The organism is Saccharopolyspora erythraea (assembly GCF_018141105.1).
Lineage (GTDB): Bacteria > Actinomycetota > Actinomycetes > Mycobacteriales > Pseudonocardiaceae > Saccharopolyspora_D > Saccharopolyspora_D erythraea_A.
The window spans coordinates 6,974,780-7,030,128 of the sequence record NZ_CP054839.1 but is presented as its reverse complement, the minus strand read 5'-3'; the positions used below and the strand labels follow the sequence as shown (position 1 = coordinate 7,030,128).

The window sequence follows — 55,349 nt, the reverse complement described above, 5'->3', positions numbered from 1 at the left end:
GCGCCGACGGCGTGACGGAGGTGTGGGACGTCTTCCACATCGACCGGGGCTACCCGAACTTCGTGGAGAACCTGCGCGGCCTGGGCGCGGAAATCGAACGAGTGAGCGCCTGACCCCCCTTCCGTACCGGGGCTCGCCCCGCAGGTGACGCAGGGTGCGGTTCGCTCGGGTCGCGGTGGGCCGACCGGAGTAGTACACCTACGTTCAGTGAACGGGTCACATCGACCGGTGTGATCCCGCCGCCGGACGAGGGAGGCCGCTCCGGTGCGTGCAGCGACTCTCGACAGACGGAACTTCCTGCTGGGGGCAGCCGGAGGCGCGTTCGCCGTGCTGGCCGCCACGGCGTGCTCCCGCGTGGAGCTGGGCGCCGAGCCCGACGGCGGCACGCTCCTGGAGCGCCTGCGCGAGCGCGGCGAGGTGCGGGTCGGGTTCGCCAACGAGTCGCCGTACGGGTTCATCAACTCCGACGCCGAGCTGACCGGTGAGTCGCCCGAGGTGGCCAGGGTGATCTACCGGCGGCTGGGCGTGGACCGGCTGGTGCCCATCCCGTCGGAGTTCGGCGCGCTGATCGCGGGGCTCAAGGTCGGCCTGTTCGACATGATCGGGGCGGGGATGTCGGTGACGCCGACCCGGTGCAAGGAGGTCCTGTTCACCAACCCCGAGTTCATCGCGCCGGCGGCGTTCCTGGTGCCGGCGGGCAACCCGCGGGGCATCCGGACCTTCAACGACGTCGCGGCCCAGCCCGACTTCCGGCTGGGCGTGCTGATCGGCGCGGTGGAGGCCGACTACGCCGAGGCGTCGGGCGTGCCGAAGAACCGCATCACCCCCTACGCCGACCAGCCCAGCGGGCTGGACGCGGTGCTGACCGACCGGGTCGACGGCTTCGCGCTGACCACCATCTCGCTCAGGGACGCGCTCTCCAAGCGCCAGGACTCGCCGCTGGAGATCACGCCGGGGTTCGTGCCGATCGTCGAGGGTCGGCCCGAGTACACCGCGGGCGCCTTCGCGTTCCTGCCCGACCAGCACAACATCGTCAACGCCTTCAACCAGCAGCTCGCCGAGCTCAAGGCCAGCGGCGAGCTGCTGCGGATCATGGCGCCGTTCGGCTTCTCGCAGGAGGAGATGACCAACCTCACCAGCGCCGAGCTGTGCAGCGTCCCGGCGAGCTGAGAGGGGGAGACGATGCTGTCCGCGGCTCTGATCGGCAGGCTCCTCGAGGGAGCGCTCTACACGATCTACCTGACCCTGGGCGGTGCCGCCCTCGGCCTGGTCTTCGCGTTCGCGGCCGGCCTGGCGCGCGGCGCGAGGTCCAGGCTGCTGCGCGGGATCGGCTTCGTCTACATCGAGTTCTTCCGCGGCGCGGCGGTCATCGTCCTCGCGTTCTGGTTCGTCTACGCGCTGCCGTCGCTGGGCTGGCAGCTCGACCCGCTGTGGGCGGGCATCCTGGCGCTGTCGCTCAACATCGGCGCCTACGGCGCGGAGGTGGTGCGCGGCGCGATCAGGGCGGTGCCGCAGGCGCAGGTCGAGGCCGCCACCGCGCTGAACATGACCGGCTGGCAGCGGATGCGGCGGGTGGTGCTGCCGCAGGCGTTCGTCGCGATGGTGCCGCCGTTCACCAACAACCTCATCGAACTGCTGAAGGCGTCGGCGGTCGTGTCGGTGGTGTCGATCCCGGAGCTGACGTTGCAGGGCCAGCTCGTCCGCAACGGCACGCAGGCGTCGGCGGCGACCTTCGGCGGGCTGCTCATCGGCTACGGGCTCATCGCGCTGGTGTTCATCGGACTGATGCGGATCGTGGAGTTCCGCGCGGCGGCCTCGGTCGGACGACGGCCTGAACCGGGCATCTTCACCAGGATGTGGCGGCAGGCGGGAGCGGGGGCGAGGCCGTGAACTGGGACTGGAACTACGCCGCCGAGATCTTCCCGGTGCTGCTGGACGCGCTGTGGACGGCCATCCAGGCCGCCGTGCTGGGCTACCTGCTCGCGCTGGTGCTCGGGCTCGTCATCGCGCTGCTGCGGCGCAGCCAAGTGCTGTGGATCAGCGTGCCGGTCGGACTGGTCGCGGAGTTCATCCGCGGCACCCCGCTGATCGTGCAGCTGTTCTTCCTCTTCTTCGTGCTGCCCGAGGTCGGCATCCGGATGTCGCCGCTGCTGACCGGAGTCGTCGGACTCGGGCTGCACTACGCGACCTACGTCGCCGAGGTGTACCGGGCGGGCATCGACGGCGTGCCCGCCGGGCAGTGGGAGGCGGCGAAGGCGCTGAACCTGCCGACCCGCCGGGTGTGGACCGACGTCATCCTGCCGCAGGCGGTCCCGCGCTCCATCCCGGCGCTGGGCAACTACCTGATCGCCCTGTTCAAGGACGTGCCGCAGCTGGTGGCGATCACCGTGCTGGAGCCCTTCACCGTCGCCAGGGAGATCACCGCGGACAGCTTCCGTCCGTTCGAGGCGATCACCCTGGCCGGGTTGCTCTACCTCGCCGTCACGCTGGTCATGTCCTACGTGGGCCGGTTGGCGGAGCGGCGGTTCGGCGAAGTGCGGGCGGTGTGAGCACCGCGCCGGGACCGGGAGGAGACCATGACGCAATCGACCAGCTCGCCAGAGCAGAAGACGACCGGGAGCCAGGCCGACTTCATCCGGTTCGACGAGGTCGGCAAGCGGTTCGGTGACAACGTGGTGCTCGACGACCTGTCGTTCTCGGTCGGCGAGGGCCAGCGCGTGACCCTGATCGGGCCCAGCGGTTCGGGCAAGACCACGATCCTGCGGATGCTGATGACGCTGACCCGGCCGGACTCCGGCACGATCGCGGTCGGCGGCGAGTACCTGTTCCACGAGCAGCGCGACGGCGGGCTCGTACCGGCGACCGAGGCGCACATCCGCCGCGTCCGCGGCCGCATCACGATGGTCTTCCAGCAGTACAACCTGTTCCCGAACATGCGGGTGCTGCGCAACGTCACCGAGGCGCCGATCCACGTGCTCGGCCGATCGAGGGAGGAGGCCGAGCGGAGAGCCCGGGAGCTGCTGGACATGGTCGGGCTGGGCGACAAGCTCGAGTCCTACCCCTCGCAGCTCTCCGGCGGCCAGCAGCAGCGCGTCGCCATCGCGCGGGCGCTGGCGATGGACCCCGACGTGCTGCTGCTGGACGAGATCACCTCCGCGCTCGACCCCGAGCTGGCCGCCGGGGTGCTCGACGTGCTCCGCGACATCGCCCGCACCAGCGACATCACCATGCTGTGCGTGACGCACGCGATGAAGTTCGCCAAGGACGTCTCGGACCAGGTGCTGATGTTCGACGGCGGGCGGATCATCGAGGCCAAGCCGCCGGAGGAGCTGTTCGAGGCGCCCGAGCACGAGCGGACCCGCAGCTTCCTGCGCTCGGTCATCGACGAGACCTGAGCGGGCAGGGCCCGACACGCACCCGTGAGTCTTTCGAGTCGCTATTACGACTCAAGAGACTCACGGGGTGCCGCTCAGTCGCCCGGGGCGGGCGCGGGCGCGGCCACGCCCCGCTCGTGCAGCAGCAGGAGGCTGTAGGCGGCGATCGACTGGGCGTCGGTGACCTCGCCGCTGGTGATCATGCGCTCGAACTCGGCGCGGGGGAACCACGCCGAGTGCATGTCCTGCTCCTCCGGTTCGCGCTCGTGCTCGCCCTCGCTGATGCCGGTGGCCAGGAAGACCCGCCCGCGCTGGCTGGACATCCCGGCCGCCACGTCGAGCACGCCCAGCTCCAGCAGCTGGGCCGCCCGCAGGCCGGTCTCCTCGCGCAGCTCGCGCGCGGCCAGCTCGGTGGGGTCGAGCTCGGCCCGGTCCGGCGCGGTCCCCTGCGGGAACTCCCAACGCCGCATGCCCAGCGGGTAGCGGAACTGCTCGACGAGGTGCACCCGGTCCCCGTCGACGGCGATGACCAGCGAGTAGTCGGGCTTGTCGATCACGCCGTAGATGCCGGCCGAGCCGTCGCCGCGGCGCACGGAGTCCTCGCGCACCGTCATCCAGGCGTTCGCGTACACCTCGCGGCTGTTCGTGGTCTGCATGGGGCCCATCCTGCCTGCCGCCCATCGCGGCGCCGCACAGGGCGCGGTCCCTCCGTCAGCCCTTCACCGCGCCGCTGGCCAGGCCGGAGACGACGGATCGACGGAACACCAGCACCAGGATCGCGATCGGCGCGGTCGCCGAGACCGCCGCGGCGAAGATGGTGCCGTGCGGCACCTCGAAAGAGCTTCCGAACAGCGAGATGCCGACCGGGATGGTGCGGTAGTCGTTCTGCGAGTTGAACGTCAGCGCCATCAGGAACTCCGTCCAGGTGGCGGTGAAGGTGAAGATCGCCGCGGTGAGGATGCCCGGCCGCACCACCGGTACGACGACCTGCACCACCGTGCGGGTGGGACTCGCGCCGTCGACCGTGGCGGCGTCCTCCAGCGCGGTGGGGACGCCGAGCATGTAGTTGCGCATGATCCAGATCGCCAGGGGCAGGTTGAACGCGACGTAGGGGATGATCAGCCCGAGGTGCGAGTTGAGCAGCCCGAGCTGGCGTTCCACCAGGTACAGCGGCGTGACCACGGCGATGGCGGGGAACACCGAGATCATCAGCAGCGCGATCATCAGCGGCCGCCGCCCGCGCATGGGCAGCCGGGCCAGCGCGTAGCCGGCGAAGGTCGCCAGCGACACCACGACCACGGTCGACACGACGCTGACGACGAGGCTGTTGACCACGTAGCCGCCGAAGCCGTTGCCCGCGAACGCCTGGACGTAGTTGTCCGCCGTCGGGTCCGACGGCCACGGCGTCGGTGGGGTGGCGCCCAGCTCGGCGCCGCCCTTCAGCGAGTTGACCACCATCCAGTACAGCGGTGCGGCGGTGGCCACGACGAGCACCAGCGCGCCGAGGTTGACCAGGTTGAAGACGCGGCGTGCGCCGCTTCTGCGCGTCATGCGAGGTCCTCCTTGCCGACCTGGGCGCGGAACGCCTTGAGGAACAGCAGGCAGCCGCCGATCACCAGCACCCCGGTGCTGGTGGCGATCGCCGCTCCCGGCCCGATGTGCAGGTCCTGGAACAGGGTCTTGTAGCCGAGGATCGCCAGCGACTGCGTCGCGGTCCCCGGCCCGCCGGTGGTGAGCACGAACGGCAGGTCGAACACCCCGAACGCCTGCAGGATGCGGAACAGCACCGCGACGGCCAGCGTGGACTTCAGCTGCGGCAGGGTGACCCGCCAGAACGTCGTCCACGCGTTCGCGCCGTCGATCTCGGCGGACTCGTAGACCTCGCGGGAGAGCATCACCAGACCGGCCAGCACGATGATCGTGACGAACGGCGTGGTCTTCCAGATGTCGGCGACCATCATGCCGGTGATCGCCGGGACCGGGGTGCCGAGGATGATCGGCGCCGTGCCGAACAGCGCCTCCAGCAGCCAGGTCGCCACCCCGTAGGTGGAGTTGTAGATGAAACCCCAGAGCTGCGCGGAGATCACCGTGATCATCGACCACGGGATGAGCAGCAGCGCGAGCAGCCACCCCCGCGCCGCGCCGAGCCGTTCCAGCACCAGCGCGGCGAGCACGCCGAGCACCAGCTCGATGGCGACCGTGACGACCGTGTAGAAGAACGTGAACAGCACGGCGTAGTGCCACTCCGACGACTGGAACAGCGCGACGTAGTTGTCCAGCGTCAGCTCCTCGACCCGGAACCCGCCGTAGGTGACGCGGACCCGGGTGAAGCTGAGGACGACGGAGAACAGGATCGGGAAGATCGTCACCGCCAGCACCACGGCCAGCGCGGGTGCGGTGTAGAGCCAGCCCAGGCGGGCACGCATGGCGTTCACAGCACCACCCCGCTCAGCGCGGAGTCGATCTCCGACGAGACCTTGGCCAGCACGGTCCCGGCGTCGGAGGAACCGGCGACGACAGGGTTGATGTTGCTGTAGACGGCCTCGCTGACCTGCGGGTAGTACGGCGTGCGGGTCGGCCGGGGCGCGAGGTCGACGTCCGGGACCATCCGCAGCACCGGGTTGTCGCTCTGGCGGATGCGGGGGTCGTTGACCGCGGTGAGCGACGCCGGGAGCTGGGTGCTGCGCATGCCGAGGATGAGCTGCGCGTCCACGCCGGACATCCACCTGGCGAAGGCGACCGCGGCCCCGAGCTGTTCGGTGTGCGGGTTGACGAAGTTGTGCCATCCGCCCACTGTGGACACCCGCGAGCGGGTCGCGCCGTCGAACGTCGGCCGGAAGGTGGCGCCGATGCGTCCGCTCACCTGCGAGTCGGAGGGGTCCTGCGCGGTTCCCCACGCGTACGCCCAGTTGCGCAGGAACGCCGCCTGCCCGCCGGTGAAGGTGGTGAGCGACTCCTGCTCGCTGAACGTCGCGACCGACCGGGGCGAGACACCGGTGCCGACCAGCTCCTCGACGAACCCGAGCGCCCGCCTGCCCGCCACGGAGTCCAGCGTCGCGCGGCTGTAGTCCGGTGCCACCAGCTCGCCGCCCGCGTCGGCCACGAACTCGGCCACGTTGCAGGTCAGGGTCTCCGACGGGGCCGCCTGCCAGCTCAGGCCGTAGCGGACGTCGCCGGTGGTGGTCAGGGCGCGCGCCGCCCGGGTGAGCTCCTCCCACGTGCGGGGCACCGCGATGCCGTGCTTGGCCAGCAGGTCCGCCCGGTAGTAGAGGAAGGACTCCGACAGGTACATCGGGAACGCCCAGCGCCGGTCCTCGTAGGTCAGCGACGTCACCACCGGTTCGGCGAAGTCGTCCCAGAAACCGGGTTCCACCAGCGTGTCCAGCGGTGTGGCCAGCGAGTTGTGGGCGAACTGGGCGGGCCAGACGCAGTCGCCGAGGTAGACGTCGGGGCGGGGTGCGCCGCTGGCGATCTGGGTGGTCAGGGTCGCGCGCTGCACGTCGGTGGTCGGCGGCGCCTGGGCGATCCGAACGGTGATGTTGGGGTGGGCGGCCCGGAACGCGTCCACGAGCACCTGGCGCAGGTCCGAGCCCTCGTTGGACTTGAGTTTCTGGCTGAGCCATTCGATGGTGACCGGACGGGTGGGCGGTTCGGCGCTCTTGCCCGCAAGCGGGTCGGTCTCGGCCCGGCCGCACCCGGCGACCGCGAGGCCGGCCGCGCCGGCGAGCAGGGATCGGCGTGACAGCTGCATGGGCGGCCTCCTCGACGACTCCGTGCAGTGGACGAAAACGCTTGCACCACACCCCTCGAAGAGTCAACAGAGAACCGAAAACTGCCCGATCCAACTGCTGTTTCGTTATGAAAGTCGGATGGCAGCGTTGCCAGAACCACGTGCCCATCGCTAGCGTTCAGGCATGGCCGCTGCCAGTCCGCACTCCCGGATGAGCGATGTCGCCGACCGGGCGGGAGTCTCCCTGTCCACCGTGTCGCGGGCGTTGCGCGGAGCCCCAGGCGTCGCACCGGAGGTGCGGGAGCGGGTGCAGCGAGCCGCCGCGGAGCTCTCCTACGTGGTGTCGCGCAACGCGTCGGGGCTGGTGACCGGCGCGACCGGGCGGGTCGCGGTGCTGGTGCCGTTCCTGCAGCCGTGGTTCTTCGGGGTGGCGCTGGCGGGCATCGGCACGCGGTTGCGGCAGGCGGACCTGGACATGCTCGTCTACCAGGTCGGCGACATGCGGGGCGTGGAGGAGTACCTGGGCGAGCTGCCGTTGCGGCGCAACGTCGACGCGGTCATCGCGCTGTCGCTGGACCTCGACGAGGGCGAGATCGCCGTGCTCGACGAGGTCGGGGTGCCCGTCGTCTTCGTCAGCCAGCGGATACCGGAGCGCGCCAGCGTCTTCATCGACAACGCCGCCGCGGCCAGGTCGGCCACCCGGCACCTGCTCAACCTCGGGCACACCTCGATCGCCTTCGTGCAGTCGGCCGACAGCACGGGCTTCGCGTGGAGCTCAGCCGAGCGGGTCAACGGCTACCGCGAGGCCATGACCGATGCGGGCGTGCGACCGCAGGTGCTGGTGGGGGAGTCCGGGCCTCGCGGCGGAGCGCTCGCGGCGGGCGAGCTGCTGTCGCGGGCCGAGCCGCCGACCGCGATCTTCGCCGAGTCCGACGACGTGGCCATGGGTGTCCTGCGGGTGCTCCAGCGCAGCGGGCTGGCGGTTCCGGAGGTGATGTCGGTGCTGGGCTTCGACAATCACGACATGGCCGAGCTGCTGGACCTGAGCACCGTGGCCCAGCCGGTCTCGGAGATGGGTGCCGTCGCCGCGCGGCTGGCCATCGAGGCCGTCGCGGACCCGGCGGCGGTGCCGCACGTGGAGCTGGCCACGAACCTGCTGGTCCGCGGCTCCACCGCAGGACCGCGAGCCGCGACGCGGCTCGTCAGCGGGAACGAGTAGCGAGGACAAGAGGAGCTCATGAGCCGGAACTGGTGGCGCAACGCAGTCATCTACCAGATCTACCCGCGCAGCTTCGTCGACTCCGATGGCAACGGCATCGGTGACCTGGCCGGGATCACCTCGAGGATGGACTACCTGGCGCGGCTGGGCGTCGACGCCGTGTGGCTGTCGCCGTTCTACCCCTCGCCGTGGGCCGACGGCGGCTACGACGTGGCCGACTACCGCGACGTGGACCCGACCCTGGGCACCCTGGAGGACTTCGACCGGCTCGTCGCCGCCGCGCACGAGCGGGGCATCCGGGTGCTGATCGACATCGTGCCCAACCACACCTCCGACCAGCACGAATGGTTCAAGCAGGCGCTCGCGGCCCCCGCGGGCTCGCAGGAACGCGACCGCTACGTCTTCCGCGACGGCAAGGGGCATGCGGGCGAGCACCCGCCGAGCAACTGGGAGTCCCGCTTCGGCGGCCCGGCCTGGACCCGGCTGCCAGACGGCCAGTGGTACATGCACCTGTTCGCCAAGGAGCAGCCCGACCTGAACTGGGACAACCCGGAGGTCCGGGCCGAGTTCGCCGACATCCTGCGCTTCTGGTCGCGGCGCGGCGTCGACGGCTTCCGCATCGACGTGGCGGCGGCGCTGGTCAAGGACATGAGCGAGCCGCTTCGCGACGTCGTCGGCGGCGAGGGCACCACCGGCCTGGACGACCTGGCGGCCAACCCCGACCACCCGTTCCTCGACCGCCCCGAGGTCCACGACGTCTACCGGGAGTGGAACAAGGTGTTCCACGAGTTCGACCCGCCGCGCATCGGTGTCGCCGAGGCGTGGGTGCAGAACGAGCGCCGCGTCCGCTACACCCGCACCGACGAGCTGCAGCAGGCGTTCAACTTCGAGTTCCTGCGCGTGCGCTGGGACGCTCCGGAGTACCGGCGGGTCGTGCAGGAGTCGATCGCGGGCGCGAAGTCGGTGGGCACCGTGGCCACCTGGGTCATGTCCAACCACGACGTCGTGCGCCACGTATCGGCCCTGGGTCTGCCCGCCGAAACCGACCTGCGGGTCTGGCTGTCCAGCCACGGCACCCACCCGGCCCCCGACCTCGAACTGGGCACCAGGCGGGCCCGCGCGGCGGTGCTGTTCACCCTCGGCCTGCCGGGCTCGGCCTACGTCTACCAGGGCGAGGAGCTGGGCCTGCCCGAGGTCGCAGACCTGCCGGTCGAGGTGCTCGAGGACCCGAAGTACGAGCGGACCAACCACAAGGAGAAGGGCCGCGACGGCTGCCGCGTACCGCTGCCGTGGACCCGGGAGGGCATCTCGGCGGGCTTCAGCACCGAACCCGGCTGGCTGCCCCAACCCGAGGGCTGGGGTGAACGGTCGGTGGAGGCCCAGGAGGGCGACGAGGAGTCGATGCTGGAGCTCTACCGCACGGCCCTGCGGCTGCGTCGCGAGTTCGCCGAGGACGAGAGCTTCGAGTGGGAACCCACCCACAACACCGGCGACGTCCTGGCCTTCCGCCGGGCGGACAACATCCTGGTGCTGGTCAACACGGGCATCGAGGCCGTCCCACTACCCGTGGGTGAGGTCGTGCTCTCCAGCATCAAGCTCGACGGCGACACCCTCCCGGGCAACTCAGCGGTCTGGCTCCGCATGGGCTGACACACCCACACGGGCGGTGCCGTGGTTCTCATCCCGTCGACCTGGCGCCAGCCCGATCAGACCGGGTCAAGGGGGCCCGCTCGCTCGCCACCGCAGGATGCCTCGAAAACCGGCCCCCTTGACGCGGTCTGATAGCCCTCGTGGAGGTCGATGGGATGAGACCGCCCTCATCCCGGAGACCTGCCGGGGGTCTGGGGGCGGCGAGCGCCCCAGAAACCACCCACCCACCGCAAGCCGCAAGGCCAGGGTGAGTGCGTCGAAAACTCCCGCGCCCCCGCTCTGAAAGTGAGCCGCCAGCCCGGCTGGATGCGTCGAAAACTCCCGCGCCCCCGCTCCCAAAGCGACCCGCCAGCCCCGCAGGATGCGTCGAAAACTCCCGCGCCCCCCGCCCCCAAAGGTGACCCGCAAGGTCAGGGTGAGTCCCCCCGAAACCCCGCGCCCCGCTCTCAAAGTGACCCGCCAGCCCCAGCCGCCCACCCCGGGCCCTCGAACTCCCCCGAAAATGCCCCCAAGAAATCCGCCCACCCATGTCGAGAACCCGTGTCCGGCTCCGTCCCAGGGGTGAACGCGCCCAGAATGGGTCGCACCAGCACCGAGGAGACACACGATGGCCAAGTACTTGCTTCTCAAGCACTACCGCGGCGCTCCGGCTTCGGTCAACGACGTGCCGATGGACCAGTGGTCGCCGGAGGAGGTCTCGGCGCACGTGCAGTACATGCGCGACTTCGCGGACCGGCTGGAGGGGACCGGCGAGTTCGTCGACGGTCAGGCGCTCGCCCCCGAGGGGGCGTGGGTGCGGTACGACGGTGAGGGTCGCCCGCCGGTCACCGATGGCCCGTTCGCCGAGACCAAGGACCTCATCGCAGGCTGGATGGTGATCGACGTCGACAGCTACGAGCGCGCCGTCGAGCTGGCCGGGGAACTGTCGGCCGCCCCCGGGGCGGGCGGGAAGCCGATCCACGAGTGGCTGGAGGTGCGCCCGTTCCTGGCCGCGACGCCCACCATCACGGAGTGAGCTCCAGATGGACGAGGCCCTGATCCGGAGCCTCACGCCGAGCGTGCTCGCGATCCTCGTCCGCCGCGGAGCCGACTTCGCGGCGGCCGAGGACGCCGTGCAGGACGCGCTGGTGGAGGCGGTCCGCGGCTGGCCCTCCGACCCGCCGCGGGACCCGAAGGGCTGGCTGGTCACCGTGGCCTGGCGCCGGTTCCTCGACGCGACCCGGGCGGACGCCGCCCGCCGCCGGCGTGAGGACCTCCTCGACGAGGAGCCGGCTCCAGGGTCCGCGCCTTCGGTGGACGACACGCTCCAGCTCTACTTCCTGTGCGCCCACCCGTCGCTGACGCCGTCGTCCGCGGTGGCGCTCACGCTGCGCGCCGTCGGCGGGCTGACGACCCGCCAGATCGCCCAGGCGTACCTGGTGCCCGAGGCGACCATGGCGCAGCGCATCAGCCGGGCCAAGCGCACCGTCTCCGGCGTCCGGTTCGACCAGCCCGGAGACGTCGCCACCGTGCTGCGCGTCCTCTACCTGGTCTTCAACGAGGGCTACTCCGGCGACGTCGACCTCGCGGCCGAGGCCATCCGGCTCACCCGGCAGCTCGCGGCCGCGATCGACCACCCAGAGGTGGCGGGGCTGCTTGCACTGATGCTGCTGCACCACGCCCGGCGCGCTGCCCGGACCGCGCCCGACGGGAGCCTCGTGCCCCTCGCGGAGCAGGACCGAGGCCTGTGGGACACGGAGTCGATCGCCGAGGGCGTCGAGATCCTGCAGGCGGCCCTCGCCCGCGACCGACTGGGCGAGTTCCAGGCCCAGGCCGCCATCGCGGCGCTCCACGCCGACGCGCCAACCGCCGAGGAGACCGACTGGGTGCAGATCGTCGAGTGGTACGACGAGCTCGCGCGCCTGACCGAAAGCCCGATCGTCCGGCTCAACCGCGCGGTGGCCGTCGGCGAGGCCGACGGACCGCGCGCCGGGCTGGCGGAACTCGCGGCGCTGGATGCCTCACTGCCCCGCCACACGGCGGTGGCGGCGTACCTGCACGAGCGCGACGGCGACCTGACGACGGCGGCACGGCTGTATGCGGAAGCAGCCCGAAAGGCACCCAACATCGCTGAGCGCGACCACCTGACGCGCCAGGCCGCGCGCCTCAACTCCCGCGGGTGACGCCCGGCTCAAACTTGCGCCGGTGACCCGCCCGCCTCAACTCCTGCCGGTGACGCTCGGCTCAACTTCCGCCGGTGATGCCACCCGGCTCAACCCCGCCGGTAAACCGACCGGTCCAATGCCAAGGGGCCAATGGACCCGCCCGCTGAAGGCGACCCGCCGCGCCAGCCCGCAACGCCAGCCCGCCGCGGCGTCACCCCTTCGAGCGGACCTCCGCCCCATCACCGTCGCCGTCCTCGCCGCCGGCACCGGCACCGAGGCCGTTCAGCTTCGACCGCCGGTGCCCGTAGCCGAAGTAGACGATGAGACCGAGCACCGTCCAGATGCCGAACGTGATCCACGTGATCCAGTCCAGACCGCCGATCAGGTACACGCACAGCGCCAGTCCGAGCAGCGGTACCAGCGGCATGAGCGGAGTGCGGAAGCTGCGCTCCAGCTCGGGGCGGGTGCGCCGCAGGATCAGCACCCCGATGTTGACCAGCCCGAAGGCGACGAGGGTGCCGATGCTGGTGGCTTCCGCGAGCTGGTTGAGCGGCACGACGGCGGCCAGCACCGCCACCGCGACGCCGACCAGCAGGGTGTTGCGCGCTGGTACGGCGCGCCGGTTGACCTTCGCCAGCATCGGCGGCATGAGCCCGTCGCGCGACATCGACACGAGGATGCGCGTCTGCCCGTAGAGCACCGTCAGCACCACCGACGCGATGGCGATGACCGCTCCGAGGGCGAGCACGACCGACGGCCAGCCCTGGCCGGTGACCACCTGCAGCGCCGTCGCAAGGGAGGCGTCGGAGTCGCCGAGGACCTGCGTGCCGACCGCTCCGACCGCCGCGAAGGCGACGAGCACGTAGATCGCGGTGACGATGGCCAGCGAGAGCATGATCGCGCGGGGCAGGTCGCGCCTGGGGTTGCGCGCTTCCTCGCCCGCCGTCGACGCCGCGTCGAAGCCGATGAAGGAGAAGAAGACCGCCGAGGCGCCCGCCGAGATGCCCGCGAAGCCGGCGGGGGCGAACGGCGTCATGTTGTCGGAGTTGAACGCGGTGATCGCCACCGCCACGAAGAAGACCAGCACCGCGATCTTGAGCAGCGTCGTGACGGTGGTGACCCGTCCGCTCTCGCGCACGTTCATCAGCAGGACGCTCATCGCCAGCAGGACCACCAGGGCCGCCGGGACGTTGACCACTCCGCCTTCGCCGGGCGGCGCGGCCAGCGCGTCGGGGATGCGCATCCCGATCGTGCCCTGCAGGAACTCGTTGAGGTAGCCGCCCCAGCCGACCGCCACCGCGGCGACCGAGACGCCGTACTCCAGCAGCAGGCACCAGCCGCAGATCCAGGCGACCAGCTCGCCGAGGGTCGCGTAGGTGTAGGAGTAGGCCGAGCCGGAGACCGGCACGCTGCCCGCGAGCTCGGCGTAGGACAGCGCGGAGCACAGGGCCGCGAGTCCGGCCAGCACGAACGACACGACCACCGCGGGCCCGGCGGCGGGGGCCGCTTCGGCGAGCACCACGAAGATGCCGGTGCCGAGGGTCGCGCCCACCGACAGCGCCACCAGCGGCACCAGGCCGAGGGTGCGGTGGAGCTGGGTGTGCGAGCCCTCGTCGGCGAGTTGCTCGGCTGGTTTGACCCGTAGCAGGCTTCGAGCGAACGACACGAGGGCGAACGGTAGCTCACTCCTTGGGATGACCCGGGCGCAGCCTCGGCCGCGGGCGTCCCCGATCGGGGACGGAGATCGTCGTCCGTACCCTGTGCCGGGTGCGTCTTGTCATTGCCCGTTGCCAGGTCGACTACGTGGGGCGGCTCACCGCCCACCTCCCGATGGCGCAGCGCCTGCTGCTGGTGAAGGCCGACGGTTCGGTGTCCGTGCACTCCGACGACCGCGCCTACAAACCGCTGAACTGGATGAGTCCGCCGTGCTGGCTGATCGAGGACCCGGGGGTCTGGACGGTCCAGAACAAGGCGGGGGAGAAGCTGGTGATCTCCATCGACGAGGTCATGCACGACTCCAAGCACGAGCTGGGGGTGGAGCCCGGGCTGGTCAAGGACGGTGTCGAGGCGCACCTGCAGGAGCTGCTCGCCGAGCACGTCACCACCCTCGGCGACGGCTGGTCGCTGGTGCGGCGCGAGTTCCCGACCGCGATCGGGCCGGTGGACCTGATGTGCCGCGACGCCGACGGTGCGAGCGTGGCGGTGGAGATCAAGCGCCGGGGCGAGATCGACGGCGTCGAGCAGCTCACCAGGTACCTGGAGCTGCTCAACCGTGACCCGCTGCTCTCGCCGGTGACCGGTGTCTTCGCCGCGCAGCAGATCAAGCCGCAGGCGCGCACGCTCGCCGAGGACCGGGGAATCCGCTGCGTCGTCCTCGACTACGACAAGCTCCGCGGCATCGAACCCGACGAGTTCCGCCTCTTCTGACGCCCCACGCCCCGGCGAGGAGACGCCCCGCCCGCGGTGTGCCCCGCCGCTCCGCACGCCAGAGGCCGCGCCGCTCCATCCGCCGTGTGCGCCGTACCCCGACGTGCCGCTGCCGCCTGGGTGTTCACGCCACCTTGAGGGTGTTGCCGTCGATCACGTGGTCCGCGCCGAGATGCTCGGCGCGTTCGGTGAGGCGAGGAAGGTCACCAGCGCCGCAACCTCGTCGGGCTCGACGAAGCGGCCCGTGCTCACGCCCGTCGCGTCCGGAAGCCCGGCCAGCAACTGCCCGTGCGGGATCTCCATCGACTCCGCGAGCTGTGCTCCGTAACCGTCCGGGGCCTCCCACATCGGGGTGCGAGCCGCGCCCGGTGAGACGGTGTTGACGCGCACGCCACGCGGGCCGAACTCCTCCGCGATCGCCTTGCTGAACGCGGTGAGCGCGGCTTTCGCCGTCGTGTAGCCGATCGGCCCGGAGTGCGGCATGCGCGCGCCGATGGACGAGATGTTGATGATCGCGCCCTTTCGCCGCATCAGCCCGGGCAGCGCCGCGCGGGCGGCGCGGACGGCGCTGAAGAAGTTCACGTCGAACAGGTGCTGCCAGTGCTCGTCGGCGACGTCCAGGAAACCCCCGACGATGCCGCCACCAGTCACGCCGCCCCTGCCGCCACTGGATCCGACATCGCCACCGCCGACGTTGTTGACCAGCAGGTCGACGTCCCCCGCCTGCTCGACGAGTGCCCGCGGGCCGTCCGGGGTGGCCAGGTCGGCGCGGACGATCCGTGCTCCGGTCGCTTCCAGTTCGGGGGTGCTGGTGCGTGCTCCGGCGACGACCGCCATGCCTTCGGCGGTCAGCGCGCGGACGATCGCGAGCCCGATGCCGCGGCTCGCCCCGGTGACCACGGCGGTCCTGCCGTTGAGGTGCATGTCCATGGGACCCGCCTCCCAAAGTTGCGTCTGAGGTGTCGCTAAAAACGCTAGAGATGCAACACGATGACGCAAGTACTCTTGGAATTAGGACATTGCGGTAGCCTTCGGTCCGGCGTCGGCGTGAAGGGAGGCGTGGTGAGCCGAGCGATGCGAGCCGATTCGGAGCGGACCGCGCTGGCGATCCTGGAGGCCGCCGAGCGCGTGCTGGCGCGGAACCCGGCCGCGACGATGGCGCAGGTCGCCGAGGCGGCCGGGGTCGCGAGGACGACGGTGCACCGGCGGTTCGCCAGCCGCGAGGCGCTGGTCGAGGCCATGTCGGCCTGGGCGGCCCGGCGGTTCGCCGCCGCGGTGGACGAGGCCCGGTCGGACACCACGCCTCCGCTGGTCGCGCTCTACCAGGTCACCGCGAACGTGCTCCGGGTCAAGATCGGCTGGGGCTTCGCGATGAGCCGGATGAACTCGGCCGACCCGGAGGTGGAGCGGATCCACGACGAGGTGCGCAAGAAGTGCCTGCGCCTGTTCCGCCGGGCGCAGGTGGACGGCGTGCTGCGCGCGGACGCCGACCCGGAGTGGGCTCGCCGCGTGTACTACGCCCTGATCCACGAGGCCGCCCAGGAAGGGCGCGACGACGGCGACACCGACGCGCTTGCGACCCGGGTCGTGGACACCCTGCTCCGGGGTGTGGGCATGGGCTAGACCCGCGCCGGACGGCCGATTCGAGCGCGCTCAGCGGCGGTCGCGCTGCTGTGCGCGGGAAGCGCCACCGCAGGCGCGGGGACTCGGGACCGTGGGCGGCGCGAGGTGGCCGGTGATCAGGGCGCTCGCATAGCGCAGCAACCCGACCTGGGCCGCCGTAGGCTCCGCGCTCGGCTCGGCACGGGCCGGAACCGCCTGCCTCCGTTGCTGATCCCGGCCCGCGGGCAGCCGTGTTCCTTCCGCCGAAGAGTCCGCCGAAGAGTCCGCTGGGCCGGAGCCCGCCGAGCCGGAGGTACCCGGCGCACTCGCCGAACCGCTCGCCCCCGCCGTCGTCTGAGCCTTCGCCGGTTTCCGGTCCCCTGCTGGCCCCGCCGTCTTCCGGGCCTTCGCCGGCCCCGAGGTCTTCCGTGCTTCCGCCGTTTCCGCGGGCTGCGACGAGTCGCGCGTCCGCGCCGTCGTGGCCGGATCTCGCTCCGGCCGCTCCGCCGACGGCCGTGAGTCCCGGCCCGCCCGCTGCCGCGGCACCCTGGGGAACCATCGCCCCGAGGACCGCTCCGGCGGCCGCTGCGCCTCCCCCGGCTTCGCCGGCTCGGCCGCTCCAGCCGCACCCGCGCTCCCAGCCGCTCCGCCGCCGTTCGCGCTGCCCGCCGCGTCGGCGGCCTCCGCCGCCTCCGCCGCTCCCGCTGCCGTCTCCGCCGACGCCCGCGAACTCCGCCGGAGACGCTGCTCCGGTACCGCGGCCGGTGGTCCTTCGAGGCCGGCGATGATCGCCAGGTCGATCCGGGCGTTCACAGTTCCCCCTCGGTCACCGCGAGTGTGCTGGTGTACCCGTACCGTCACGCTACGCCCCGGTTTTCCGTTGTGGGGAGCCGACATTCCGGCAATCACTCGCATGGCCCCCCGGGCTGCCGGAGCCCTCCGCGTGTTCGACGGTGTCGCCTTGTGTTGGTCGCTTCGCCGGCCTCGCTGCCGCTCACCCGAGTGGCCGGACGTGACCGATCTGTCCTGCGAATTCGGCTACCCAGCGGAGTCGCCCGGATCGATTTAGTGTCAGGATCCAACGAAATGATATCGGGCCGGTGTGACTGATCCCACTGTGCGGTACTGTCCGGCTGCTGCCGCAAGAGTGGTGATTATCGTTTGACTTTGTTGGGTCTGGAGGTGGGGTAGCGTGCAGGTGCTGGCCCAGGTAGAGCTGCGGCTCGACGCGAGCGCCGTGGATTACGTGCTGCTCGCGGTCTACTTCGTGTTCGTGCTCGGAATCGGCTATCTCGCGCGTCGCTCGGTCTCCACAAGCCTGGACTTCTTCCTGTCCGGGCGGGCGTTGCCGGCGTGGGTGACCGGTCTGGCCTTCATCGCGGCCAACCTCGGCGCGATCGAGATCATCGGCATGTCGGCCAACGGCGCCGAGTACGGCATGCCGACCATGCACTACTTCTGGATCGGCGCCGTTCCCGCGATGCTGTTCCTCGGCATCGTGATGATGCCGTTCTACTACGGCTCGAAGGTCCGCAGCGTTCCCGAGTTCATGCTGCGGCGCTTCGGCAAACCCGCGCACCTGGTCAACGGCATCAGCTTCGCGGTCGCGCAGGTGCTGATCGCCGGTGTGAACCTCTACCTGCTGGCCAGCATCGTCAACGTGCTGCTGGGCTGGCCGCTGTGGGTGTCGGTGCTGATCGCGGCGGCGATCGTGCTCTCCTACACCGCGCTGGGCGGGCTGTCGGCGGCGATCTACAACGAGGTGCTGCAGTTCTTCGTGATCGTCGCGGCGCTGCTGCCGCTGACCATCGTCGGCCTGACCAAGGTCGGCGGCTGGCAGGGATTGGTCGACAAGGTCACCGCCAGCCCCGGCGGTGCCGAGCAGCTCACCGCGTGGCCGGGCACCGAGCTGACCGGTTTCACCAACAGCTTCCTCAGCGTCGTCGGGCTGGTGTTCGGCCTGGGCTTCGTGCTCTCCTTCGGCTACTGGACGACGAACTTCGTCGAGGTCCAGCGCGCGATGGCGTCCAAGAGCATGTCGGCCGCGCAGCGCACGCCGATCATCGGCGCGTTCCCCAAGATGTTCATCCCGTTCCTGGTGATCATCCCGGGCATGATCGCGGCGGTGCTGGTCCCGGACCTCTCGGCCTACAAGGCCAGCGGTGAGGGCGCCGTGGACTACAACGACGCGCTGCTGCTGCTGATGCGCGACCTGCTGCCCAACGGCCTGCTCGGCATCGCGCTGGCCGGTCTGCTCGCCTCGTTCATGGCCGGTATGGCGGCGAACCTGAGCTCGTTCAACACGGTGTTCACCTATGACATCTGGCAGGCGTACATCGTCAAGGACAAGCCGGACCACTACTACCTGAACATGGGCCGGTCGGTGACCGTCGGAGCGACGGTGGTCGCGGTCGGCACGGCGTTCATCGCCGCCGGCTACTCGAACCTGATGGACTACCTGCAGCAGCTGTTCTCGTTCTTCAACGCGCCGCTGTTCGCCACGTTCATCCTGGGCATGTTCTGGAAGCGGATGACGCCCACCGCGGGCTGGCTCGGCCTGGTGCTGGGCACGCTGGCGGCGGTGACCGTGTTCGGGCTGTCCGAGGGCGGCGTGCTCGACCTCCCGGGCCAGGGCGCGAGCTTCGTGGGCGCAGGTGCGGCGTTCGTCGTCGACATCGTGGTCAGCGTGCTGGTCAGCATGGCGACCCGGCCGAAGTCCGACACCGAGCTGGTGGGGCTGGTGTACTCGCTGACGCCGAAGGCGGCCCGCACTGCCTCCACCAGCGGTGAGGACGCCGGCTGGTACCGCAGGCCGGGCCTGCTCGCCGGGATCGTGCTGGTGATCACCATTCTGCTCAACATCATCTTCGGCTGACAGGAGGCAACCCAATGGCGAACCAAACTCCTCGCTCCGGGCAGACCGCGGGTGCCTTCGACATCCGGGTGATCATCGCCGCGCTGTTCGCGATCTACGGGCTGGTGCTGCTGGTCGTCGGGCTGGCCGCGACCAGCCCGGAGGACGTCGAGAAGGCGGCGGGCATCAACATCAACCTGTGGAGCGGCATCGGCATGCTGGTCTTCACCGCGATCTTCGTGCTGTGGGCGAGGGTGCGGCCGATCAGGGTGCCGGACGAGTCCGCGCAGCAGTAGCCGAACAGCGAAGCGCCGCGTCCCGCTCCGGCGGGGTGCGGCGCTTCGTGCTGTCGAGGGTGAGGTGAGAGCGAGCCGTGGCCTGGGACGTGTTTCAGGTGTGGCTTGCGTAGTTGGGCGCTTGGCGGAACCTCAGCCGCCTTCTCGCTCCGGGAGCCGTCGGCCCGGGAGCCGTCGGCCCGGGAGCCGTCGGCCCGGGAGCCGACCCGCCCGGCCGCGGTCTCCGCTCAGCCGACCGGAAGCTTCGACTTCACCGCCCGTGCCGCGTTCAACGCGTTCGCGCACGCGTCCATCGGGATCTTGTTGTTGTTGTAGACCTGCACCTGGACGCGTTCGATGCCGTTGACGTTCGCCGGCGTGCGGCGGTGCTCCCACTCGATCCGGCAGTTGTTCAGCTCCGACGACGGCAGCACGGCCGCCCCGACTCCGCCGATGTCGGCGGGCGGCAGCGTGCCGGTCTCCGGCTCGCCGGTGGCGAAGTCGACCTTGAGGTCCACGCCGTTGTCCGCGTGCCAGTCGCACGCGTAGATCCCGGCGGGCTCCGGCGACGCCGTGACGCCCATCGCGGTGTCGCGCACGACCACGGGGTCGAGCGTCGTGCAGGGGTCGATCCCGGACAGCTCGGCCGGACCGCGCCCGGCGATCGGCGGATTCGTGCGGATCTGCTCGACGACCTCGTGCATGATCTGCACCGCGGCCGAACAGGGATCGGGCAGCTCGGTGTCGAGCTGGAGCTGCATCGACCGCGGCGACGACAGGATGCCCTCCGCGCCCTGGTAGGCGACCCGGACGAAGCAGGGATCGGAGTCGGCGGTGATCTCGGCGGGCAGCCCGGCGATGCGGTGCTTGCTGAAGTCGAACCCGTCGGCCTGCAGGTACAGGGTGACGTTGAACGGCTTGCCGTCGTGGGTCTTCATGAAGTTCGAGCACGCGCCGAGGTCGCTGAGCACGTCACCCGAGGGCTGGCCGTACTCGGTCAGGTCCGTGCCGCGCAGCAGCGCGCACGGGTCGACCGCCCGCAGCTTCGCGGGCGTCAGCCGGTCGTCGAAGAACGCCGCGCTCTCGACGTCGGGTTTGGCGACCGGCACGGTCTCCCGCTGCCCGGTGGTTTTCTCCGTTCCGGCCGAACATCCGGCGACCATGAGGACGAGAGGCAGAACAGCGATCAGCGACGCGTACCGGTACACGCGGGTCACACTATCGAGCGGATCAGTGGACGTGGTCGGGAACGTGCTGATTCGGACCCGGCCCGTGCCGCGGAGGAGCCCGTCACCGCACCGCTTCGTCGCTCTGCGTGACACAACGGCAAGTGATCGGGTCGGGACACCACCGTGTCGTTGTGCCGGGCGGTGCCGGAGATCGGGCGGAGGAGCGAGTACAACTACACCATCGTTGCGGTGGAAGCACAGGCCGCCGCCACCCGGTCGGTGAGTGCCGGGGTGTCAGTCGGCTGACCCGCGGAAACCGGACGAAGAAGACAACCGGCGGCGTCCGCTCCCTCCGGTGGTCGCCCTTTCGTGGCGACATTCCGTAGGCTGCAGGATTACAACGACCAATGAAATGGTGGGAGGCCAGCGATGACCGGGACCGCCCGTGGCAGCGTCGAGACGTCGACCGAGGCGGAGTTGGATCCGCAGCCCACGTTCGAATCGCTCGATCCGCGCACCGGTGAGGTCGTCGGCCGGTACCCCGTGCGCGACGCCGGCGAGGTCAGCGAGGTCGTCGCGGCCGCCCGCAAGGCCCAGCAGTGGTGGTCCGACCTGGGCTTCTCCGGTCGCAAGCAGCGGTTGGACGCCTGGCGCAAGCTGCTGCTGCGCCGGCTCGACGAGCTCGCGGGCGTCATCTGCGCCGAGACCGGCAAGCCGCTCGACGACGCCCGCCTGGAGCTGGTCCTGGTCGTCGACCACCTGCACTGGGCCGCGGCCAGCGCCGAGAAGGTGTTGCGCCGCCGCAAGGTGCCATCGGGCTTCCTGATGGCGAACCATGCCGCGACCGTCGAGTACCTGCCGTTCGGTGTGATCGGAGTCATAGGACCCTGGAACTACCCGGCTTTCACGCCGATGGGCTCCATCGCCTACGCGCTGGCCGCCGGCAACACCGTCGTGTTCAAGCCGAGCGAGCTGACGCCCGGCGTCGGCGAGTGGCTGGCGAAGAGCCTCGACGAGGTCGTACCCGAGCAGCCGGTGCTCAGCGTGGTGACCGGCTTCGGACCGACCGGGGCCGCGCTGTGCGAGTCGGGTGTGGACAAGGTCGCGTTCACCGGTTCCACGGAGACCGGCAAGCGCGTGATGGCCACCTGCGCCCGGACCCTCACCCCCGTGCTGGTGGAGTGCGGCGGCAAGGACGCGCTGATCGTCGACGCCGACGCCGACCTGGGCGCCGCCGCCGACGCCGCGGTCTGGGGCGCGATGTCCAACGCCGGGCAGACCTGCATCGGCGTCGAGCGGGTGTACGTCGTCGACTCCGTCGCCGACCGGTTCCTCGACCTGGTGACCGAGCGCGCCGCCAAGCTGCGGCCGGGCGGCGAGCCCAATGCGAACTTCGGGCCGATCACCATGCCCTCCCAGGTGGACGTGATCCGCGACCACGTCGACGGCGCGCTCGAACGCGGTGCCCGCGCGCTGGTCGGCGGCGGGCACTCGGTGCGGCCGCCGTTCGTCGAGCCGGTCGTGCTCACCGACGTGCCACCGGACGCGGCCGCGGCGACCGAGGAGACCTTCGGGCCGACCATCGTCGTCGAGCGGGTGCGCAGCGCCGACGAGGGCGTCGAACGGGCCAACGACAGCCGGTACGGGCTGGGCGGCACGGTTTTCTCCCGGGCGCGCGGCACGGAGCTGGCCCGGCGGTTGCGGGCCGGGATGGTCGCGGTGAACTCGGTGATCGCGTTCGCGGCGGTCCCCGCGCTGCCCTTCGGCGGTGTCGGCGACTCCGGGTTCGGCCGGATCCACGGCGAGGACGGCCTGCGGGAGTTCACCCGGGCGCAGGCGGTGACCAGGCTCAAGTACCGGATTCCGCTGAACCCGATGACGTTCGGCCGCTCGAGCCGCACGGTGCGGCGGCTGGTCCGCCTGCTGCGCCTGTTCCGCGGGCGCTGAGCAGGGCCGACGCACGCAGCCGCCCCTGTGCCGACGGGGTGTCGGGAGCCAGGCCGGACGTCGGGGGCAGGCCGCTGCGGTCGAGCCCTGCGCCTGACGTGCTGCCAAACCCTGAGCGCAACGGCCCGCCGCCTTACGGCCGCCGAGCCGCGTGCCTGGAGCGCCGCCGAGCAGGGCGCCTGAGGGCCCGCGGAGCCCGCCCGCCGTCGGGCCTCCGGCCCGCCCCGGACGCCCTCCAAGAAGGCCCTCCAACCGCGAGCCGACCGGAGGCCCCTTTCCGCACGTCGCAAGGGCGGCGGGCACACGTCCCGCCCCTCGCGCCCTTGCCTCCACGCGCACGGCGCGGAACGATCCGCGCGTGGGCGGCGGGCGCCTCGCCCGCTCCCGGCCGCGGTCGGCCGGGCGGCGGCCCGCGAACGTGTGAGGATGCGATGTAGGCAACCTTGCGTGCACATTTGCGCCTGGGAGCCATCGGACGTTCGCCCGCACCGGCGGTCAAGGAGGACATCGGTGAAGAAGATCATCAACGAGCCCGCGGACGTGGTCGCCGAATCGCTGCGGGGCATGGCGGCGGCGCATCCCGAACTGCTGCGCGTCCGGACCGACCCGGCCGTGGTCGTGCGCGCGGACGCTCCGGTGCGGGACAGGGTCGCGGTGATCTCCGGAGGGGGTTCCGGCCACGAGCCGCTGCACACCGGATTCGTCGGCCCGGGCATGCTCGCCGCGGCGGTGCCTGGTGCGGTGTTCACCTCGCCCACCCCGGACGCGGTGCAGGCCGCGATCAACGAGACCGACGGCGGCGCGGGGGCGTTGCTGGTGGTCAAGAACTACACCGGCGACGTGCTGAACTTCGAGACCGCCGCCGAGCTGGCGGAGGCGGAAGGCACCGAGGTCCGCACGGTGCTGGTGGACGACGATGTGGCGGTGAAGGACTCCACCCACACGGCGGGCCGCCGGGGCGTCGGCGGAACCGTGCTGGTGGAGAAGATCGTCGGTGCCGCGGCGGCACGCGGTGCCGGGCTGGACGAGTGCGAGCAACTGGGCAGGCGGGTCGTCTCACAGGTGCGTTCGATGGGCATGGCGCTCACCGCCCCGACGGTGCCGCACGCAGGCGAACCGAGCTTCGCGCTGGAGCCGGACGAGATGGAGATCGGCATCGGCATCCACGGCGAGCCCGGTCGTGAGCGGCTGCCGCTGGAGAAAGCGGATGCCGTCGTCAGCAGGCTTCTCGACGCCATCGTGGATGATCTTCCGTATGCCGACGGCGACGAGGCTCTCCTGTTCACCAACTCCATGGGCGCCACCCCGCTCATCGAGCTCTACCTCGCGCACGGCATCGCCGAGAGGTTGCTGGCCGAACGCGGCATCCGGGTCCGGCGGCGGCTGGTCGGCCCGTACACGACGAGCCTGGAAATGCAGGGCATGAGCCTCACGCTGCTCAAACTGGACGATGAGCTCACCGAGCTGTGGGACGCACCGGTGCACACCGCGGCGTTGCACTGGTGACAGAAGAACAGGTGGACCTGATGGGTTGCACAGCACAGGACGTCGTCGTCGCGTTGCGCGCGGGCGCCGAGACCGTCGCGGCGCACCGGGACGAGCTGATCCGGCTCGACCGGGAGATCGGCGACGCCGACCACGGCGAGAACATGGACCGCGGCTTCCGGGCGGTCGTGTCCAAGGTGGACACCGCGGCGCCCGATACACCGGGTGCGGTGCTGAAGATGGTGGCCACGGTGCTGATCTCGACCGTCGGCGGGGCCTCCGGGCCGCTCTACGGCACGGCGTTCCTGCGGGCCGCGGCGGCGGTCGGCGACGCCGCGGAGCTCGACGGCGCGGCCGTCGCCGCCGCGCTCAAGGCCGGGATGGAGGGTGTCGCGGCGCGCGGCAAGGCCGTCACCGGCGACAAGACGATGATCGACGCGCTCTCGCCCGCGGTCGACGCCGCCAAGGGCGCGGCCGACGCGGGGGAGGGGCCGGTGAAGGTGCTGTCGGTGGCCGCCGAAGCCGCCCACGTGGGCGCGCAGGCGACCGAGCCGCTGGTCGCGCGCAAGGGCCGGGCCTCCTACCTCGGCGAGCGCAGCGCGGGCCACATCGATCCGGGAGCGCGGTCGACGGCGTTGCTGCTGTCGGCGTTCGCCGAGGCGGCGAGGGGCGGACGATGAAGACCGTCGGACTCGTCATCGTCTCCCACAGCGCGAAGCTCTCCGAGGGCGTCGTGGAGCTCGCCCAGCAGATGGCTCCGGAGGTCCGGGTCGTCGCCGCCGGCGGGCTCGACGACGGCAGCATCGGCACCGACTTCGAACGGGTGTCCGCCGCGCTGTCCGACGCCGACACCGGCGCGGGCGCCGTCCTGCTCTACGACCTGGGCAGCGCGCAGATGGTCGCGGAACTGGCCGTCGAGTCGCTGGGCGACCCGCGGACCGCGATCGTGGCCGACGGGCCGCTGGTCGAGGGTGCGGTGGCGGGTGCGGTCGCCGCGCAGGGCGGCAAGGACCTCAAGGCCGTCGCCGAGGCGGTGCAGGCCGCGGGCGGGCCGTCGGAGCTGGCGGCCGGCGGAGAGGAAGCCGAGGCCCCGCCGCAGGAGGAAGTCCGCGAGGAACTGGAACTGGCCAACGAGGTCGGCCTGCACGCGCGTCCGGCCGCGCTGCTGGCCCGGTGCCTGACCGGTCTCGACGCCGACGTCACCATCTCGCTCGGGGAAAAGGAAGCCGACGCCGCGAGCGTGCTGGGCGTGATGGGGCTCGGAGCGCGCAAGGGCCACCGGATCGTGCTGCGCGCGAGCGGTCCCGACGCCCGGGAAGCCGTGCAGCGCATCCTCGACCTCGCGTCCCGCAACTTCGACGAGTAGCAGTCGCGGGAGGGGCCTGCCGACGCGAGGTCCCTCCCCGAATCTCCTTATCCCGCCGGATGTTCGCGTGGTGGATGTCGCACGCCGTTCCGCTCGTCGGACCGGTACCCGTTCGGGTGATACGAGGTTAGGCTGAGCCGATGCCGCCTCCCCGCCTCCGCTGGATGGCCCTGCTCATCGCCGGACTGCTCCTGCTCGCCGGATGCGTCGGCGGCCCGGCCGGTTCGGGCCCGGTGGCGGGCGGCGGGAAGCCACCCGCGTCGTCGGTCGACGTGCTCGGCGACCTGCGCACCTTCGATCCCTGTTCGGTCGCCGACCCGGCGGCGCTGGCGAGGTTCGGGCAGGTCACCGAAGCCGGGACGGTCTCGCTCGACTACTGCCTGCACCGCGTCCAGCTGGCCGACGGCTCGGTGGTGCAGGTCGCGGTGGGCGAGCTGGCCGAGTCCACACCGGACCAGCCCGGCGGCGAGGCACCGGTCGTGGCGCGAGGGCAGTACCGCGTCCGCCAGGAACCCCCGCTGCCCGGGCACTGCACGCGGGACGTGCTGTTCGACGACGGCACCGCGATGCGGGTCAGCGCCGACCTCCTCAGCGGCGATCCCGGTGCGGGACTGTGCGCGGTCGCCGAGACCGGGGCGGACGCGGCGGTCGGCGCGATGCGGCAGCACCGGGTCGGGCACCGCGCCTACCCACCGGACTCGCTGGCCGTCGCCGACCCGTGCACCGTGCTGGACTCCACCGTCGTGCACCAGGTGCCCGGCCTCGAGCAGGCCCAGCCGCGGTCCACCCCGGCCCGCCACCAGTGCCAGTGGGGCGAGCAGAACGCCGAGTCGCCCCGGGTGCGGCTCGTGCACACCGCGGGCGCCCCGCCCAGGGTGCTGCACGGGGCGGCGGTGGAGGAGGAGATCGCCGGCCGCCGCACGGTCGTCAGCATCGTCGGCGGCGACCCGAGCGTGCCGCTTTGCTCGGCCGAGACCGGCCACATCCCCTTCGGCGACCCGGCCGGGCAGCAGGTGGAGGTGGCGATGCTGGTCGTCGCGATCCCGGGCGCGGACGGCATCGAGGCGTGCGAGTACGCCAGGGGCCTGGCGCAGTCGGCTTGGCCGCGTCTGCCCGCGCCGGGCGGCAGCCGTTAACGTGGGGCCATGCCCCGCCGAAACCGTCCCCGCCGCCCGAACGGGCCTGCCACCGGTGCCGGCGCCCGTCCGATGGGCACCGGTTTCGGCTGGTCGCGCGTGGAGGAGGGGCCGGACGGCGACTGGATGGTCCGCACCGTTCCCGCCGCGCAGGCGACGAAGGACTACCGGTGCCCCGGCTGCGACCACGAGATCCGCGCCGGCATCGGGCACGTGGTGGCTTGGCCCGCGGCCGACCACGGCGGCGTGGACGACCGCAGGCACTGGCACACCGGCTGCTGGAACGCCCGCGGCCGCCGCGGACCGACCCGCCGGTGGTCGTGACCGCGCACCGTCTCTGCCGCAAGTGCCGTGTGCTCGGTGCAAGCCCCCTCGCCGCAGTGCTTCCGTAGCCGTCACGAGCCTGGTCAGCGGCGTCGGTGCCGCCTGCCGCACATCACACCGTGCGCGCCACCCGTTCGTGGCAGGATCGAGGCGATGAGTACTCCGATCCGCGCGAACACGGTGCTGCCGGCCCGGCGCGAGCCGATCACGCTGCACACCGCCGACGATCTCAAGCTGGTCGGCGAGCTGGCGCTGCCGGAGAGCGGCGAGCCGAAGGCCACCCTGGTCTGCCTGCACCCGCTGCCCACCCACGGCGGCATGATGGACTCGCACATCTTCCGCAAGGCCGCCTGGCGGCTGCCCGCGCTCGCCGACCTGGCGGTGCTGCGGTTCAACACGCGGGGCACCGCCAGCGAGGCCGGCCGCAGCGAGGGCACCTTCGACAGCGGCAAGTCCGAGCGCTTCGACGTGGCCGCGGCGCTGGAGTACGCGGAGTTCAGCGACCTGCCGAACGTGTGGCTGGTCGGCTGGTCGTTCGGCACCGACCTCACCCTCGTGCACGGGCTCGACCCGCTGGTGCAGGGCGCGGTGCTGATCTCGCCGCCGTTGCGCTGGAGCACCGAGGACGACCTGCGCGCGTGGGCGGAGTCGGGCAAGCCGGTGCACGCGCTGATCCCGGAGTACGACGACTACCTGCGTCCGGAGGAGGCGCGGCGCCGGTTCGCCGCGATCCCGCAGGCGCAGGTCACCGGCTTCCCCGACACCAAGCACCTGTGGGTCGGCAAGGCCGAGGACGCCCTCGACGCGATCGTGGGCGCCGTGGCCCCCGACGTCCCGACGCCGCTGCCCCGCACCTGGGACGGCCCGTCGGAGACCCGGCAGGTCACCATCGTCGATTCCTGATCCCCCAGCGCACGGGCCGCAGGGCCGCGACGGCGGCGCGTCTCCGGCAGGATGGGGTTCGTGCATTTCATCGAATCCGGAGTCGGAACCCCACTGGTACTGCTGCACGCCTTCCCGGTCGACGCGCGCATGTGGAACGCCGCGCGGACGTCGTTGGAGGAGCACGCCAGAGTCATCACCCCCGACCAGCGCGGGCTGGGCGAGAGCGCGCTGCACGGCGCCTCCACCGGTGTCGACGAGCCCGCCGGCCCCGCCGTGCGGGACCGGCCGAGCATGGCCGCCGCGGCGGCCGACGTCATCGCCCTGCTCGACGAGCTCGAGCTGGACCGGGTCGTGCTGGGCGGCTGCTCGATGGGCGGCTACGTGGCGATGGCGGTGCTGCGCGCCGCGCCCGAGCGCGTCGCCGGGCTGGTGCTGGCAGACACCAAGGCCGTCGCGGACAACGAGGACCAGCGCGCGAACCGGCTGAGCGCGGCCGACCGCGCCGAACGCGAGGGCACCGACGGGTGGCTGTCGGAGAGCACGCTGCCGAACGTCCTCGGCACCACGACCCGCGCCGACCGCCTCGAGGTCGTCAACGAGGTCCGCGACATCATCGAGACCCAGCCGCCGGAGGGCATCGCGTGGGCGCAGCGCGCGATGGCCGACCGCCCGGACAGCACCGCGCTGCTGCGCGGATACGGCGGTCCGGTGCTCGTGGTCGTGGGCGAGGAGGACGTCATGACCCCGCCCGACAGCGCGGCGGAACTCGCGGGAACCCTGCCCAACGCCGAACTCGTGCGGATCCCGGGGTCGGGGCACCTCTCCCCGGTCGAGACCCCGGACGCCTTCAGCGAGGCCGTCGTCTCCTGGCTCGGCCGGATCTCCTAGCCCGCGGGCGGATGGCATTGGCGCATTTGGCCGCCGGGCCTGGGTCGCGTGGGCGACCGGCCCGGCGGCCTCAGTGGTCCAGGACCGCAGTGCTCGTCAGCGAAGGCTGAGCCCCGGCGGGGTCGGCGGGCAGGCGGGGCTGTGGGTCAGCCGCCAGGCCGGGACCGCTTGTCCACTTTGGGCGGTCCGCCCTTGCCCGCGTTGCCGTCGGGCACCGGCAGCTGGATGCGTCGCGTCGGCGGGTCGTGCGGGTTGGCCCCGCCCTGCAAGGCACCGCGCTGGATCTTCTCCGTCGGACCATCGTCGGTGGTGGTCCGCGGTGCCTCCTGCTTGGGGACGGTGGGCGCCGAGGGCCCGGCAGGCCCCACTGGCTTCACCTGACCCGTGGGCTTGGCCTTGCCCTGGGACGGCTGCTGGGACTGCGCCCCGCCGTGGCCGGAGTTCGCCGTACCGCCGCTGTTTGCGCCAGTGCCGGAGGAACCACCGTTGGCCGACGCACCACCGTTTTTGGAAGTGCCACCGCCGTTGCCGGACGATCCGCCGTCGCCGGAGGCACCGGCCGCACCCTCCGGGCCCGAGCCGCCGCCCGGGCGGTCGGCCGCGACGTTGGCCTCGGCGACCTTGCGCGCCTGCTCGCGCGCCTCGGCCGCGGCCTCCCGCAGCTTGGCCTCCTCGGTGTCCTCTTCGGCCAGCCGCTCCAGCAGCGGAGTGGTCTGGCCGAGCAGCCCGGCGGCGTCGCGCAGCTTCGCCGCGACGGTGTCGCGCAGCTCGGTGAGCGAGTGCACCTGCTCGTCGGCCTTGGTGAGCCTGCGCTGGACCTCCTCGGTCGTCGCGCCCAGCCGCCGCTCGGCGTCCTGGCGGGCCTCGTCGACCAGCCGCCTGCTCTCCCGGTCGGCCTCGTCCAGCAGCCGCTTGTGCTCCTGGGTCGCCTCGTCGACCAGCCGCTTGCTCTGGCGCTTGGCGTCGTCGATGAGCCGGGTGGCCTCCTCTGTGCACTCCTTGACCATCAGCTCGGACTTGTCGGTGGCCTCCCGGACCATCCGCTCGGCCACCTGCTGCGACTTCTGCTCGCGGCGCGTCGCGGCGTCGGTGGACTCGCGCTCGCGCTTCTCGGCGGCTTCGGTGGATTCGCGGGTGAGCTTCTCGGACTTCGCGGTGGCGTCGCTGACCAGCCGGTTCGCCTCGTCGGTCGCCTCGCGCACCCGCCGGTGCGCTTCGTTGGTGCCCTCGCGCAGCCGCCGGTTGGCCTCCTCGGTGGCCTCGCGCACGCGGCGCTCGGCGTCGGCCTTGCTGGTCGCCTCCTGCTCGGCGAGGGTGCGCATGGACTCGGTCCGCCGGGCCGCCATGGCGATCTCGAAGTCCTCTTCGACCTGGACCCGCCGCGCCTCGGACTCCTCGTCCGCGCGCTTGCGGTTCTCCTCGGCCTCCCGCGTGATCCGCTCGGCCTCGGCCTTGGCCTTGTCCATCAGCGCGCGGTGCTCGGTCTCCATCTCACCGCGCCGCTTGTCGACCTCGGCGATCAGCTTCTCGTAGCGGGTGCGCAGGTTGCTCGCCTCGGCCTCGGACCGGGCGCGCGTGTCGGCGGCGTCCTTCTCCGCGCGGGCGCGGATGTCGTTGGCCTCGTCCTGGGCAAGCCGCAGCATGCGCTGCAACCGTTCGCTGAGCCCCTCCAGCGTTGTCGGCGGCTTGGACAGCCGCTCGACCTGGCCGCGCAGGTTCTCGATCTCCGAACGCGCCGACTCCAGCTGCTTGGACAGATCGTTCGCCTGGGAGACGGCGGCATCCCGATCGGCGGTGAGGATCCGGAGATCGGCGTCGATTCGCTCGAGGTGTTCGTCGACCTGTGCGCGGTCGTACCCGTTCTTTCGAGCGAGGTCGAAGCCTGATCCCAGTGGTAGCAGGTCACGGTCGTCGGCAAGGCCCATGGCACCCAACGCTACCTGGAACCCGGCCGTGTTGTGGGAGGTGTGGGCCTGATGACCGGATTTTGTGGCGCGCTCGTCTCCAGGTGGGCGACAGGCGGCGGCGTGGGTGTGTCGCGGGGCCCGGTCCGCCGGGTGCCGCGGGGGTGTCGGCAGCGGTCGCAAAACGGCGGTCCGGCCGGAGTGGGCCTTTCGTCCCGCCGGGGATCGGAGCGCGGTCGCGGGATGATGACCAAGCGTTTGGAGACTAGTCCGTTTGGACTAGCTCCAATTGGGTGCCCGAGGTTCGACTGCGGTAGGTAGTCGAGTAGACGGTGAGCAGAATATGCCGCTCAAACGGGGAAAAATACCCGTTCGGGGAGGCTTGACCGGCTGGCCAACCAAGACGACCATTTGGAGTAGGACATCCCGTCTGTGGAGGTGATCGACGTGGCCAGTAGGTCCGAAGGTGCGACTGCTAAGCCGTGGATGCGGTGGCAGGACTGGGTCGGCGTGGTACTGGGTGCTTACCTCGTGCTCGCGACGCTGTGGACGTCCACGAACGGCAACGCGATGTCGGCGATGATCGCGCTGGGCGCGCTGCTGGTGATCGCCAGCGTGTGGTCGCTGGCCATGCCGGGTTCGATGACCAGCGAGTACGCCCACATGCTGCTCGGAGTCCTGCTGTTCATCTCGCCATGGGCGCTGGGCTACACCGACTACATGGGCGCCGCGTGGACCTCCTGGGTGGTCGGCGTGCTGGCCGTGATCGCCGGTGCCGCCGCGCTCCCCGAGGCCAACGCCGCACACCAGCGGGGAGTGGCCGGACAGCACTGACGCAGGTGGCGTCCGGGCGAGGCCGGCGCGGTCCGGGGCAGTACTCCGGACCGCGCCGCACCTCGGCGGACGGCGGCTTTCCAGGGCTGCATATGCAGCGACAGGCGAAGGTGCTCCACACCGGATGCGGTCCGGAGGCTGGAGGTCGCGCCGATGGCACGGGCACCAGGTGCGGCGAACGAGCCGAACGCGCCGGGCCGGCGGTCCAAATCGGACGAACCCGGACCCGGCGGCACGGACCAGGAGGCGTGTGCGCGCGAGCGGATCCTCACGGCGGCAGGTGAGCTGTTCGCCGAGCACGGCTTCGACGCGACGCCGACCTCCCGCATCGCGGAGCGCGCCCAGGTGCCCAAAGGGCTCATCCACTACTACTTCCGCCACAAGCAGGATCTGCTGACCGCGCTGGTCGACCGGTTGCCGGAGGAGGACGTCGAGTCCGACCGGGTCGCGGTGCGCGGTGACGTCGCGGGCAGCCTGCGCAGGCTGGTGCTCGAGTTCGACACGCGGCTGGAGACGTCGCTGCTGCTGAGCCACCTGCTGTGGCGGGAGGCCGACACCCACGTCGCGTTGCGGGAGGCGTTGCAGACGCGTTTCCAGACCGTCGTGGACCAGGTCAGGCGAGTGCTGGAGGCGGCGCTGCCGACAGGCCGCAGGGGCGGCGACATCGACACCGCCGCGATGCTGTTCGCGCGGCTGATCAACTACCGGCAGTCCGTCGCGCGCCGCGGAGAGCACGACGACGAGCTGGAGCGCGAGATCGGTTTCATCGCGCGTGCTCTGGAACTCAGCGTCGGCGGGATGACGAAGGCCCCGAAGCCCGCCTGACCCATGTCGCTCTCGCGGCCCCGTTTCGCGGCGCCGCTCGAGTTGCCGTGACGTTCTCGCGGCGCCGCTCGCACGACGCGGTTGGGACTCCCGCGAGCCGCGAGCCGCGAGCCGCGAACCTCGAACCGCGAACCCGCGTGCCACGCTTCCGCGCTAACGCGCTCGCGCGCTGTCGAGTGGGTTCGCCGCACGCTCGGTCAGCAGAAGCGCAGCGTCACGCACTTTCGCGTGTCACGCCTCCGTGCGGGGCCGCGGCTCGACGTCACGGACGGAAATCCACGACGTCTCCCCATCGGTGTCCACATCGGAGTGCCGCGCATCCGCCACCTCCCGGCGGGCCGCGGCACTCCGTGTCGTTACCGCGCCGGCTCGACCAGTTCCACGAGCACGCCGCCCGCGTCCTTCGGGTGCACGAAGTTGATGCGGCTGTCGGCGGTACCGCGCCGAGGCGAGTCGTACAGCAGCCGCAAACCCTTGGCGCGCAACGCCTCTGCGGCCGCCTCGACGTCGGTGACGCGGTAGGCGAGCTGCTGCAGTCCGGGCCCGCTGCGGTCGATGAACTTCGCGATCGCGGAGTCCTCCCGCATCGGTGCGAGCAGCTGGATCTGCGTGGCACCCGAGGCGTCGCCGGGCGCGCGCAGCATCGCCTCGTGCACGCCCTGCTCCTCGTTGACCTCGATGTGGGCGACCTCCAGACCGAAGGTCCGCCGCTGGAACTCGATGGCTGCGTCCAGGTCGGGCACCGCGATGCCGACGTGGTCGATGGCGGTCACCAGCCCGCTCAGATCCTCGTGCATGCCGCGAGCCTAGCCCGCGTCCGATGTGGCGGGAAACAGGTGAAAAGCGGCAAATGAACAGTCTCTTTCCTTGATCGAGTTGCCCCGATCGGTGGAGTTCGGCGAGCACGTCGCGAACGAGCATGTCGATAATTCACGACCGAAGGGGGCACTATGGTTATCAAGCAACCTGTCCGCCCGTGCTCCGTTCTGCTCGCCGTTCTGCTGGGGGCCACCACGGTGTTCGCACCGGTCGCCTCGGCTGCCGGGGGAGACGGAACCATCTCGGGCGGTGGCAGGGAGAATCCCGAGGAAGTCCGGCTGAAACGGGAGCGGGCGTGGGTCGCCGACAACGCGCCGCTGCAGTTCGGCGCCGAGCCCTACGCCGCGGTCCAGGCCGCCGCGGCCAAGGCCGTGGAGCAGGCGGAATGCCAGGTCAGCGCCGAGGCGGCGACGAACCTGACGCTGGCCACCACCTGGCCGGAGGTGGCGGGGTCGGGCGAACCGCCCTCGCCCATGACGCTGTCCCGATACGACGACCAGGCGTCCCTGGCCGATCCGGAGCAGCGGGCCGACGGGCTGTTCTTCAACCCCGGCGTGGGCATCTGGCAGCTCGACTCGGCGGGGCTCGGCGCGAAGGAGACCGCCGCCACCGCCATCGACTCGGTGACGGCGGCCCAGAAGATGGCGCCCTACATGCTCGGCAAGTTCTGCGACGCGGTGAACGGCGGCGCGTCGACGGCGTCGGCCCGCTCCGCGGCCTGGAAGGACTGGCACGCCTGCGACGGCGGCGCCTGCGAGAAGATCTTCCAGCGGCTGGGCTCGCAGCAGGTGACGAAGGTGGACGGCGTGGGCCGCTACGGCGGGGCCGAGCCGCGCAAGTGCACCTACGGGGGAGCCCAGTACGACTGCCTGTACGTCGACCCGGCCAAGGCCGAGGGCGAGGACGCCTGGACCTCGCCGGACTTCGGGCCGGCACCGGTGCCCGCGCCGTTCTACGCCTTCACCTACGCCGAGGGCGGCAAGGAATACGAGGTCCGCTACTGGCTCAAGGGCGACTCCGGCGCGAGTGGTGACGTCTCCGCCTCGCGCGAGCTCGGTGTGAACGCGCGCAGCAAGCTCTCGTGGGCCGACGAGACGACGTTGTGCGACACGACCGCGGGACGCGGGAACTGCTGACCAGCGCATCGGCGAGCCGCCCGCGCCGTCGGGGTTCGGGCGGTTCGCCGAGGTCAAGCGCGTCTTGGTGTCAGCGCCAGTCGCATCGCGTCCCGCCCTGTGGGCGTCCTCACAAGCGGCACCGCGTGCCACGCTGGGTATGGTCCCCAGTGCGTCCGAGACCCCATGATGGTGGTGCGACGCGGCAACGCAGCACGTCGACGAACGGACCGGGAGGCAGCGGTGGGAACTTCTGTGATCGTGGCCGGGGCGCGTACCCCGATGGGGCGGCTGCTCGGCTCGCTCAAGGACTTCTCCGGCGCCCAGCTCGGCGGGGTGGCGATCAAGGCCGCCCTGGAGCGCGCCGGGGTCGCGCCGGAGCAGGTGCAGTACACGATCATGGGCCAGGTGCTGACCGCGGGCGCCGGGCAGATCCCCGCCCGGCAGGCGGCGGTGGCGGCGGGCATCCCGATGGACGTCCCGGCCCTGACGATCAACAAGGTGTGCCTGTCGGGCCTGGACGCGATCGCGCTGGCCGACCAGCTCATCCGCGCGGGCGAGTTCGAGATCGTGGTCGCGGGTGGCCAGGAGTCGATGACCCAGGCGCCGCACCTGCTGGCCAAGTCGCGTGAGGGCTTCAAGTACGGCGACGTGCAGATGCTGGACCACATGGCCCACGACGGCCTGTTCTGCGCGTTCGACCAGGTCGCGATGGGCTCCTCGACCGAGAAGTACAACTCCCGCTACGGCCTGACCCGCGAGGAGCAGGACGCCTTCGCCGCCCGCTCCCACCAGCGGGCGGGCGCGGCCGCGGACTCGGGTGTGTTCGCCGAGGAGATCGCGCCGGTCAGCGTGCCGCAGCGCAAGGGCGACCCGGTCGTGGTCGACACCGACGAGGGCGTGCGCCCGGACACCACCGCCGAGGGCCTGGCCAAGCTGCGTCCGGCGTTCGCCCCGGACGGCACGATCACGGCGGGTTCGGCGTCGCAGATCTCCGACGGTGCCGCCGCGGTGGTGGTGATGAGCAAGGCCAAGGCCGAGGAGCTGGGCCTGAGCTGGCTGGCCGAGATCGGCGCGCACGGTGTGGTGTCCGGTCCGGACGCGAGCCTGCATGAGCAGCCGTCGAACGCGATCAGGGCGGCGTGTGCCAAGGAGGGCCTGGAGCCCGGCGCGCTCGACCTGGTCGAGATCAACGAGGCGTTCGCCGCGGTCGGCGTGGTCTCCACCAAGGCGCTGGGCATCAGCGAGGACAAGGTCAACGTCAACGGCGGCGCGATCGCCCTCGGTCACCCGATCGGCATGTCGGGCGCCCGGCTCGCCCTGCACCTGGCGCTGGAGCTCAAGCGGCGCGGTGGCGGCACCGGCGCGGCGGCCCTGTGCGGCGGCGGCGGTCAGGGTGACGCGCTCGTCGTGCGCGTGCCGCGGAGCTGACCGAACCCGGGGAAACCCTGAGTCAACCCGGAAATCCGGGTAGGAACATGATCAACTGGACGGGTCGCCGCTACCCTGGGGGCCATGAAGTGGCTTCCAGGCGGATGGCAGCGGGCCGACCGGGTGAACGACGAACGCGCGACGGTGCCTCGGGGCGAGGCCGGTGACCGGGGTACCGCGCGCTACACCTCGGAGGGGGCCGCGCGGGTCGAGGACCGGACCGTCCGCGCGCAGCCCCCGCACTCCGCACCACCGCCGGGCCGGTCGGTGCCGGTGGTGCTGGGCGCCGACGCGCAGGACGTCGACGTCAGCGCGAGCAGCTTCCGCACGCTGCTGATCGGTGGCGGCATCAGCGGTCTGCTCACCGTGCTGTGCGCGGCGACGCTGGCGAACAAGGGCTCAACGGTCGGCATGTGGATCTGGCAGCTCGTGTTCGGCGTGATCTTCCTGTGGTTCGCGACCTCGTCGCGGGGCATGCTCAGCAGCCGGGGTTTCCTGTTCGACCGCAGCGGTTTCTACGCCCGCACGCGCGGTGAGGTCGTGGGCGTGTCGTGGGACGAGATCGCGGCCGTGGGCGTGGGCACCCTGCCGTGGATCCAGCACAACCGGTCGGTCCCGCCGGACCGCAGGGTGGCGCTGGAGTTCTACCCAGCCGACGCCGGCTTCGCTTCCCGGCACCCGGAGCTCGACCGCTGGCGGATCGAGGAGCCGCCGTCGATGCCCGGCCTGCCAGGCGAGCGGTACCGCTTCCACCTGCCGCCGTTCAGCAAGCTGGCGCGTTCGGTCGAACACGCCGTGCAGACGGTGGCGCCGCGCAAGTGGGTCGGGCACTACAAGCGCGAGCTGCCTGCGCCGACGGCTTCCTGACCAGGGCTTCTCACGCCGGGGACCTTTCAGGGGCGGTTTGCGCGGGGGTCCGGGCTGAATCCCACACCGCACGCGCCGCTTGGAACCGCCCCTGGGTGGCCACGCGGAGCGCTCGTCAGTCCGACTGCCAACCGAGGCTGTCGAGCGGGTCGCCCGGGTGCAGCAGCGGCTCGTCCGAGGCGAACGTGCGCGCCACGCCGCGCCCGGTGGTCGCGGTCTCGAACCGCACCGTGACCCGTCCCAGCCCGGCGCCCTGCACCCAGCCGTGGCCGTGCTCGTCGTGCCACACGTCGTCGCCCGCCCGCCAACCCCGCGGCGCCGGTGCCGGCTCGGCCGTCGGGGTCTGCTCGACCGACTGGGTGCTGACCACGACCTCGGAGCCGGGGCTCTCGAACAGCGCCTCCTGCTCGGAGTTGGCCAGACCGGAGTAGGAGACCCCGACCAGCCGGATCGGGGTGCCGGGCGGCACCGCGACCGAGGTCAGCCTGCGCGCGGCCGCCGCGAGCGTGGCGGCGTCGCTGGTGGCGCTGGCGAACGTCTCGGCCCGGCTGATGGTGGTGAAGTCGGAGTCGCGGACCTTCACCGTCACCGTCTTGGCGGCGCGGCCGGAGGAGACCAGCCTGCGGTGCGCGTTGCCGGCCATCCCGGCGACCTCGGCCAGCAGCCGCGTCCGGTCGGTGATGTCGATGTCGAAGGTCGTTTCGGCGCTGACCTGCTTGGCCTCCGCGCGCTCCTCGACGGGGTGGTCGTCGATGCCGTGGGCGAGCCGGTGCAGCTCGGTGCCGTGCGCCTGACCGAGCAGGGACGTGACGTCGCCCAGGTGCAGCGCGGCCAGCTCGCCGATGGTGTGCACGCCGATCCGGTGCAGCTTCCCCTCGGTGACAGGCCCGATACCCCACAGCTTGCGCACCGGCAGCGCGGACAGCAGCTCGATCTCCTCCTGCGGCGGCACCACCAGCGCGCCGTCGGGCTTGGCCAGGCCGGAGGCGATCTTGGCCAGCTGCTTGCCGGAGCCGGCGCCGATCGACGCGGTCACCCCGGTCTCGCGCCGCACCCGCGCCCGCAGCTGGGCCGCGAAGTCCTCGACGGTGGCGGCCTCGGCGCCGGCCAGCTCCGCGGGCTCCATGAACGCCTCGTCGATCGACACCTGCTGCACCACGGCCGAGACGTCGCGCACGATGCCCAGCACGCGCTCGCTGACCGCCGAGTAGACCCGGAACCGCGGCGGCAGCACCACCGCCACCGGGCAGAGCCGCCGCGCCTCGGCCATCGGCATCGCCGACCGCGCGCCGTACGTGCGGGCCTCGTAGCTGGCGCCGGCGACCGTGCCGCGCGGCCCGAGGCCGCCGACGAGCACCGGCCGCTCGCGCACGGTCGGCCGGGTGAGCTGCTCCACGGACGCGAAGAACGCGTCCATGTCCATGTGCAGCACCCACCTCCGCATGACTCCATTGAACGGTGCGCGACCGACATCGCAGGAGTCGGCACCGGAGGAGCAGCCCGCCCGCCGAACGCGAATCGGACCGCTGGTCCGCCGGTAGGATGGTGTTTCCGGAGGATGATGTCTCCGGTCAGCGATCGCCGATCCGACGGAGATGATCTCCATGGGCTTTGTCGGTGCACTCTTCCCCGGCCGCAAGCTCAGGCACGAGGGCGACCAGGGCGCCCCCGGGCGCGAGCACGACCCGGGCGGGCCGCTGGACCTCGAGCGCGGTGTGGTCTTCCTCGCACCGCCGGACCGGGACGCGGCGCAGCCCGCCGAAGCGCCGGCCGAGCAGGCGCAGACCGGCGCCGAGGAAGACTCCAGCGACGGCGAAGGGGCCGCCGGCACCCGCGACGACAGCGGCGAAGACGGGTCCGTCTCGGGCTGAGGGCGGATCGCTCGGGCTGCCCCGCGTCTCGGCCTGAGGGCGCTGGGGCTGACCCGCGTCTCCGACCGCTGATCTGCCCCGGGCAGGTTGGCAGACGGGTCATCACAGCCGGGACTCGGATCGGGCAACCCGGCGTCGACGCGCGTTCCCCTCCGTTACTGTTCCCCGGAACAGGTGGCCACCGAAGTTGGACCGCGCGTGGTGTGCGTCACCGCGCGTGTCCGATTCCGGTGGCCTCGCCGCGTGCGGAACGGAGGAGCGGACGTCGTGCAGCCGCAGGAGTCGTACCGGGGATCCGGCCTTGACCAGGCCGAGGCGGTGGAGGACGGCACCGCGCTGGTCGGTCACATGACGCCGCAGGCGACCAGGGTGGTCGGCGGCAGGCCGCAGGGCCCGACGCCCGAGCAGATCGGCCGCGACTGGAACCGCATCAGCGCCCGCATCGCCGAGCTGTTCAGCACCGGAGTGCCCGACAACGACCCGCGCACGCAGCACGCCATCCACGACCACTACCGGTGGATCTGCCACTTCTGGACCCCGGACCGCGACTCCTACCTGCGCCTGGCCACGCTCTACGTGAGCCACCCCAAGTTCCGCCACCGGATCGAGCGCAAGAAGCCCCGTGGCATGGCCGCCTACATGCGGGACGCGATGACGGCCTACGCCTGGTCCCGCCTGCGCTGAGCGACGACGGCGGCCGGGTCACATGTGCCGCAGGTAGAGATCGGGGTCTGTGAGGTAGCGGCGCCAGTGGTCGACCACGTCCAGCTCGGCCCACTCGGTGCGCCGCGTGCCGTGCTCGCCGACCTCGACGATGTCGGCGCCCGGAGTGGCGGCCAGGATCGGCGAGTGGGTGGCGCAGACGACCTGCGCCCCGCTTCGCGCGAGCTCGCGCATGAGGCCGACCAGTTGCAGGCACGACGTGAAGCTCAGCGCGGCCTCGGGCTCGTCGAGGACGTAGAAGCCGCGCTCGCGGAACATCGCGGAGAAGACGGTCAGGAACCCCTCGCCGTGGCTCATGGTGCCGGTGTCGTCGTCCCAGTAGCCGGGGAGCCCGCTGACGCTGTTCAGCAGCCCGAACGCCGTCTCCGCGCGCAGGAAGAAGCCCTTCTTCCTGTTGCGGGGGCCCGAAAGCATCCGGGCGCCCGCCGCGGTGGTCTCCAGCTTGAGGACCTCGCCCAAGGGAGTCCGGGGCCGGTCGTTGGCGTACTTGCGCCCCGCCTTGCCGCCGTGGGAGTCCAGCTTGAACCCCTCGGCGATCGCCTCGACCAGCGTCGACTTCCCCGAGCCGTTCTCGCCGACCAGCATGGTGACCGGCGAGTCGAAGGTCAGCCCGTGCTCGGCGAGCTCGGCCACGCACGGCACGGTGTAGGGCCAGGCGTCGAACGAGCCGGGCCGGTGGGCCTGGGGGATGTAGGCGCGGCGGACGAGCACCCGGCCTTCCTACCAGCCGCCACCGACGACCGGCCGGCTGTAGCGCTCGCGACCGCCTCGCCTCCACCGGCGGACCGGCGTCCGACGAACCGCGCCCACCGACGGCGAACGCCCCCGCCACGGGTAGCCGCAGCGGGGGCGCAGGTGTCCGGCGAGGTCAGCACTCCGACTTGTAGAAGTACTGCGACTGGGCCTGCATGTCGTCCTTGGTGATGGCGATCATGTTGGTCTTGGTCTCCCGCTCGACCGGCTGGCCCTTGATCGCCGCGATGGCGCGGTCGACGCCTTCGCGGCCGATGGCCGCCGGGTCCTGCGCGATCAGCGCCTGCACACGGCCGTTGCGCAGGTCCTCGACCTGCTTGGGGCTGGCGTCGAAGCCGACGAGCTGCACCTGGCCCGACCGCCCGGCGTTGGCAAGCGCGGTGCCCGCGCCCTCACCGGTGTTGAGGTTGGTGGCGAACACCCCGACCAGGTCTGGGTTGGCGGCCAGGGTCGCCGAGACGATCTGCGCCGCCGTCGCGGGCTCGTTCTCGGTGTACTGGGTCGGCAGCACCCGCAGGTTCGGGTGCTTGGCGATCTCCTCCTCGAAGCCCTTGGCCCGCTCGTCGGTGGTGGAGGTGCCCGCCTTGGTGTTGAGCGCGAGCACCGCGCCCGGCTTGCCGCCGGTGAGCTGGGCGAGGGTCTGGGCGGCGAGCTTGCCGCCCGCGTAGTTGTCCGACGACAGCGACGCGACGGCGATGGAGCGGTCCTCCAGGGCGGTGTCGACCTCCACGACCTGGACGCCGTTGTTCTTGGCCTGCTGCAACGGCGCGGCCAGCGCCTTGTCGTCGGTGGGGGCGATGATCACCGCACCCGGCCGGGTGCCGATGATGCCCGTCAGCATCTGGGACTGCTCGGCCTGCTCGAACTTCTCCGGGGCCTGCGCGTTGATGTTGTAGCCCGCGGCGGCGGCCTGCTGTTTGGCGGCGCACTCCATGGAGACGTAGAACGGTTCGCCGCGCATCCCGGTCAGCAGGGCGAGGTTCTTGTTGTTCGGGTCGGTCTGGCCGCCACCGGTGTCGCCGATCTGCCCCGAGCCGCAGCCGGCCAGCAGCAGCACCGAAGCCGCCACCAGGATGTGCCTTCTCATCGTTTACCTCCACACGCCGTTGTGTCGAAAGTTCTGCCGGAGTCCGGGGTTCAGCGGCTGTTGCGCGCCCGCCTTCGCCGCTGGTCCATCCAGACCGCCGCGACCAGCACCGCGCCGACCGCGATCGGCTGCCAGAAGGGGCGCACGCCCGCCATCACGAAGCCGGTGTCCAGCACCGCCGGGATGAACACGCCGATGACGCTGCCCAGCACGGTGCCGACACCGCCGAAGAGGCTGGTGCCGCCGAGCACGACCGCGGCGATCGCGTTCAGGTTGTCGTTGCTGTGCCCGCTGATCGTGGTGGTGCCGAAGTAGGCCAGCGACATGAACCCGGCCAGGCCCGACAGCACCCCGGTCAGCGCGTAGACCGCGACCAGGTGGCGGGTGACGCTGATTCCGGAGCGCCGGGCGGCCTCGGCGTTGGAGCCGATCGCGTAGGTGTAGCGGCCGAAGACCGTGGTGTGCAACAGCCAGGCCCCCAGCAGCGTGACCACCGCCGCCAGGATGACCAGGTTCGGCACCACGCCGAAGGAGGTGCCGGTGCCGAGGGTCTGGCGCAGCGCGGTCGGCACGGTCCGGACGTCGATGCCGTTGGTCAGCAGCTGCGCCGCGCCGAGAGCGGCGCCGAACGAGCCGAGGGTGACGATGAGCGCGGGCACCCGGGCAACCGCGACCAGCAAGCCGTTGAGCACGCCCCACACCGCGCCGCCCGCCAGCGCGACCACGAGCCCGACGGCGATGACGCCCCAGCCGGCGTGGGTCGCGTCGCCGCCGGAGAGCGCCTCCATGGTCTGCGCCGAGACGACGCCGGCGAAGACCAGCACCGAACCGACCGACAGGTCGATGCCGGAGGTGATGATCACGAAGGTCATCCCGACCGCCAGCATCAGCAGCGGCGCGGCCTGCACCAGCAGGGTCTGGATGTTGAACAGGGTGGGGAAGGCGTCCGGCCGCAGCGCGCTGAACAGCAGGCACAGCGCGACGAGCACGAGACCGGTCCACAGCGTGTTGGAGCCGGAGAGCCGGGCCGCGAGGCCCTTCGGCGCGTCGTCGGGGGCGGCCTGCACCGGAGTCTTCTGGGTGGCGCTCATCAGCTCTCGTCCTCCGTGGACAGGGCACCGGTCATGGCGCCGACGAGGTCTTCCAGGGTCGCGTCGGCGGCGCGCAACCGCGCCACCCGCCTGCCCAGCCGCAGCACCTCCACCCGGTCGGCGACCGAGAGCACCTCCGGCATGTTGTGGCTGATCAGCACCACCGCGATGCCCGAGTCGCGGACGCGGCGGATGACGTCGAGGACCCGCTCCCGCTGCACCACGCCGAGCGCCGCGGTCGGCTCGTCCATGAACACCAGCTTGTCCGCCCACGCCACCGAGCGCGCGACCGCGACGCTCTGGCGCTGGCCGCCGGAGAGCGAGCCGATCGGCACGTCGAGGTTCTGCAACGTCACGCCGAACTTCTCGAACTGCTCGGCGGCGCGGGTGCGCATCGCCGGCTTGTCGAGCATGCCGAGCTTGCCCAGCAGGCCACCGCGGCGGATCTCCCGCCCCAGGAACAGGTTCGCGGCCGGGTCGAGGTCCGGTGCCACCGCGAGGTCCTGGTAGGCGGTCTCGATGCCGTGGGAGCGGGCGGCGCCGGGGGAGTCGAGGGCAACCGGTTTCCCGGCCACCTCGATGGACCCCGAGTCCGGCTGCTCGACCCCGGAGAGGCACTTGACCAGTGTGGACTTGCCCGCCCCGTTGTCGCCGATGAGCGCGACGACCTCGCCGGGGTGGGCCGAGAAAGAGGCGCCGCGCAGCGCCTCCACGCTCCCGTAGTGCTTGACGAGCTCGCGCGCCTCCAGCAGCGGTTGGCTCATGGGTTCCTCCTCGAAGCGGCCGCGTGCTCCCCGGACGCGCACCGCCCGGGGAGCGCGCGGGTCAGCGCGTTCCGCGCGGAGCGGGTGGGCGGCAGTGCACGGCGGTGAGCTCGCCTTCGAGCACCGCGGTTCCTGCCGAGTGCGGCACGACGACGGTGTTGCCGCGCTGGAGCTCGGTCGCCGGACCGCTCTCCGCACGCAGTGTTCCCGCACCGTCGAGAACGATCAGCACTCCGAAGGACGGGTCGAGCTCGAGACCGCCGCGCGGGTGCAGCCGGTCGGCGAGGAAGAACTCGGCGGCGTCCTCGGCGAGCAGGGGCACGCGGGGGTCGTTCTGGCCCGCGGTGCGCTTGATGAGCGAGGCGAGGGTCGCGTCGCCGAATCCCGTCCGGTTCACCGTCCGCAGGGCCGTTTCGTGGTCCATGCCGAGGAACGCGCCCTCGGCGTCGGCGAGGAAGCCCTGCCACTCCAGCGTGATCGAGAAGTCGGTCGGCTGCTGGAGCTCGACGATGAAGACCCCCGCGCCGATCGCGTGCGGGGTGCCCGCGGGCACGTGCACGGTGTCGCCGGGCTTCACCGGGATCTCGTTGAGCGAGCCCAGCATCGCCGACGAGTCCTGGGTGGCGACCCAGCGCGCCACGGTCTCCGACGCGACGTCCTCCCGGAAACCCAGGTACACCACCGGGTTCGGGCCGGTGGTGCCGACCACGATCCACGCTTCGGTCTTGCCGAAGCGCGATCCCAGGTGCTGCTTGGCGAAGCCGTCGGAGGGGTGGCAGTGCACGGGCAGCCGCTGCCCGGCGTCGAGCAGCTTGACCAGCAGGGCGGTGCTGTCGCCGAAGTCGCCGACGTGGTCGGCGCCCAGCCACGACTCCGGCGCCGCGGCGACGGCGTCGCGCAGCAGCCTGCCGTCGGGCAGCCGTGACAACCCGGCCTCGGGCTGCCCGAACCGCGTGGTGGTCGAGGCCACCCAGTCCTCGGGGCCGAAGTCGCGGTCGTCGCCGGCACCGCGCAGGGCCGCGATGGACGCGCCGCCCCGGTAGAACTGCTCCGGCTGGTTGGCCGGGAGCACCACCGGGTGCTGGTCAGTGTGGGCAGAAGTCAAGGTGTTACCTCTCCGGAACCTCGGGGCAGCAGCCGCGTGGGCAGGACGTGGCGGCGCGGCGGCGCGGTGTCACCGCCGAGCCGCGCGAACAACAGCTCGGCCGCCGACCGCCCCAGCTCCCGGGTGTCGTGGGTGATCACCGTGATCGGCGGGTCGAGCAGGTCGGCGAGTTCGAAGTCGTCGAACCCGACCAGCGCAGGCCGGTCGGCCCGGCCCGCCAGCACGCGCAACGCCTCGACGGTGATCCGGTTGTTGCCGGTCACCAGGGCGGTCGCGCGCGGGAGCATGCGTTCGAGCGCGGCGCGGACCGTCTCGGTGGTGTGCGGCCCCATCCGCACCAGCGCGGGGTCGAAGGCCACACCAGCCTGCGCGCAGCCTTCGCGGAAGCCGCGCAGCCGCTCGGCGGCGGTGTGGATCTCGGGCGCGTCGCCGAGGAAGGCGATCGAGCGGTGTCCGTGCGCGGCCAGGTGCCGGGCCGCGAGCGCGGTGCCGCCGACGTTGTCGACCAGCACGGTGTCGGCCTCGACGTTTCCGGCCGGGCGGTCCAGGAACACCACCGGCGTGCCCGCGTTGATCTCGTGGGCGATGTAGCCCTGCTGGTGCCCGGCGGGAACGACCAGCAGCCCGTCCACCCGGCGCGCGCAGAACTCCAGCACCAGCTCGCGTTCGCGGGCCGGGTCCTCGTCGGACGAACCGGTGAGCACCTGCCTGCCGTGGGCGCGGGCGACTTCCTCCGCTGCCCGGGTGAGCACCGAGTAGAAGGGGTTGGCGACGTCCTCCAGAACCAGCCCGATGGTGCCGGTCTCGGTGCCGCGCCGCAGGTTCCGGGCGCTGAGGTTGCGGCGGAAGCCGAGCTGGTCGATGGCGGTCAGCACGCGCTCGGCCGTGGCCGGGTGCACGCCGCTCTCGTCGTTGACCACGCGGGAGACGGTCTTGATGCTCACGCCTGCCAGCCGCGCCACGTCGTTCATCGTGGCGCGCCGGACGTTCCCGGGCTCGGACAACGTTGTCATGGTGGCGGCATTCCACCTCACGCGGTCGCGCGCTGTCAATGCCGATGTCCGGTCAAGCCTCCTCGCGGAGCATGTTCGTGCTGATGAACGGCCTAATCGAGTGGACTCCGAACCGGGCGTAAGGGTCGTCCCGGGGCTCCTCTCCGGCTGGGCGGCAGCCCCCGGTTCGACATCTGCTGACAAGGTTGTCCACCGCGCGGTCGAGTCCGGTCAAGACCGCCTCCGGGCGCTCCTGCCGCCGCTGATCGGGGTATGCGCGGTGTCGAAACCGGACAGGAACGGCGATCTCCGTTGACCTGGCGGCACCGGCCCGCGACGGTGAGTCGGCTCGACGACGTTGTCGGACACGACGGGAGACGGCGATGGACCCGGTACTGCCCAGGAGTTCGGTACTGCCAAGGAGAAGCGTGCTTCGCCTGCTCGGCGGCGCCGCCGTCGCAGGAGGCGTCCTCGCCGCCGGAGCGCCGGTCGCCTCCGCCGCTCCGGCAGGGGAGCGCCGGAACTGGAAGCCGGTCGCCGACGACGTCCGCCGGGAGTTCCTGTGGGCTTGGCGGCAGTACGTGGAGCACGCGCTGGGCGCGGACCACATCAAGCCGATCTCCGGTGGCCGCGAGGACTTCTTCGTGCCGGGCCACTCCATCGGCCTCAGCGCCGTCGAGGCGGTGGACACGCTGTGGCTGATGGAGGCCGACGAGGAGGTCGGCCAGGCCGTGGACTGGATCACCGGCAACCTCGACTTCGACATCGACGCGCCCTTCCAGGTCTTCGAGACCAACATCCGGATGGTCGGCGGCCTGGCCGCGGCCTACCACTGCACCGGCGACCGGCGGCTGCTGGAGCTCGCCGTCGACGTCGCCGACCGGCTCATGCCCGCCTTCACCGAGTCGCCGACCGGGCTGCCGTACCGCTACGTCAACCTCGCGACCGGCGCGGTCAGCCGCCCGGACACCAACATCGTCGAGGTCGGCACCTACGTCGCGGAGTTCGGCGTGCTCTCCGAGTGGACCGGCGACCGCCGCTACTTCGACGTCGCGAAGGAGGCGATGCGGGTCGTCCACGACAAGCGGACCCCGCTCGGACTCCTGCCGCACGACATCGACGCCGAGACCGGTCGGTGGCGCAACCGGATCGCCACCGTCGGGCCGCCCGGCGACTCCTATTACGAGTACCTGTGGGACGGCTACGCGCTCTTCGGCGACGAGGAGATGCGCCGGTGGTACGAGACGCTGACCGGCGCGATCCTCGCCCACCAGGCCGAGGGCCACGGCGGGCACCTGTGGTTCCCGCAGGTCGACGCGTACACGGGCGCGGTCGCGGACCGCGGGCAGAGCGTGCTGGCGTCCTTCTACGCCGGGCTGCTCGGCGAGTCCGGGCGCGTCGAGCAGGGCCGCGCCTACCACGACGGGTGGAACGCGGCCCAGGACCGGTTCGGCGTGCTGCCCTCGACGCTGGACTACCGCACGATGTCGGCGCCGGACCCGAGCAACGCGCTCCGGCCGGAGTTCGCGGACTCGGCACTGGCGCTCTGGCTGGCCACCGGCGACGAGGTCTTCCGCGAACGCGCGCACACCCACTTCCGCAACATGGTGGCGAGCTCGAAGACGAAGCACGGCTTCGCCAGCCTGACCGACGTCACCGCGAATCCGCCCGCGCAGGAGGACACCTGCCCGGGCTACTGGTGGTCGGAGCAGATGAAGTACTACTGGCTGCTGTTCTCCGGCACCCCGCGCGTCGACTACCGCGAGCTTTACCTGTCCACCGAGGCGAATCTGCTCCGGGGCGCCCGGCGGTCCTGACTCCGCGTACCCGCTCGCGCATACGCTGGAGGCATGGCTGACCACGTGCAGGTCGTGACGACCGTCGATTCCGAGCAGGCCGCCGCCGAGCTGGCGCGCGGGGTGGTCGAGGCCCACCTCGGCGCGTGCGTCCAGGTGGTGCCGATCCGCAGCTTCTACGTGTGGGAGGGCACCGCCCAGGACGACCCCGAATGGCAGTTGCAGATCAAGACCTCGGCGACCCGGATGGAGGCGCTGGTCGAGCACATCAGGGCCCGCCACTCCTACGACGTGCCCGAGATCATCGCCACGCCGATCGTCACGGGCAACGCCGACTACCTGGCGTGGGTCGACCAGGAGACCCGCCCGGCGGTGTGAGCGGCGGCACCCGGCACACTCGGAAGGGGGAATCCTTCTCGAAAGCAGGTGCAGCGTGCCGAGTTCGCATGGCGGTTGGTTCCGGTTGGTCGCGGTCGCGGAGGCGGTGTCCTGGGCGGCGCTGTTGCTGGCGATGGCCGCGAAGTACGGCCTGGGGCAGCCGCTCGGCGTCACCGTCGCGGGCTGGGTGCACGGCGTGGTGTTCACCGCCTACGTGGTGACCTGCCTGGTCGTGTTCAGCCCGCTGCGCTGGCGGTTCCGCGTGCTGGTGCTCGCGCTGGTCGCGTCGGTGCCGCCGCTGGCGTCGGTGTGGTTCGAGCGCTGGGCCCGGCGGCGCGGTCTGCTGGAGCGGCACGAGTCGCAGGAGCCGACGTTCTGGGGCCGTGTCGGCTACGCCCTGCGCACCCTGAACTGACCGCGAGAAGGGCCCGTCCGCTAACGGACGGGCCCTTCGACGTCGGTGCGGCGCGTCAGCCGCCCGCGCCCGGGATCGGGAACACGGCGCGCTTGTTCGCGTGCTCGCTCAAAGTCCAGACCCGCTTCGACGCCGGGTCGTAGGTCATGTCCTCCGGCCCCTGGATGCCCAGGCCCTTCGTCGCCGGCTTCTCGCCGACCCGCATCCGGTGCCATGCGCCCGGACCGCCGTTCTCGCTGCTGGTGGTGTAGAAGGTGTCGCCGACCGACACGCCGCCCTGCATCCGGGCGTGCGGCACCTGGTAGGCCTCAGCGGCCCTGACCTTCCCGCCCTCGGCCTTCAGCGAGCCGTCGGCGGCCAGCGGCCAGCGGACCAGGCGCTTGCCGGCGTCGGTGTCGTGGAACTCGCCGGTCACCAGCTTGCCCGACTGGCGGTCGACCCCGATGAACGAGGTGCGCAGCACGTCCTTGCTCGGCGAGCCGCCGTCGCCGTTGCACTTCGAGGCATCGGTGGGCGACGGCGCGCAGTACCGGCCGACCTGCGGGATCACGTACCGGTAGTCGGCGGCCAGGACCTTGTCGCCGTCGATCTTGAACGCCTCGTGCGTCGGGTCGGCCGCGCCCTTCCAGATGTGGCGCAGGTCGAACACCCGCAGCCCGCCCCACGTGTCGGCCACGTAGAGGTTGTTGCCGACCCAGGCGATGCCCCCGGCGTGCGTCTTGACCGGCGCGATGCCGCCGTCGGCGGTCGGCGCGACCAGGATCGCGTGCCGGTACTTCGGCTTCTTCGGGTCGTCGTGGTTGACGAAGGTGACCCGCACGCCGCGATCGGCGCCGCCCTTCTCGTACCAGCTCGTGACCAGCGCCCGGTGCCCGTCGACCTTCCCGCTCGGGTCGGCGTCCCACGATGCGGTCAGGCCCTGCGGGATCCAGCCCTCGGTGGAGTCGTCGCCCTGGCCCCAGCAGAAGCCCTCGGCCTCGGACGAGCCCGGGTACGAGCAGCCCTGCCCGCCGGTGCGGTTGGCGTCGGCGAGGACGTCGCCGACCTTGGCGTTGGGCAGCTTCTCGTCTAGCGCGCGCACGCGGTCGGCGTAGGCGTCGTGCTGGTCGTTGAGCGCGAACGGTTCGGCGGAGATCGCCTCGAGCGAGTCCGGGGCGGCGGCCTGGCCGGCGGGCGTGCTCACCGCCGCCGTCGCGACCGCCACTCCGGCGGCGATCAGTGCGGTTCGTAGTCGCATGTGGCTCGTCGTCCCTCCAGTGGTGTCCGGACGCCGGGTACTACGGCGTGTTGTGCGGGCTGGGATGCACGCAAGATCAACCGGGTTCCACAGGCGGAGGAGGTGTTTGCGAAGGCGAACACGAATTCGGGCGCGGCGACAGCAAGGGGACGGAAGTCGCCCGCGCCAGGCTCAGGACACACGGGGCGAGTGGTGTGGTCACTTGCGCCGGGACCGTGGCTGTCCGTGCCGGGTCACCCGCGCCGGACCGCCGCGAGGCGCCGGGCTCAGAAGTCGCCCGCGGCGTGCCGGACCTTGCCGAGCAGGTCGGTGAGCTGCTGGGTCTGGCGCTCGGTGACCCCGCGCAGGCCGAAGTCGATCTCGGTCACCGACTCGGTGGCCCGCTTGACCAGGTCTCGTCCCTCGTCGGTGATCTCCACCAGCGTCGTGCGCCGGTCGGTCGGATGCGGCACCCGCCGGACCAGGTCGTCCTGCTCCAGCCGGTCGACGATGTTGGTGACGCTGGTCGGGTGCAGTTGGAGGCGGTCGCCCATCACCCGCATCGGCAGGCTGCCCCGCCGGGAGAAGCTCAGCAGCACCAGCGCCTCGTAGCGGGCGAAGGTCAGGTTGTGCGGGCGCAGCGCGGTGTCCACCGCGGACTGCAGGATCTGCTGGACTCGCATCACGCTGGTGACGGCGGCCATCGTCGTGGACGGGCCGACCCGCTCGGCCCAGAGCTCCGCCGCGCGGGCGATGGGGTCGAAGGGCAGCGGACTACGAGTGCTCATGTTGCTCGACGCTAGCAGCGCGCGGTGGCCCCGTCGGGAAGTGTGGTCTGGCAGCGGGAAGAAAATCGGCCACGATCGGCGCTGCACGGTGCGGATCGTGCGAAGACATCGAGGTGGAGGAGGAACGGACGTGCTGCTCGCATTCAGCGTGGCCCCGGCGAACTCAGGTGACGGCGTCAGCGAGGCGGTCGCGGCGGCGGTCCGGGTGGTGCGCGACTCGGGTCTGCCATATGAGACGACCGCGATGTTCACCACCATCGAGGGCGAGTGGGACGAGGTGATGGACGTCGTGAAGCGGGCCACCGAGGCGGTGTCCTCGCGCTCGCCGCGCACCAGCCTTGTGATCAAGGCCGACATCCGCCCCGGCTACACCGGCCAGCTGCGGCAGAAGGTCGAGCGGATCAACGAGCACCTTGAACAGGACTGAGCGCGGACGCCGAAGGGCGGCACCGGCCAGGCCGGTGCCGCCCTTCGGCGGTGCTGCCGTCAGGACGTCAGCGCTGCTGAGCGTGGTCGACGATCGGGGCGTTGACACAGTTGGTCGTCTGCTCCGACCCGAGCTTGACGATGACGCCGATGAGGGCGCCGATGTCGTTGCCGCAGGCCTGAACCGGCACGGCGCTGATGTTGTTGTCGTTCACGGCGTTGACGCCGTTGTTGTCGACGCTGTCGGCGAAGGCGGGGGCGCCGAGGGTCATCACGCCCACGGCGGCGGCGCCGGCGGCAGCGGCGACACGGGTTCCAATACGCACTGTCTTCGTACCTCTCGTTGAACTTCGGGCAGGGAGATCCCGCGCTGGAGTCCCCGCACGGCCCGCGTGTGATCACGCACGGCTCGCGGGCGAACACGCTCGTTCGCGAGCCCGGTGACTGCTTCGGCGATCAATCCGCCGAGACCTGAGGGCTTTCTTCCGATGTCACCTGGACGAGTGACATTTGTTCACTGCTTCGACTTGATCTCCGAGTCGCGTCGGCGTGTCGTCGCTGACCAGCGCGCAACCGCGGAGCCCTGACATCGGGCGCCCAGGCACCGCCCGCCCGGCGTGTCGTGTCAGGATGGGGGTGTGACGAGGCCCGATCCACGCCAGAACGCAGCAATGTCCGCCGCGATGGCGGGTGCAGTCGACCTGTCGGCCCTCAAGAGCAGGGCCGACGCCTCCGCGCGCGGAGGCAACCAGCAGCCCGCCGCCAACGGCGAGGCCGGTGCGGCGCCCCCCGCGGGCGGTTCGGTCATCGACGTGACCGAGGCGACCTTCCAGGCCGAGGTTGTCGAGCGCTCCATGCAGGTTCCCGTGGTGGTGGACCTGTGGGCCACCTGGTGCGGGCCGTGCAAGCAGCTCTCGCCGGTGCTGGAGCGGCTCGCCGAGGAGGCCGGCGGCAGCTGGGTGCTGGCCAAGATCGACGTCGACGCCAACCCCCGGATCGCGCAGCTGTTCCAGGTGCAGTCGGTGCCGACGGTGATCGCCATCGCGGGCGGCCAGCCGGTCGAGGCGTTCGCCGGGGCGCAGCCGGAGCCGCAGATCCGGCAGTGGATCAACTCGCTCCTGGACGCCCTGCGCGACCAGCTCCCGGGCATCGGGCAGGCCGAGGCCGCCGCGGGCGGTGCCGCACCGGCCGAGCAGGAGGAGGACCCGCGGTTCACCGCGGCCGAGGAGGCGCTGGAGCGCGGCGACTACGCGGCGGCCGAGGCGGCCTACCAGCAGATCCTCGAAGCCGAGCCGGCCAACGAGCTGGCCAAGGCCGCGCTGTCGCAGGTGCGCTTCAGCGCCCGCGCCGAGAGCGCCGACCCGTCGGCGGTCGAGCGCGCCGACGCCGCGCCGGACGACCTCGACGCCCAGTTGGCGGCCGCCGACGCCGAGGTCGCGGTCCAGCGGGTCGAGGAGGCCTTCGACCGGCTGGTGCGCACCGTCAAGCGCACCTCGGGCGACGACCGCAACCGCGTCCGCGAGCACCTGGTGGAGATGTTCGAGCTGTTCCCCGAGGGCGACGAGCGCGTGACCGCCGCGCGCCGTGCCCTGGCCAGCGCCCTGTTCTGACCCCGTGGGTCTTCCGGGCTGCCATGGCAACCCGGAAGACCCACGAGCATGAAAAAGGTCCCTCCCCGCGGGGAGGGACCTTTCGCGTTCGGAGGCGCTCAGCCGCCGTACTTGGCGCTGCAGGGGGCGAAGCCCTCCTGGAAGCCGACCCGGAACGCCTCGACCCGCGCGAAGCCCGCGGGCACCTGCTCGCCGTTGACGTTCGCCGCGATCAGGCTGTCCTCGCCGAGCAGCGCGGCCACGCCCTCGTCGATGTCACCGGGGGCGACCCGCAGCTTGCCGACGGGGTTGCGCTGGCCGATCGGGTCCTCGATCAGCAGCCCGCTCCACGACCCGACCAGGCAGGCCGTGCGCAGGCCCGCGGCCTCGTCGTCGAGCGAGAGCCCGGCGGCCTTCTGCACCGACAGCGCGTACCTGGACGCGACCTGGGCGTAGGCGGCGAAGTCGCCGTAGCCGGTGGCGGCCTCGTCCTGCGCCGGAGGCGTGCCGATCTTGCGCAGCTCCTCCATGTTCAGCGACACCGTGTTGGTGTCCGGGCAGTAGCCCGCGGGGTTCGTCGCCTCGACCCCGCTGCACGCGGTCCGGCTCGTGGTGATCGACGGCGGCTCGGCGCCGGTGTCCTTGAAGACCTCCTGCAGGCTCTTCTCGACCACGTCGATGTTCTCCTGCGAGATGGGCAGGTCGGACTCCTGGCCCTGCTTCCAGAACTCGAACTGGGTGGTCCGCTGCTTGACGTCGGCGGCGTCCATGTCGGCGCAGCGCTTCGCGCCGTCGGAGAAGCCGTACTGGAAGGCGGTGACCCGGTCGAACGAGCTGCCGTGCGCGCTGGTGTCCTTGAAGTCGCTGCCGATCGGGTCGCGGATCGAGCTGAGCACGCCCATCACCTGGTTGAGGCCCTCACCGGTGGAGACCTCGAAGTACTTCGACCTGTCCTCGGCGACGTGCCGGAAGTACGCGCCGGTGAAGCAGTCGGCCTGCTGCTCCAGCACGATGGTCGGGTCGTTGGCCGTGACGATGCCCGCCCGGTGCTGGATGGCGTGGCCCATCTCGTGCGCGATGACCGCGACCACCGACATCGACCCGAAGCTGCTCTCCAGCTGCGGCAGCAGCCCGCCGCGGTCCCACGCGATCAGGTCGTCGGTGGGGCAGTAGAAGGCGTTGACCAGACCGGCGGTGTTCTCACCGCAGACGGTGGCGCCGGGACCCGCCGAGTCGTAGGAGACCAGTCGCTTGACGGGGTCGAACTTCTTGCCCCCGAAGGCATCCGGGAACTCCTCGGCCCAGAACTCGTCGACGTCGGCGACGGCGTTGCGGGCCAGCTTGTCCATCTCGCCGTTGTCGGTGCCCTCGACCGGCATGCTCGCCTCCGGTGCGCCCGCCTTCGGGCCGCTGGGTCCGTTGGCGGCGGGCAGTCCGGCCACCGTGTCGGTGGCGAACCCGCCGGGAGTGGTCGGGGTGCCGCTGACCGCCTGCGAACAGCCTGCGACCAGCGCGGCGCACGTGATCACCGCGGTCGTCGTGCTGATGATGCGCCGGCGTCTCCGGTTGCGTGCCGATACCGCTTCCACTGACGTTTCCCATCCCTGCCGAAAAGTCCCGTACGACGTCGCCGGGGTCCGCGCCCGCCTGCGCCCGCAGCAGCCTATCTGGTGGTTCCGCGGCGCCAGGCGGGATCGACCGCATTGGGCGTACCGCCCGCGGCCGGGTGTCAGCGCAGCCCGCAGGCGCCGGGACCACCGAGCGCGCCTTCGCGGAAGGCGAGGAACCGGTCGAAGCCGGTGAGCGCGTTGACGCCGTCGATGTCGCGCGAGACGCCGTTGCCCGCGAGCAGCACCTCGACCGCCTCGTCGAGGTCGCCGGGGGAGAGCGCGGCCCGGCCCGTGAAGGCGCCCGCCAGGCAGGACGCGCGGCGCCCGCCTTCCACACCGTGCGCGGGCAGGCCCAGGGCGTCGAGCGCGGCGACGGCGTACCGGGACGCGACGAGAGTGGTGATCGCCTGGTCCCCGATGTCGTGGTCGACCGCGGCCAGCGCGGGCTCGTCGACGGCCACCCGCGCGGGGTCGGTGCAGTACTCCACGGCCACCTCCCCGCATCGCTCACCTGGGTCGGTGGTGACCGGGGGAGCCGGCCACCGCGCACCGCGGCGGTTCACCAGGCCGGTGAAGTAGTCACGGACGTCCGGCGCGGCCAGCGCCTCGGGCACCGGCCGGTTCGGTTCCTCCGGCGCCTTCGCGGGCAGCGCGGGGCTCGGCTGCGCGCAGCGCCCAGGACCTCCTCGGTAGCCGTCCTGGAACGCGGAGACCCGGTCGAAGGCGGTGCCGTGCGGGTCCGCGGCCTGGTCGGCGCCGATCGGGTCGCGGAAGACCGTGAGCGCGCGCATCGCGCCGTCGAGCTGGTCCGGCCGGACGCGCAGGTGCGGGGCGCGCCCGTCGGCCGCCCACCGGACGAACGAACCGGCGTAGCAGTCGGCCATCGCCTCGGTGCGCCGCGGGTCGTCGGTGCCCGCGCCGGAGCGCTGCTGCACGGCGTGGCCGAGCTCGTGGGCGAGCACGACCACGACGGCGGCCTCCCCGTAGTGCTCGCGCAGCACGGGCAGCAGCGCGGTGCGGTCCCAGGCGACGGCGTCGACGGTGGCGCAGTAGTAGGCGTTGCCCTCGACGTCGGCGGCATCGCCCGAGCACGGCGGCGCGTCGGCGGTCGTGTTCGCGGTGTCGACCGAGAAGAACCCGCCGTCGACCGGCCGCCACGGCCCGCCGAAGGTCGCCGGGTACTGCGCCTTCCAGTACTCCTGCACGTCGGTGACGACGGTGGCCGCGAGCCGGTCGGTCTCGCCGCCGTCGGTTCCGTGCACGAAGGACGGATCGACGGCCCGCACCGCCACGCTCGGGGGCTGCGCGGGAGGCGCCGAACACGCGCCCAGCGCAGCCACCGACGCGATCAGCGCCGCCACGAACCGCCGTGCACCCACGGCACCAGCTTCGCATCGCGGTGCGGTGTGACGGCGGCGGCATCACCGCACGGCCGTGCGGGCGTCGAGATATGGTCCGCTCCCATGCGAGCCGTCCACCGCTTCACCGTCCGCGCCCACCTGCCGGAGGCGCTGTCCGCGCTGGGCACCCTGGCCACCAACCTCCGCTGGACGTGGCATCCGCCGACGCAGGACCTGTTCGCGTCGGTAGACCCCGAGGTGTGGTCGGCGGTGGGCGGCGACCCGCTGCGGCTGCTTGCCGAGGTGCCTGCCGGACGGCTGAGCAGGCTCGCCCGCGACGAGGACTTCCTGGCTCGCACCCGCGCCGTCGACGACGACCTGCGCCGCTACCTCACCGTGCCGCGCTGGTACCAGCAGCGCCAGGACGAGGGCGGCTCGCTGCCGGACTCGGTCGCCTACTTCTCCATGGAGTTCGGGGTCGCCGAGGCGCTGCCGAACTACTCGGGCGGGCTGGGCGTGCTGGCGGGCGACCACCTCAAGTCCGCGTCGGACCTCGGGGTGCCGATGATCGGCGTCGGGCTGCTCTACCGCTCGGGCTACTTCCGCCAGGCGCTGTCCAGCGAGGGGTGGCAGGTGGAGCACTACCCGGTGCTGGACCCCCGCGCGCTGCCGCTGGAGACGGTGAACGACCGGGCGGGCTCGCCCGTGCTGGTGCGGGTCGCGATGCCCGAGGGCCGCACGCTGCGCGCGCGGATCTGGAAGGCGCAGGTCGGGCGGGTGCCGCTGCTGCTGCTCGACACCGACCTGCCGGAGAACGACGACGACCTGCGCGGCACCACCGACCGCCTCTACGGCGGCGACGCCGACCACCGCATCCGGCAGGAGATCCTGGCCGGGGTCGGCGGCATGCGCGCTGTCCGCGCCTACTGCGAGCTGACCGGCCACCCGCAGCCCGCGGTCTTTCACACCAACGAGGGACACGCCGGGTTCCTCGGCCTGGAACGCGTGCGCGAGCTCCAGGACCACCACGGCCTGCAGTTCGACGAGGCCGTGGTCGCCGTCCGGGCGGGCACGGTGTTCACCACGCACACCCCGGTCCCGGCCGGGATCGACCGCTTCCCGGTCGACCTCGTGC

55 protein-coding genes (2 of these 55 running past the window's edge) are annotated in these 55,349 nt (G+C 71.7%); 34 read left to right on the top strand and 21 right to left on the bottom strand.

Annotated elements, in window-relative coordinates:
- From murA to ehuA, 5 genes are all read left to right on the top strand, one after another.
- Positions 1-113: the 3' portion of a UDP-N-acetylglucosamine 1-carboxyvinyltransferase gene (murA, locus tag HUO13_RS31420; RefSeq protein ID WP_211898541.1), read on the top strand. It extends 1,144 nt beyond the left edge of the window; the window shows 113 of its 1,257 coding nt (coding positions 1,145-1,257); its start codon lies beyond the left edge, outside the window; its stop codon occupies positions 111-113.
- Between the two features lie 151 nt (positions 114-264).
- Positions 265-1,170: an ectoine/hydroxyectoine ABC transporter substrate-binding protein EhuB gene (gene ehuB / locus HUO13_RS31415; RefSeq protein WP_211898540.1), complete on the top strand. Its 906-nt coding sequence runs from the start codon at positions 265-267 to the stop codon at positions 1,168-1,170.
- A gap of 12 nt (positions 1,171-1,182) precedes the next feature.
- Positions 1,183-1,890 carry an ectoine/hydroxyectoine ABC transporter permease subunit EhuC gene (gene ehuC, locus HUO13_RS31410; RefSeq protein WP_211898539.1) on the top strand — a complete coding sequence of 236 codons (708 nt, stop codon included), beginning with the start codon at positions 1,183-1,185 and terminating at the stop codon, positions 1,888-1,890.
- On the top strand, positions 1,887-2,549 hold the full coding sequence (gene ehuD / locus HUO13_RS31405; RefSeq protein ID WP_211898538.1) for an ectoine/hydroxyectoine ABC transporter permease subunit EhuD: 663 nt from the start codon (positions 1,887-1,889) through the stop codon (positions 2,547-2,549). Before ehuC ends, ehuD begins: the two co-directional genes overlap by 4 nt.
- 27 nt (positions 2,550-2,576) lie before the next feature.
- Positions 2,577-3,395, top strand: a complete 819-nt coding sequence (gene ehuA / locus HUO13_RS31400; protein ID WP_211898537.1) for an ectoine/hydroxyectoine ABC transporter ATP-binding protein EhuA — start codon at positions 2,577-2,579, stop codon at positions 3,393-3,395.
- A gap of 74 nt (positions 3,396-3,469) precedes the next feature.
- On the opposite strand, the gene HUO13_RS31395 is transcribed toward ehuA, so the two are convergent.
- Genes HUO13_RS31395 through HUO13_RS31380 form a run of 4 tightly spaced genes read right to left on the bottom strand, consistent with a single transcriptional unit; the run spans position 3,470 to position 7,125 of the window.
- Positions 3,470-4,030 carry an NUDIX domain-containing protein gene (locus HUO13_RS31395; RefSeq protein WP_211898536.1) on the bottom strand — a complete coding sequence of 187 codons (561 nt, stop codon included), beginning with the start codon at positions 4,028-4,030 and terminating at the stop codon, positions 3,470-3,472.
- A 55-nt stretch (positions 4,031-4,085) separates the two neighbouring features.
- Entirely contained in the window at positions 4,086-4,925 is an 840-nt protein-coding gene (locus tag HUO13_RS31390; RefSeq protein ID WP_211898535.1) for a carbohydrate ABC transporter permease, read from the bottom strand.
- Positions 4,922-5,800 (bottom strand): carbohydrate ABC transporter permease, encoded by an 879-nt coding sequence (locus HUO13_RS31385; RefSeq protein ID WP_211903294.1) that lies wholly within the window; start codon positions 5,798-5,800, stop codon positions 4,922-4,924. The genes HUO13_RS31390 and HUO13_RS31385 overlap by 4 nt, the downstream gene beginning before the upstream one ends.
- 5 nt (positions 5,801-5,805) lie before the next feature.
- A complete protein-coding gene (locus HUO13_RS31380) occupies positions 5,806-7,125 on the bottom strand; it encodes an extracellular solute-binding protein (protein WP_211898534.1) in 1,320 nt (439 codons plus the stop codon).
- 163 nt (positions 7,126-7,288) lie between these two features.
- On the opposite strand from HUO13_RS31380, the gene HUO13_RS31375 reads away from it, so the two are divergent.
- From HUO13_RS31375 to HUO13_RS31360, 4 genes are all read left to right on the top strand, one after another.
- Complete coding sequence (locus HUO13_RS31375; RefSeq protein ID WP_211898533.1) at positions 7,289-8,323, top strand: LacI family DNA-binding transcriptional regulator; 1,035 nt, start codon at positions 7,289-7,291, stop codon at positions 8,321-8,323.
- A gap of 18 nt (positions 8,324-8,341) precedes the next feature.
- Positions 8,342-9,973, top strand: coding sequence for a glycoside hydrolase family 13 protein (locus HUO13_RS31370; RefSeq protein WP_211898532.1), 1,632 nt, complete (start codon positions 8,342-8,344; stop codon positions 9,971-9,973).
- A 607-nt stretch (positions 9,974-10,580) separates the two neighbouring features.
- Positions 10,581-10,988, top strand: coding sequence for a YciI family protein (locus tag HUO13_RS31365; RefSeq protein WP_211898531.1), 408 nt, complete (start codon positions 10,581-10,583; stop codon positions 10,986-10,988).
- Between the two features lie 7 nt (positions 10,989-10,995).
- Positions 10,996-12,135, top strand: coding sequence for an RNA polymerase sigma factor (locus HUO13_RS31360; protein ID WP_211898530.1), 1,140 nt, complete (start codon positions 10,996-10,998; stop codon positions 12,133-12,135).
- Between the two features lie 193 nt (positions 12,136-12,328).
- Here HUO13_RS31360 and HUO13_RS31355 read toward each other — a convergent pair whose 3' ends face one another.
- Entirely contained in the window at positions 12,329-13,783 is a 1,455-nt protein-coding gene (locus HUO13_RS31355; protein WP_249124213.1) for an amino acid permease, read from the bottom strand.
- Between the two features lie 101 nt (positions 13,784-13,884).
- Between HUO13_RS31355 and nucS the strand changes: the two genes are divergently transcribed.
- Entirely contained in the window at positions 13,885-14,544 is a 660-nt protein-coding gene (nucS, locus tag HUO13_RS31350; protein ID WP_211898529.1) for an endonuclease NucS, read from the top strand.
- Positions 14,545-14,697: 153 nt separating this feature from the next.
- On the opposite strand, the gene HUO13_RS31345 is transcribed toward nucS, so the two are convergent.
- On the bottom strand, positions 14,698-15,474 hold the full coding sequence (locus tag HUO13_RS31345) for an SDR family NAD(P)-dependent oxidoreductase (RefSeq protein WP_249124212.1): 777 nt from the start codon (positions 15,472-15,474) through the stop codon (positions 14,698-14,700).
- A 144-nt stretch (positions 15,475-15,618) separates the two neighbouring features.
- Between HUO13_RS31345 and HUO13_RS31340 the strand changes: the two genes are divergently transcribed.
- From HUO13_RS31340 to HUO13_RS31330, 3 genes are all read left to right on the top strand, one after another.
- Entirely contained in the window at positions 15,619-16,167 is a 549-nt protein-coding gene (locus HUO13_RS31340; RefSeq protein WP_211898528.1) for a TetR/AcrR family transcriptional regulator, read from the top strand.
- 1,171 nt (positions 16,168-17,338) lie between these two features.
- On the top strand, positions 17,339-19,021 hold the full coding sequence (locus HUO13_RS31335; protein WP_211898527.1) for a sodium:solute symporter family protein: 1,683 nt from the start codon (positions 17,339-17,341) through the stop codon (positions 19,019-19,021).
- Positions 19,022-19,035: 14 nt separating this feature from the next.
- Positions 19,036-19,296, top strand: a complete 261-nt coding sequence (locus tag HUO13_RS31330; RefSeq protein WP_211898526.1) for a hypothetical protein — start codon at positions 19,036-19,038, stop codon at positions 19,294-19,296.
- A 227-nt stretch (positions 19,297-19,523) separates the two neighbouring features.
- On the opposite strand, the gene HUO13_RS31325 is transcribed toward HUO13_RS31330, so the two are convergent.
- Positions 19,524-20,483: a DUF3558 domain-containing protein gene (locus HUO13_RS31325; RefSeq protein ID WP_249124211.1), complete on the bottom strand. Its 960-nt coding sequence runs from the start codon at positions 20,481-20,483 to the stop codon at positions 19,524-19,526.
- Between the two features lie 390 nt (positions 20,484-20,873).
- Here HUO13_RS31325 and HUO13_RS31320 point away from each other — a divergent pair, with 390 nt between their 5' ends.
- The 8 genes from HUO13_RS31320 to HUO13_RS31285 all read left to right on the top strand — a co-directional run bounded on the left by HUO13_RS31320 (position 20,874) and on the right by HUO13_RS31285 (position 28,475).
- A complete protein-coding gene (locus HUO13_RS31320) occupies positions 20,874-22,391 on the top strand; it encodes an aldehyde dehydrogenase family protein (RefSeq protein ID WP_211898524.1) in 1,518 nt (505 codons plus the stop codon).
- Positions 22,392-22,901: 510 nt separating this feature from the next.
- On the top strand, positions 22,902-23,897 hold the full coding sequence (dhaK, locus tag HUO13_RS31315; RefSeq protein WP_211898523.1) for a dihydroxyacetone kinase subunit DhaK: 996 nt from the start codon (positions 22,902-22,904) through the stop codon (positions 23,895-23,897).
- Between the two features lie 20 nt (positions 23,898-23,917).
- Positions 23,918-24,556 carry a dihydroxyacetone kinase subunit DhaL gene (gene dhaL / locus HUO13_RS31310; protein ID WP_211898522.1) on the top strand — a complete coding sequence of 213 codons (639 nt, stop codon included), beginning with the start codon at positions 23,918-23,920 and terminating at the stop codon, positions 24,554-24,556.
- Positions 24,553-25,242: a dihydroxyacetone kinase phosphoryl donor subunit DhaM gene (gene dhaM / locus HUO13_RS31305; protein ID WP_211898521.1), complete on the top strand. Its 690-nt coding sequence runs from the start codon at positions 24,553-24,555 to the stop codon at positions 25,240-25,242. The genes dhaL and dhaM overlap by 4 nt, the downstream gene beginning before the upstream one ends.
- 140 nt (positions 25,243-25,382) lie before the next feature.
- Positions 25,383-26,378, top strand: coding sequence for a hypothetical protein (locus tag HUO13_RS31300; protein ID WP_211898520.1), 996 nt, complete (start codon positions 25,383-25,385; stop codon positions 26,376-26,378).
- A gap of 9 nt (positions 26,379-26,387) precedes the next feature.
- Entirely contained in the window at positions 26,388-26,702 is a 315-nt protein-coding gene (locus HUO13_RS31295) for a hypothetical protein (protein WP_211898519.1), read from the top strand.
- Between the two features lie 153 nt (positions 26,703-26,855).
- Positions 26,856-27,605, top strand: a complete 750-nt coding sequence (locus HUO13_RS31290; RefSeq protein ID WP_211898518.1) for an alpha/beta hydrolase — start codon at positions 26,856-26,858, stop codon at positions 27,603-27,605.
- A 60-nt stretch (positions 27,606-27,665) separates the two neighbouring features.
- Positions 27,666-28,475, top strand: coding sequence for an alpha/beta fold hydrolase (locus HUO13_RS31285; RefSeq protein WP_249124210.1), 810 nt, complete (start codon positions 27,666-27,668; stop codon positions 28,473-28,475).
- Positions 28,476-28,621: 146 nt separating this feature from the next.
- On the opposite strand, the gene HUO13_RS31280 is transcribed toward HUO13_RS31285, so the two are convergent.
- On the bottom strand, positions 28,622-30,400 hold the full coding sequence (locus tag HUO13_RS31280) for a M protein (RefSeq protein WP_211898516.1): 1,779 nt from the start codon (positions 30,398-30,400) through the stop codon (positions 28,622-28,624).
- A 465-nt stretch (positions 30,401-30,865) separates the two neighbouring features.
- Here HUO13_RS31280 and HUO13_RS31275 point away from each other — a divergent pair, with 465 nt between their 5' ends.
- Both HUO13_RS31275 and HUO13_RS31270 read left to right on the top strand, forming a co-directional pair.
- Positions 30,866-31,213: an SPW repeat protein gene (locus HUO13_RS31275; RefSeq protein ID WP_211903293.1), complete on the top strand. Its 348-nt coding sequence runs from the start codon at positions 30,866-30,868 to the stop codon at positions 31,211-31,213.
- 153 nt (positions 31,214-31,366) lie between these two features.
- Positions 31,367-32,038, top strand: coding sequence for a TetR/AcrR family transcriptional regulator (locus HUO13_RS31270; RefSeq protein WP_211898515.1), 672 nt, complete (start codon positions 31,367-31,369; stop codon positions 32,036-32,038).
- Positions 32,039-32,394: 356 nt separating this feature from the next.
- Here HUO13_RS31270 and mce read toward each other — a convergent pair whose 3' ends face one another.
- The gene (gene mce / locus HUO13_RS31265) at positions 32,395-32,835 is read right to left on the bottom strand and encodes a methylmalonyl-CoA epimerase (RefSeq protein WP_211898514.1); all 441 of its coding nucleotides are present in this window, start codon (positions 32,833-32,835) and stop codon (positions 32,395-32,397) included.
- 153 nt (positions 32,836-32,988) lie between these two features.
- Here mce and HUO13_RS31260 point away from each other — a divergent pair, with 153 nt between their 5' ends.
- The 3 genes from HUO13_RS31260 to HUO13_RS31250 all read left to right on the top strand — a co-directional run bounded on the left by HUO13_RS31260 (position 32,989) and on the right by HUO13_RS31250 (position 36,270).
- Positions 32,989-33,993 carry a hypothetical protein gene (locus HUO13_RS31260; RefSeq protein ID WP_211898513.1) on the top strand — a complete coding sequence of 335 codons (1,005 nt, stop codon included), beginning with the start codon at positions 32,989-32,991 and terminating at the stop codon, positions 33,991-33,993.
- Between the two features lie 222 nt (positions 33,994-34,215).
- On the top strand, positions 34,216-35,403 hold the full coding sequence (locus tag HUO13_RS31255) for an acetyl-CoA C-acetyltransferase (RefSeq protein WP_211898512.1): 1,188 nt from the start codon (positions 34,216-34,218) through the stop codon (positions 35,401-35,403).
- Positions 35,404-35,487: 84 nt separating this feature from the next.
- Complete coding sequence (locus tag HUO13_RS31250; RefSeq protein WP_211898511.1) at positions 35,488-36,270, top strand: hypothetical protein; 783 nt, start codon at positions 35,488-35,490, stop codon at positions 36,268-36,270.
- Positions 36,271-36,385: 115 nt separating this feature from the next.
- Here the strand turns inward: HUO13_RS31250 and HUO13_RS31245 are convergent, their stop codons facing one another.
- Entirely contained in the window at positions 36,386-37,714 is a 1,329-nt protein-coding gene (locus HUO13_RS31245) for a DNA polymerase IV (protein ID WP_211898510.1), read from the bottom strand.
- Between the two features lie 160 nt (positions 37,715-37,874).
- Here HUO13_RS31245 and HUO13_RS31240 point away from each other — a divergent pair, with 160 nt between their 5' ends.
- Together HUO13_RS31240 and HUO13_RS31235 are read left to right on the top strand one after the other, a co-directional pair.
- Complete coding sequence (locus HUO13_RS31240; RefSeq protein WP_211898509.1) at positions 37,875-38,141, top strand: hypothetical protein; 267 nt, start codon at positions 37,875-37,877, stop codon at positions 38,139-38,141.
- A gap of 267 nt (positions 38,142-38,408) precedes the next feature.
- Positions 38,409-38,825, top strand: coding sequence for a TipAS antibiotic-recognition domain-containing protein (locus HUO13_RS31235; RefSeq protein WP_211898508.1), 417 nt, complete (start codon positions 38,409-38,411; stop codon positions 38,823-38,825).
- A gap of 18 nt (positions 38,826-38,843) precedes the next feature.
- Here HUO13_RS31235 and HUO13_RS31230 read toward each other — a convergent pair whose 3' ends face one another.
- The 6 genes from HUO13_RS31230 to HUO13_RS31205 all read right to left on the bottom strand — a co-directional run bounded on the left by HUO13_RS31230 (position 38,844) and on the right by HUO13_RS31205 (position 44,635).
- Positions 38,844-39,575 (bottom strand): AAA family ATPase, encoded by a 732-nt coding sequence (locus HUO13_RS31230; protein WP_211898507.1) that lies wholly within the window; start codon positions 39,573-39,575, stop codon positions 38,844-38,846.
- Between the two features lie 157 nt (positions 39,576-39,732).
- A complete protein-coding gene (locus HUO13_RS31225; protein ID WP_211898506.1) occupies positions 39,733-40,704 on the bottom strand; it encodes an ABC transporter substrate-binding protein in 972 nt (323 codons plus the stop codon).
- A gap of 50 nt (positions 40,705-40,754) precedes the next feature.
- Positions 40,755-41,795 carry an ABC transporter permease gene (locus HUO13_RS31220; RefSeq protein WP_211898505.1) on the bottom strand — a complete coding sequence of 347 codons (1,041 nt, stop codon included), beginning with the start codon at positions 41,793-41,795 and terminating at the stop codon, positions 40,755-40,757.
- Positions 41,795-42,559, bottom strand: coding sequence for an ATP-binding cassette domain-containing protein (locus tag HUO13_RS31215; RefSeq protein ID WP_211898504.1), 765 nt, complete (start codon positions 42,557-42,559; stop codon positions 41,795-41,797). The genes HUO13_RS31220 and HUO13_RS31215 overlap by 1 nt, the downstream gene beginning before the upstream one ends.
- 61 nt (positions 42,560-42,620) lie before the next feature.
- Positions 42,621-43,664, bottom strand: coding sequence for a class I mannose-6-phosphate isomerase (locus HUO13_RS31210; RefSeq protein ID WP_211898503.1), 1,044 nt, complete (start codon positions 43,662-43,664; stop codon positions 42,621-42,623).
- A complete protein-coding gene (locus HUO13_RS31205; RefSeq protein WP_211903292.1) occupies positions 43,661-44,635 on the bottom strand; it encodes a LacI family DNA-binding transcriptional regulator in 975 nt (324 codons plus the stop codon). Before HUO13_RS31205 ends, HUO13_RS31210 begins: the two co-directional genes overlap by 4 nt.
- Before the next feature lie 449 nt (positions 44,636-45,084).
- Here HUO13_RS31205 and HUO13_RS31200 point away from each other — a divergent pair, with 449 nt between their 5' ends.
- The 3 genes from HUO13_RS31200 to HUO13_RS31190 are packed head-to-tail and all read left to right on the top strand — an operon-like array spanning position 45,085 to position 47,245.
- Positions 45,085-46,473, top strand: coding sequence for a glycoside hydrolase family 47 protein (locus tag HUO13_RS31200; protein ID WP_211898502.1), 1,389 nt, complete (start codon positions 45,085-45,087; stop codon positions 46,471-46,473).
- 33 nt (positions 46,474-46,506) lie between these two features.
- The gene (cutA, locus tag HUO13_RS31195; RefSeq protein ID WP_211898501.1) at positions 46,507-46,830 is read left to right on the top strand and encodes a divalent-cation tolerance protein CutA; all 324 of its coding nucleotides are present in this window, start codon (positions 46,507-46,509) and stop codon (positions 46,828-46,830) included.
- A gap of 55 nt (positions 46,831-46,885) precedes the next feature.
- Entirely contained in the window at positions 46,886-47,245 is a 360-nt protein-coding gene (locus HUO13_RS31190) for a DUF3817 domain-containing protein (protein ID WP_249124209.1), read from the top strand.
- 55 nt (positions 47,246-47,300) lie between these two features.
- On the opposite strand, the gene HUO13_RS31185 is transcribed toward HUO13_RS31190, so the two are convergent.
- Together HUO13_RS31185 and HUO13_RS31180 are read right to left on the bottom strand one after the other, a co-directional pair.
- The gene (locus HUO13_RS31185; protein WP_211898500.1) at positions 47,301-48,482 is read right to left on the bottom strand and encodes a hypothetical protein; all 1,182 of its coding nucleotides are present in this window, start codon (positions 48,480-48,482) and stop codon (positions 47,301-47,303) included.
- 266 nt (positions 48,483-48,748) lie between these two features.
- On the bottom strand, positions 48,749-49,249 hold the full coding sequence (locus tag HUO13_RS31180) for a MarR family winged helix-turn-helix transcriptional regulator (RefSeq protein ID WP_211898499.1): 501 nt from the start codon (positions 49,247-49,249) through the stop codon (positions 48,749-48,751).
- 130 nt (positions 49,250-49,379) lie between these two features.
- Between HUO13_RS31180 and HUO13_RS31175 the strand changes: the two genes are divergently transcribed.
- Positions 49,380-49,676, top strand: coding sequence for an MTH1187 family thiamine-binding protein (locus HUO13_RS31175; protein ID WP_211898498.1), 297 nt, complete (start codon positions 49,380-49,382; stop codon positions 49,674-49,676).
- A 67-nt stretch (positions 49,677-49,743) separates the two neighbouring features.
- On the opposite strand, the gene HUO13_RS31170 is transcribed toward HUO13_RS31175, so the two are convergent.
- Entirely contained in the window at positions 49,744-49,947 is a 204-nt protein-coding gene (locus HUO13_RS31170; RefSeq protein WP_211898497.1) for a hypothetical protein, read from the bottom strand.
- 411 nt (positions 49,948-50,358) lie between these two features.
- Between HUO13_RS31170 and trxA the strand changes: the two genes are divergently transcribed.
- On the top strand, positions 50,359-51,285 hold the full coding sequence (trxA, locus tag HUO13_RS31165; protein WP_249124208.1) for a thioredoxin: 927 nt from the start codon (positions 50,359-50,361) through the stop codon (positions 51,283-51,285).
- Between the two features lie 98 nt (positions 51,286-51,383).
- On the opposite strand, the gene HUO13_RS31160 is transcribed toward trxA, so the two are convergent.
- The gene (locus HUO13_RS31160) at positions 51,384-52,793 is read right to left on the bottom strand and encodes a neutral zinc metallopeptidase (protein ID WP_249124207.1); all 1,410 of its coding nucleotides are present in this window, start codon (positions 52,791-52,793) and stop codon (positions 51,384-51,386) included.
- 200 nt (positions 52,794-52,993) lie between these two features.
- On the bottom strand, positions 52,994-54,253 hold the full coding sequence (locus HUO13_RS31155) for a peptidase (protein ID WP_211898493.1): 1,260 nt from the start codon (positions 54,251-54,253) through the stop codon (positions 52,994-52,996).
- An 84-nt stretch (positions 54,254-54,337) separates the two neighbouring features.
- Here HUO13_RS31155 and glgP point away from each other — a divergent pair, with 84 nt between their 5' ends.
- On the top strand, positions 54,338-55,349 hold the beginning of the coding sequence (gene glgP / locus HUO13_RS31150) for an alpha-glucan family phosphorylase (protein ID WP_211898492.1). Its footprint extends 1,544 nt past the window's final position; only the first 1,012 of its 2,556 coding nucleotides appear in the window; it begins with the start codon at positions 54,338-54,340; its stop codon lies off the right edge, out of view.

Excerpts from the sequence above, each read along its gene's own strand:
- HUO13_RS31185 (WP_211898500.1), bottom strand. The coding sequence starts at position 48,482 with ATGCGACTACGAACCGCACTGATCGCCGCCGGAGTGGCGGTCGCGACG.
- cutA (WP_211898501.1), top strand. The coding sequence starts at position 46,507 with ATGGCTGACCACGTGCAGGTCGTGACGACCGTCGATTCCGAGCAGGCC.
- HUO13_RS31260 (WP_211898513.1), top strand. The coding sequence starts at position 32,989 with ATGGTTATCAAGCAACCTGTCCGCCCGTGCTCCGTTCTGCTCGCCGTT.
- HUO13_RS31220 (WP_211898505.1), bottom strand. The coding sequence starts at position 41,795 with ATGAGCGCCACCCAGAAGACTCCGGTGCAGGCCGCCCCCGACGACGCG.
- HUO13_RS31215 (WP_211898504.1), bottom strand. The coding sequence starts at position 42,559 with ATGAGCCAACCGCTGCTGGAGGCGCGCGAGCTCGTCAAGCACTACGGG.
- HUO13_RS31340 (WP_211898528.1), top strand. The coding sequence starts at position 15,619 with ATGCGAGCCGATTCGGAGCGGACCGCGCTGGCGATCCTGGAGGCCGCC.
- HUO13_RS31300 (WP_211898520.1), top strand. The coding sequence starts at position 25,383 with ATGCCGCCTCCCCGCCTCCGCTGGATGGCCCTGCTCATCGCCGGACTG.
- dhaM (WP_211898521.1), top strand. The coding sequence starts at position 24,553 with ATGAAGACCGTCGGACTCGTCATCGTCTCCCACAGCGCGAAGCTCTCC.
- HUO13_RS31170 (WP_211898497.1), bottom strand. The coding sequence starts at position 49,947 with ATGACCCTCGGCGCCCCCGCCTTCGCCGACAGCGTCGACAACAACGGC.
- HUO13_RS31385 (WP_211903294.1), bottom strand. The coding sequence starts at position 5,800 with ATGCGTGCCCGCCTGGGCTGGCTCTACACCGCACCCGCGCTGGCCGTG.
- HUO13_RS31370 (WP_211898532.1), top strand. The coding sequence starts at position 8,342 with ATGAGCCGGAACTGGTGGCGCAACGCAGTCATCTACCAGATCTACCCG.
- HUO13_RS31280 (WP_211898516.1), bottom strand. The coding sequence starts at position 30,400 with ATGGGCCTTGCCGACGACCGTGACCTGCTACCACTGGGATCAGGCTTC.
- HUO13_RS31345 (WP_249124212.1), bottom strand. The coding sequence starts at position 15,474 with ATGGACATGCACCTCAACGGCAGGACCGCCGTGGTCACCGGGGCGAGC.
- HUO13_RS31245 (WP_211898510.1), bottom strand. The coding sequence starts at position 37,714 with ATGCGGAGGTGGGTGCTGCACATGGACATGGACGCGTTCTTCGCGTCC.
- trxA (WP_249124208.1), top strand. The coding sequence starts at position 50,359 with ATGGCGGGTGCAGTCGACCTGTCGGCCCTCAAGAGCAGGGCCGACGCC.
- HUO13_RS31365 (WP_211898531.1), top strand. The coding sequence starts at position 10,581 with ATGGCCAAGTACTTGCTTCTCAAGCACTACCGCGGCGCTCCGGCTTCG.
- HUO13_RS31225 (WP_211898506.1), bottom strand. The coding sequence starts at position 40,704 with ATGAGAAGGCACATCCTGGTGGCGGCTTCGGTGCTGCTGCTGGCCGGC.
- HUO13_RS31270 (WP_211898515.1), top strand. The coding sequence starts at position 31,367 with ATGGCACGGGCACCAGGTGCGGCGAACGAGCCGAACGCGCCGGGCCGG.
- HUO13_RS31375 (WP_211898533.1), top strand. The coding sequence starts at position 7,289 with ATGGCCGCTGCCAGTCCGCACTCCCGGATGAGCGATGTCGCCGACCGG.
- ehuA (WP_211898537.1), top strand. The coding sequence starts at position 2,577 with ATGACGCAATCGACCAGCTCGCCAGAGCAGAAGACGACCGGGAGCCAG.
- HUO13_RS31320 (WP_211898524.1), top strand. The coding sequence starts at position 20,874 with ATGACCGGGACCGCCCGTGGCAGCGTCGAGACGTCGACCGAGGCGGAG.
- dhaL (WP_211898522.1), top strand. The coding sequence starts at position 23,918 with ATGGGTTGCACAGCACAGGACGTCGTCGTCGCGTTGCGCGCGGGCGCC.
- HUO13_RS31205 (WP_211903292.1), bottom strand. The coding sequence starts at position 44,635 with ATGAACGACGTGGCGCGGCTGGCAGGCGTGAGCATCAAGACCGTCTCC.
- HUO13_RS31290 (WP_211898518.1), top strand. The coding sequence starts at position 26,856 with ATGAGTACTCCGATCCGCGCGAACACGGTGCTGCCGGCCCGGCGCGAG.
- HUO13_RS31275 (WP_211903293.1), top strand. The coding sequence starts at position 30,866 with ATGCGGTGGCAGGACTGGGTCGGCGTGGTACTGGGTGCTTACCTCGTG.
- HUO13_RS31380 (WP_211898534.1), bottom strand. The coding sequence starts at position 7,125 with ATGCAGCTGTCACGCCGATCCCTGCTCGCCGGCGCGGCCGGCCTCGCG.
- HUO13_RS31360 (WP_211898530.1), top strand. The coding sequence starts at position 10,996 with ATGGACGAGGCCCTGATCCGGAGCCTCACGCCGAGCGTGCTCGCGATC.
- HUO13_RS31240 (WP_211898509.1), top strand. The coding sequence starts at position 37,875 with ATGGGCTTTGTCGGTGCACTCTTCCCCGGCCGCAAGCTCAGGCACGAG.
- HUO13_RS31180 (WP_211898499.1), bottom strand. The coding sequence starts at position 49,249 with ATGAGCACTCGTAGTCCGCTGCCCTTCGACCCCATCGCCCGCGCGGCG.
- HUO13_RS31295 (WP_211898519.1), top strand. The coding sequence starts at position 26,388 with ATGCCCCGCCGAAACCGTCCCCGCCGCCCGAACGGGCCTGCCACCGGT.
- ehuC (WP_211898539.1), top strand. The coding sequence starts at position 1,183 with ATGCTGTCCGCGGCTCTGATCGGCAGGCTCCTCGAGGGAGCGCTCTAC.
- HUO13_RS31395 (WP_211898536.1), bottom strand. The coding sequence starts at position 4,030 with ATGCAGACCACGAACAGCCGCGAGGTGTACGCGAACGCCTGGATGACG.
- HUO13_RS31250 (WP_211898511.1), top strand. The coding sequence starts at position 35,488 with ATGAAGTGGCTTCCAGGCGGATGGCAGCGGGCCGACCGGGTGAACGAC.
- mce (WP_211898514.1), bottom strand. The coding sequence starts at position 32,835 with ATGCACGAGGATCTGAGCGGGCTGGTGACCGCCATCGACCACGTCGGC.
- HUO13_RS31330 (WP_211898526.1), top strand. The coding sequence starts at position 19,036 with ATGGCGAACCAAACTCCTCGCTCCGGGCAGACCGCGGGTGCCTTCGAC.
- HUO13_RS31390 (WP_211898535.1), bottom strand. The coding sequence starts at position 4,925 with ATGACGCGCAGAAGCGGCGCACGCCGCGTCTTCAACCTGGTCAACCTC.